Consider the following 56,221-nt stretch of genomic DNA (forward strand, 5'->3'; position numbering starts at 1 on the left):
GACACCCTGACGCAGGGCGTCGGCAACCTGGTGGACGCGGACCTGGCCAAGGAGAGCGCAAGGCTCCAGTCGCTGCAGATCAAGCAGCAGCTGGGCGTGCAGGCGCTGTCCATCGCCAACCAGGCGCCGCAGACGATCCTGGGTCTCTTCTAAGGGCCCGCTCACAGGGGATATGGGGCCGCGAGGCTCCATATCCCCGCCGCGGCCCCCGCGCTGAGGACGGAACGACCGGCACAAGCCGGCGAAGACGGGTCCGCAGCGCAAGGGGTCTGACCATCGGGGGATGGCCATGATATCCGACGCAACGACCGGTCAAGTCATCGGCGTTGAACCGACGAAGGCGACGCGGAAGGTCGAAAAAGCGACCGAGGCGCAGACCAGGGACTCCGAGATCCGGCGGGACACCGCCGAGATGCTGGAGCAGCGCCGCACACGGGAAGAAGAGCCCCGCGTGGACCGCCAGGGCGCGGCCCGCATCGTCGGCAAGGCCATGATGGCCGACTACCCGCCCAACGCCAGTCTCGAGATCGACGTGCTCGATGAAGGCGGCGGCTTCGTCTACAAGGCCGTCGACCCGGAAACGGGCGAAGTCCTGAAGCAGTTCCCGGCCGAAGAGGTCCTGAAGCGGCTGGAGCGACTGTCCCGTCTCAAGGGTCTCGCCGTCGACGAAACCATCTGACAACGACGCAACCGCACGAGCGGCTCGCAAAGGGGCGCCCGCGCGACAATATGGATGCCAGTACCACCTGAGCGGAGCGATTCGTGAGCATCCGCGGCAAGCGACTGGCGATCGGCGCGACGGCCGGGATTCTGATCCTGTTGGCCGCCATCGTGCTTGCGCGAACCTGGCTGGCCGAGCGCGCCGCCGAGTACTACCTTGCCAGCCGGGGCATCGAGGACGCGGCGCTGGACGTGACCCGCCTGGACTTCGGAGGCGCGGAAGTCCGCAACGCGCGCCTGGGCGACAGCGCCTCGGCGCGCCGCCTCGAGATCCGCTACGACCTGTCCGAAGGCGCGATCGGGCGTGTTACCGCGGAAGGCGTGGACCTCTCGGTCGCCTGGCGCGACGGCGCGCTGGACCTCGGCCCGCTGGCGGAGTTCCTGGCCGGTGCCGGCACGGAAGAAGCCGCGCCCGCTTCGGGCCCGCGGCCGGAAATCGCGCTCAGCGATCTTTCGGTCGATATCGACACGGCGGAAGGCGTCGCGCATCTGAACCTCCCCGGTACGGTCGATCTCCCGCCCGGCGCGCCACCGGTTCTGAATACCCCCTTCAGCCTGTCTCATCCGCGGCTGGAGGCGGAGGGACGCATCGAGACGGCGATGACGCCGGAAGGCGTGACGCGAATCAGCGGCGAACTGGCCCGGCTGCGTCTGAAGCGCGAGGGCGAAGCCCGGCCTCTCGATGCCGAGGGCGTGTCCTTCGCGGTCGCCCTCGGTGAGGAGCGATTCGAGGTCACGCTGCAGGGCGCGGTCCCGGATCTGGGCCTGGACCTCGCCGCCAGCGGCGACGGCGCGCTGCCTGCGGGCGATGGGGACACGGCGATCGATCTTCGCCTGCGCCTGACGAACGCCGCCCGGCTCGGCGAGGCCGTGCCGGAGACGGGACTGCAGTCGGGGACGGCCGACCTGCATCTGACCTTTCGGGGCCGCCTGCCCCTGGAGGGGCCCGGCGAGACTGCGGCCGCCAGTGGCATTCTGGAGACCCGGCTGGACGCGGACCTGGTCGGGGACGGCCGTCATTTCGAGAGCCTGCGCGCGGTTCTCGACGCCCGCACCGACTTCTCCGGCACGCGCGCCGAGACCGAATTCGGGATCGCCGACATCCTGGCCAGCGGCCTCAACGAAACGCTGCTGCCCGAAGCCGTGGCAAGCCCCTCCACGGTTGCGCTTCTGGGCCCCGACGTCACGCTGACCCTGAGCGAAGGTTTCCGGCTGCGCCTGGACCGCCCGGAGCGCCTCATCGCCGGCGAAACGCCCCTGTCGGTGGAAGCCGGGGGCCGGCTGCTGCTCCGTTCCGCTGCATCTGCCGACGCCGTCTTCGAGCGACTCGTCTGGTCGCCCGACGGCATCTCCGCCCAAGGGCTCAGCCTCGCGGCGCGGGATCTGACCATCGGCGGACAGCACCTGCGCGAACTGGACTACACCGGCGATCTGACGCTGACGGACAGGCTGGCCCTGGACGGCCGTCTGGAAGCGGCGGCGGATCGTGTCGCGTTCGGCGGCGTTACCATCGCCAACATCGAGGCGGAGGCGCGCGTCGACGCCGACGGGGTGGAGGACCGAACGGATCTCGGTCTCTCCGACGTCATCATCAGCGCCGGGCGCATCGAGACCGCCGACGGCGCGCCATGGACCGGCCCGTTTTCCGGCGGGATCGACCGGGCGGCCGTCACGCTCGGCCCCTGCGCCATCGACCGCTGCGCGCCGATGGCCCAGGCTGTGGCGAGCGGCCCGCTGCTCGGCCAGATCGCCCTGCCCGCCTTCACGGTAGAAGGACTGGTGGCGACAGGCGGCCCGGAGGAACGCCGGGTGCGGCTGGCATTGCCAGGCACGATCGCGCTGGCCGCCGGCGGCGTGCTCGAAATCGGAAGCGGGTTCGAACTCGCCCACCCGGCCCTCCGGGCGGACGGCCGGATCGCCAGCGAGGCGACAGGCGAGAGCGGACAGCGCCTGACCGCAAGCGTCAGCGAACTGATCCTGATACAGGGCGATGTCCGCACCCTCGTCAGGCCCGAAAAGCTGGAACTGACCATCGACTCGCGACCCGAGGGCTTCGATGCGCGGCTGGATGCGAACGCGCCGGAACTCGGGCTCGACGGAAGCGCCACACTGAGCGCCCCATGGTCGTTCGACCGGCAACATGCCGAACTCCATATCGATGCGGCGCTGGAGGATGCGGGGCGGATCGCAGGGCTTCACCCGACCCTGCCCGCCGTGTCGGGTCCGGCAGCGCTGAATCTGGACTATCGCGGCGGCGGCGGGGATGACGGCGAACTGTCGCTGAATCTGGACACCGCGCTGCGGGACATTGCGGGAATCGGCGTTCTCGACGCCGCAATTGCCGCCGAGGGCACGGTCGGAGCCGGCGGGACGCTTGCTCTGGAAGGCCGGCTCGACACGGGGCTGACCGGCCTCGACGCCGGCGGCGTCGCTGTCGACGGCCTGCGCCTGCAGTCGCCGTTCACGGTCAGCGGGGATGCCGAAGGAACCGCCATCCGGCTGCGCGGCGGCACGCTGCGCACGGAGGGCGTGAGCGCAGGGGGCGGCGTTCGGATACCCGGCCCGGTTACGGCCCGGGTCAACAGCGCGGAGCTGCGGCTGGGGCCATGCACGCTGTCGGCCTGCGATCCCGCGCCGGGCGTCGCCACCGCCAATCTGGACCTCGACGCCCTTGCGATCCGAACGGGGGAAACCCCCGGCCCGATCCGCCTGACGGGAATACGCGCTTCGCTGCGTACGGACCTCGCCAGCGGCGTCGACCGGCTGGACACCGACATCGCCGTGGCGACGGTCGAGGCCGACGGGATGGCGCGGCTCGACGGCCTCTCCCTGGCCGGCCTTGTCAACCTGGCCGGCGCTCGGCTGGACCAGCGCTTCACCGTCGACGGCGTCGCGATCGACCCGGCGCTGCTGGAGGGTGCGCCGCCGCTGGCCCTGAGCGGGCGGCTGACCGGCCCGATGTCGGCGCCCGAGGTGACCGGCGAGGCGCGCAGCCTGTCCGGCCCGGAACTGAAGGCCGAGATCGCTCTGGACGGCGGGACCGCGCGGATTTCCCTGGGGCCGACCCATGCCGGGACGGCGATGTCGTTCCTGCAGAAGTTCACCGCCCTGGAAGCGGACGCGGTCACCGCCGACGGGACCGTGGCGGGCGACTTCGTTCTACCGCTGTCCGATGGCGGCGGCGGCCGGGCCACGGTGCGCCTGAGCGACGTATCGCTGCTGACGGCGGAGGCGGAAGTGTCCGGCGTCAACGGCACGGTCGACCTCGCCTCCCTGTCGCCGCTCCGCACGCCACAGACCCAGACACTCCGGATCGGCCGGCTGGAGGCCGGCGTCCCGCTGACCGACATCACTGCCGCCTTCGACATCGACAGCGGGCCTGAGGGCGCCAAGCTGCACTTCAGCACGCTGAGCGGCGAGATGCTCGAAGGCCGCTTCGCCTTCGAGCCATTCTCGGTCACCGCGCCGCCCAGGGACGCGGACCTGCGTCTCGGGCTTGACGCCATCAGTCTGGCCGAGTTGACCCAGCTCCTCGGCCTGGGCGGCGTCAGCATGGACGGGGAACTCTCGGGCGTGGTGCCTGTCACGATCATCGGGGGCGAGCAGATCGCGATCAACGACGCCCGGCTCTCGGGCGGCACGAACGGGGTCTTGCGCATCAGCACCGACCGCGCGCGGCAGGTACTCGGCGACCGCGGCGGGGAACAGGTCGACCTGATGCTGAAGGCGCTGGAAAACTTTCGCTACACGAAGCTGGAGATCGGCATCGACAAGGCCCCCGAGGGCGCGGCGCGGATCGAGGTTCGACTGGAAGGACGCAATCCGGATCTGCTCGACGCCCACCCCTTCGTCTTCAACATCAACGTCGAGGGCAACGCGGACCGTCTGGCGGAAACCATCCTGACGGTGTACCGCGCCAGTTCAGGCGTCATTCAGACCGGCGTGCGCACCTTGCAGTAATCTCTGCCAGCGCCAAGATGTAGTCAGGATGAATCGGAACAAGAAAATGATCGAGAAGGACCAGGCCCGGGGGGCCTCGGCCATCGCCGCCACGATGCTGTTCGGCGCCGTCCTCGCCGCCTGCACGCCAACCGTCGCCGTGCAGGCGCCCAAGGAGCCCATCACCATCAATCTCAACATCAAGCTTGACGCCGATGTCAGGGTGCGGCTGGAAGAGCAGGCGCAGGAAGACATCAAGAAGAATCCGGAGATATTCTGATGGTCCGATCCATTCTGCTGGCGCTCGTGGTGCTGTTCGCACTTGGCGGCGGCGCCCTCGCCCAGTCGCTTGACGAGATGCGCAGTTCCGGCGCGGTCGGCGAACGCTATGACGGTCTGCTGGAAGCCCGGGAACAAAGCGCCGAACCCTTTGTGGCGCGGGTCAACGCCGAACGGCTGAAGATCTACGCCGACGCGGCCCAGAAGCAGGGCGTGAGCGTCGACGACGTCGGCAAGGTCTACGCCAAGGAAATCATGAAGAAGGCGCCGGCGGGAACCTGGTTCCTGGGACCGGACGGCAGCTGGCGGCGCTGACGCCGGTCGGCAGCGCCAAGGGAGGGGGATCATGTTCAACCAGCTTCGCCTCGACGGCCGAATCGCTCTCGTGACCGGCGGCAGCAAGGGGTTGGGGCGCGCCATGGCGCTGGGCCTGGCTTCGGCAGGCGCGACCGTTGTCGTCGCCGCCCGGACGGAGGAGCCGCTGCTGGAGATGGTCGAGGAGATAGGGTTGAAGGGCGGCAATGCCGATCACCGTGTTCTCGACGTCACCGACGAGGCGGCATGCAAGGCGACGGTCGAATCCGTCGTCGCCGACCGCCGCCGGCTGGACATCCTGATCAACAACGCCGGCTTCATCAGCCGCGCGCCGCTGTCCGAGAGCACAACCGACGACTACCGCGCGGTCATCGAGACCAATCTCGTCTCGCTCTACGTTCTCGCCCGCGAGGCGGCGCGGCCCATGACGGCGCAAGGCAAGGGCCGCATCATCAACATCGGCTCGGTGATGAGCCGGATCGCGCGGCCCAACATCAGCTCCTACGTCGCCACCAAACACGCCGTCGCCGGCCTGACCAAGTCGCTGGCAGTGGAACTGGCCGACAAGGGGATCTGCGTCAACGGCATCGCGCCCGGCTATTTCGGCACCGAGTTCAACAAGCCCCTGATGGAAGACGCGGCCTTCACGCAGATGGTGGAGGAGCGCACGCCGGTGGGCCGCTGGGGCCGGCCCGAGGAGATCGCCGGCGCTGCGATCTTCCTTTCCTCGGACGCCGCGTCATATGTCACCGGACACATGCTGTTCGTCGACGGCGGAATGACCGTCAAGCTCTGATCCGGGGAGAGCGATGGAAACCAGACGCCTCTGGCAGGTGGACGCGTTCGCCGACCGCGTCTACCGGGGAAACCCCTGCGCCGTGGTCTTCGACGCCGAAGGCATTCCGACCGAACGGATGCAGCAGATCGCCGCGGAGATGAACCTCTCGGAAACGGTCTTCCTGCTGCCGCCGACGCGGGACGACGCCGACTACCGCGCGCGCATCTTCACGCCGCGCAGCGAACTGCCCTTCGCCGGCCATCCGACGATTTCCGCGGCCTTCTGCGTGCACGAAAGCATGCGTCAGGCGGGTTTCGGGCCGCTGCCGGAAGTGCTGCGCCAGGAATGCCACGCCGGCGTCATTCCCGTCGCGGTCGCGGCACGGGACGGCCTGCCCGTCTTCACCATGACCCAGGTCGCCCCGACCTTCATCGATATCGATTTGGGCGCCGCAGAGGTCGCGGCCGCTCTGGGCTGCGCCGAAGGGGATCTCGCCGACCCGCCTGTCGAGGCCGCCAACACCGGCATAGCCTGGATGTTCGCCCGGCTGCCTTCGCCGGAGTCAGTGGCGGCGCTGGAGCCCGACATGACGGCCATCGCGGAACTGTCGAAACGGACCGGCATCACCGGCCTCGCTGTGTGGTCGGTCGGCGCGACGAACCCGGGCGTCGACGTGAAGCTGCGGGCCTTCGCCCCGGCGGAAGGCGTGCCCGAGGATGCGGCAACCGGCTCGGCCAATGGCTGCCTCGCTGCGCTGATCGCCCGCTCCGGCGCGCTGGGCGCGGGGCCGGTCAGCTATATCGCCGAGCAGGGCGTGGAGATGGGCCGCGACGCCCGCATCGTGGCCGCCACCGACGGGCCGGACAGCGGCCCGCGAATCGGCGGCCATGTCGTCCGCGTCATGGAAGCAGTGCTGACGGTATAGCGCAGGCGGGCTGGGGATGGCTGGGCCGGCCAGCCCGCCGTGTCCAGGATTCAGAAGGCGCGCGAGCCAGCCATACCATCCCTCGCGCGCCAACCTGCATTCACCACTTCACGGGCAGGCTCATCAGGCCGCGCAGGGTGAAGGTCGGCCGCCAGTCCGGCTCCCCGTCCAGATCGAGCCGCAGGTCCGGCAGCCGTTTCAGGATCGTGCGGAAGGCGACATCCGCTTCCACCCGTGCGAGCTGCGCGCCGATGCAATGGTGGATGCCACCGCCGAAGGACATGGGCCGCACGTCCTTGCGGTCGATGCGGAAGCTGTCCGGGTCGTCGAAGCGCTCGGGATCGCGGTTGGCCGCGCCCAGCAGGCAGAGCACGTGCTCGCCCTTCGGAATAGTCACGCCGCCGACCTCGACGTCCTCCATGGCGCAGCGCCCGGTCATCTGCACAGAGGAATCGTAACGCAGCATCTCGTCGACCGCGCCCGGCACCAGGTCCGGCTCGGCCTTCAGCCGCTCGAACTGCTCCCGGTCGGAGAGCAGCGCCAGCATGCCGTTGCCGAGCAGGTTGACGGTGGTCTCGTGGCCCGCGCCGAAGAGCAGGATCATGTTGCCGACCAGCTCCTTCTCGCTCAGCCGGTCCCCGTCTTCCTCGGCCTGGACCAGCACGGTGGTCAGATCGTCCTTCGGATTCTTCCGGCGCTCGGCGAACATCTCCCGGAAATAGGCTTCCCACTGGGTGAAGCTGTCATTGGCCGCCTGCAGTTCCTCCTCGGACATCGGCGTCGGGTCGATCAGCCGCCCCGTTGCCTTGCCGCCGAATTCGAAGCGGCCGCGGTCCTCCCGGACGATGCCCAGCATGTCGCAGATGACGTTGAGCGGAAGCGGGTAGGCGAACTGGCGGATGAAATCCATCGCTCCCTTGCCCTCGACCCGGTCGAGCAGCTCGTCGACCAGCATCTGGATCTGCGGCCGGAGCCCCTCGATCCGCTTCGCCGTGAACGCCTTGGAGACCAGTCCCCTGAGCCGCGTGTGGTCCGGCGGATCCTGCGTCAGCATCCAGTGACGCATGGAGGCGTAGGCCGGATGCCTGAACACCTCCTCGCCATAGCGCTGGATGGTGCGCTGCTCGAAGCCCTTGCCGAAACGGCGGTCCTTGAGGATCGAGGCCACATCCTCGTAGCGGGTGGCGACCCAGAAGCCCATCGGCGTCTTCATCGTCGGCTGCGTGGAGCGCAGCATGTGGAAGGACGGATAGGGATTGCGCAGGAACTCGGGCGAGAAGGGATTGAACATCCCCGGCGATGGCTGCGGGCTCTGATCGTTCATGGCGTGCCTCCCCCGGCAAATGACCGGCGTTCAGTTATTTTGGCAAGCCTATCCGAAACGAAGCGCGTCCGGCAAGGCGGCCATGCGCTCGATCACCGCCGCCGCGCCCGCCTCGCGCAGCAGGCCGGCGTCGCGCTCGTGGTCGCGGTGACCGCCGCCGGTGAAGCCGATGGCTCGCATGCCCGCGGCCCGCGCCGCCTGGATGCCGAAGGGGCTGTCCTCGACCACCGCGCAACGGGCCGGATCCGCGCCCATGGCTGCGGCGGCGTGCAGGAAAAGGTCCGGCGCCGGCTTGCCGCGCTCGACCATGGTGGCGGAGTAGAGTCGTCCCTCGAACAGGTCCAGCAGACCGGTCGTCCCGAGGGTGAGGCGCATCTTCGATATCTCGCCCGAGGAGGCGACGCAGGCTGGACGGGCGATGGCCGTGACGGCCGCCCGCACGCCGGCGATGGGCTTCACCTCGCGGGCCAGCACCTCGGCGGTGAGGCGGCGGATGTCCGGGACGAAGCTGTCGGGCAGGCGGACACCATGGTCGCGCAGGGCGATCTCGGCGCAGCTCCCGAGCGAAAGGCCGACGAAGGTCGACATCACCTGGTCGAGCGTCATGTCGAGGCCGTGACGCTTCAGATACTCGGCCAGCACGCGGTTCGCCGGCGGCTCCGAATCAACCAGCACGCCATCGCAGTCGAAAATGATCAGTTCCGGTTCAGTCATCGCGCCGCCAGTATCCTTCGCGTTCGAGCCAGCCGATCGCGTCGCCGAGCATTGGCTCCAGCGGCCACGCGGCCAGGCCCAGCGCTGCCGCCGGGTTCTCGGCCACGGGCTTCAGCCGCCGCGCCAGCCGGACTCCCTCCAGTGAGGCTCGCGGCGGTTTCCCGGTGACGCGCGCCGCCGCCGCCATCGCCGCCGCCGAGACCCAGGCGAGTCCGTAGGGAATCGTCCGCGTCGGCATCGGACGGCCGCTCAGCCGCTCCACGATGCGCAGCATCTCCGAAAGCATCAGATTGTAGCGGCCCAGCACATAGCGGACGCCGGGCTCGCCCCGCTCGGCGGCCAGCACGTGGCCTTCCGCGACCTCGCGCACGTCGATCAGGTTGACCTCGAAATCGAGGAAGGCCGGGTTCCGGCCCTGCAGGAACTCCAGCAGCATGCGCGTGGGCGGCGTGAGGTTGGCGTCACCGGGACCGAGCGGCATGGTCGGCGCAACGGCGATGATCGGCGCGCCCTCGGCCACGCGGCGGAGCGCGAACTGTTCGGCGCGGTACTTCGCGCGGGTATAGGCCCCCGGCATCGCCGCCGCCGAAGCCCCGTCCTTCACGTCGATGGCGTGCGTTGAGGTCAGCACGATGCGGCTGGCCCCGGCCTCGATGGCCGCATCGATGACCGTTTCCGCGCCGCTGCGGTTGGCGCGGTCGAAGTCATCCGCCCCCCTGGCCCAGAGCGACGGGTCGCCGGCGACGTGGAAGACCCGCTCCGCGCCTGCCACCGCCTCGTCCACCGCCGCGGCGTCGAGAATGGAGGCCCGGACAAGCTCCACTCCGGCCACCTCCTCCGCGAGCGGTGCGGTATCCAGCACCCGGACCCGCCGTCCCCGCGCCTGCAGCGCCGCGACCAGATGCCGGCCGATGAAGCCGCATCCGCCGGTGACGAGATCGAGGTCACCCATCGGCGGGACAGACCAGCAGGCCGCTGTCGAAGGCCGCGCCGGCGATGAAATGGCCGCCCGCCTCGATCACCGAAGTGGCGCCGGAGAACAGATCGCCTTCCGGGTCGTCGTAGATCGTGGCCACCGATTCGCCGGCAAGGTCGATCCGCAGCAGGCGGGATGGCGCGGTGGCGAAGCCCGGGACACGCAGGCTGTAGAGACCGAAGCGCCAGACCGACGGGTGAACCGCCAGCAGCAGCCGGCCGCCGGAATCCCATGAGAGGTTGTCCCCGCCGCCCTCGGTCGGCAGCGATGCCGAGTCTCTGGCCAAGGCCACCTCTGCGTCAAACTGGCGACGGACGAAGAAGCGCGTCAACACGGCCTCGCGCGACATGGAGACGATCACGCCGCGCTCGTCGCCACCGCCGGGCAGTGCCGCGATGCCATTCGGAAAGCCCAGATCGGCCTCCGCGGCCGACAAGCCGTCGACGATGTGAGCGGTCCGCGCGCCGCTTCCCAGATGGATCAGCACGACCCGCCCGCGGTTCTGGCCGGTCGACAGCTCCAGCCAGCGGAGCCAGCCGCCGCAATGCTCCCGGTCCAGGGTGACGGCGACCACGTCGGCGTCGACCCAGTCCAGATCGTTGGCCGCGCACAGATCCGCACCGCCCACCGACCTCCGGAATTCCAGCGTCCCGTCCGGTCGAACGAGATACTCCTCGATCATCGTTCCCGGCCGGCCGAAACGGTCGTAATGCCGCTGCCAGGCGCGATGATTGATCACGGCGAGGCGGTACCCGCCTGTCGGCTCCGGCCTGATCGCGAGGCCGTGGGGGATGACGTCGTCGGCTCCGTGCGGGCCGCCCGGCGTCAGCAGCCTCCCCGCCGGCCGGCCGCCGATCAGCACCTCATCGAGGCCCACCGCATAGAGCCCGGAACGCGGCCCTTCGCCGGCCGCCCCTGCCCAGCGGTCGTGGGCCGAAAGGATCAGCCTGCCGCTCGGCGGATGGATGGCCAGATCCTCGATGCCGGCCAGAGACCGGCCGGCTTCGTCGAGGACCTCGACGGTCCGGCAATGCTCCGGTCCCAGCGTCGCCGCCGGGAGAAGGAACAGCATCAGAAGCGCCGCGACCGCCCTCATGCCGGCGTCCGCACCTCGTATCCCAGCGCCTCGATCTCCTCGGCCCAGTGGCTGTTCACCAGTTCGATCACCTCCGGCGGCATCCTGAATTCGTTCTTGCGATAGGACCGGATACCATCGAGATAGCGGCGGAAGTCATCAATCGATGTTTCGAAACCTTGCAGGTCCAGCGCCGCATAGGCCCGGCGCAAGGTCTCCAGGGGATCGGCGTCGAGTTCCTCGTAGCGGAGTTCGACGTAACTGCCCGCATCGAGGCCGGCGCGGTCGGCGCGCAGGCGGCGCATCAGTTCCGGGAAGACCGTCAGCACCGCACGGTCGATGTCGACATGCGCATGGTCCTGCAACGCCAGCTCGGGCAGCAGCCTGGCGTAGAAATTCCGCATCGAGACGAAGATGTCGTAGGGATCGCGGACCATGTTGATGAACTTCGTGCCCGGAAACATGCGCGAAAGCTGCGCCACCCGCCCGGTGTAGACCGGGTTCTTGATCAGCAGCCGCCGCCCCTTCTGCGCCAGGACGAGCTTGGCGTAGAGGTGACGCACGCGCCGCTCCCACGCCGCGACCCTTTCGTCCTCGACGCCCTCGAAGAAAAGACCCGCCTTCAGGTGATCCTCGAAGCGGCGCGGAAAATAGAGCGCATGATAGAAGGACAGCGTGGTCATGGAGGCGAGCGCGATCTCGTCCTCCTGCGGCGAATCCGGCGTCACCGCCACGTTGTCGATGGCGCGCCCCTTCGGCAGGGCCTTCTCCAGCAGCGGCCGGAACAGCCCGCCGATCAGCAGCAGGTCCCAGGGCAGGCCGGTGGCGATGGGCGGGACATAGGCGAAATCCCCCTTGGCCATGATGTTGTAGAGGTGAGTCGTCCCGCTGCGCCAGTGGCCGACGATGAAGACCGGCGGCGGATCGAGGCGCTTCGGTGCGGCGAGACCGGCGTAGACCCGTTCCAGCGCCGAGAACGGCAGCCGCCCGACCACCGAGCCCGCGATGCCCGCCAGCCGCAACAAGCTTGCGCGGTCAACGCCGCCATTGGCCGTGAGCGCGCGGATCAGCGTCGACGGATCGGCCCCGGAGAGCGGATGGGCCAGGGTTCGTTTCGGCTGCGCCGTCATGACCCGCCTCAGTGCCTGACGGTATCTGAGAAGAGCTGGATCACGACCACCCCGGAGAGGATCAGCGCCATGCCGGCGATGGCCGGCGGGTCGAGCCGGTCGCCGTAGAGCACGAACCCGGCCAGGGCGATCAGGACGATGCCGAGCCCGGACCAGACGGCGTAGAGCACCCCGATCGGGAACCGCTCGACCGAAAGCGAGAGCAGAAAGAAGGCCACGCCATAGCCCGCGACCACGATCAGCGACGGCCACAGGCGCGTGAAGCCCTCGGTCGCCTTCAGCGCGCTGGTTCCCACGACCTCGCCCACGATCGCCCCCAGAAGATAGAGATAGTGCATGGCTTCGATCCTCGGACTTGGCGGGACGGCCCGCGCCGGGTTAGAGCAGGCGCGCGTTTAGCATGAAAGGCGATACAGATGGAAAAGGGCGCTTGCCACCCCTATCGCGGCACCTGGCCCGAAATTGCCGACGACGTCTTCCTGGCCCCGGGCAGCCAGGTCATCGGCGACGTGAAGATCGGCGCGCGGTCCAGCATCTGGTTCAATTGCGTCCTGCGCGGCGACGTGAACCATATCCGCATCGGCCAGCGCACCAATCTGCAGGACGGCACGGTGGTCCACGTCAATGGCGGCGGCAGCCCGACCATCATCGGCGACGACGTCCTGGTCGGCCACAAGGTGATGCTGCACGGCTGCGAACTGCAGGACCGGTCCTTCGTCGGCATGAATTCCATCATCCTCGACGGCTGCGTCATCGAATCGGGCGGCATGGTCGCCGCCGGCGCCTTCGTCACGCCGAACAAGATCGTCCGCAAGGGCGAACTCTGGGCCGGCTGGCCGGCCAAGTGCCTGCGGGAAATCACCGATGGCGACCGCAAGCTGATGGAGCGCGGCGCCCCGCACTATGCCGAACTGGCCGCCGAGTATCGCGCCCTTCAGAACTGACTGCCGGCGACAAGCGAAAGCGCCGCCGCGACGGTGACCGGCCAGCGCAGACGCGGATACCACTCCGGCCCCCAGCCCTGGCGCGCGAACAGGTGATCGATCACGGCCCACAGCACCAGACATCCGGCCAGGATCAGATAGCGGAGCTGCGGCGTGATCTGCGGCAGCAAGAGCACCAGCCAGGCCGCAACGGGCGGAACCATGGCCGCGATCAGGCGGAAGCTCCGCCACGAGGGATCGCCGCCCGGGGCCAGCGCGAAGCCCCATTGGGCGCCGCCGAGAAACGAGAGGATCACCGCCGCATAGACCGGCATCGAATAGCGCGCCCAGCCAAGATAGCCGCCTTCGGCCACCTGGTTGGCGACGGCGCCGCCAACGAAGGGCACAAGGCCCAGAAGGGCCAGAATCAGGGCGATTCGGGGCATTGCGGGCTCCATGTCCGACCGCCGGGCAATCTAGCGGATCACCGGCCGTCCTCAACCCGGCGCCGGGCCGTACTCGATTGACCGTCTTTCGGCGGGGGGGTACCCTGACCTCCGGCAAACATGAGGTGAAGCCATGCGTTCTCTGGTTCTCGCCCTGGCCCTTGCGGCCGGGATGGCGCCTGCCGCTGTAACCGCGTGCCCGTTCGGCAAGACCGCGGAGACGAAGACGCCGCAGACAGTGATGCAGGACACGAAGGATTCCGTCGAGTCCCAGGACAAGAAGGGCTGACCGGGTCCAGACACCTCAGATGAGCGCAATGAGAAAACTGCCGCACGCGTGGCGGCGGGCCAGATCGATACGTCCGAAAAGCCAGAAGCGGCCGCGGCGGATCATTCGCAATGTCATCTTCTTTCCGAAGATCGCGGCGACCAAGCTGAAGGAGCGCCGGGCGAACAAACGGGCCCGCCTGCTCGCCGGAGAGGCCGCCGCCGCCGCCGCCGAGGCGACCACGCCCACGACGGTCGTGCAGATGCCGCCGCAGCGGCAGTCGAACACGCGGCCGCGCTGGAGCCTGCCCGATTCCGGGCCGGTCTGCTCCGCCGGCAGCCTGGAGGTCTACATCACCCGCCACAGGGAGGCGATCCGCGCCGCCCAGGCGCTGCGCTACGCCGTCTTCTATGACGAGATGGGCGCCCGCCCCGACCCGGTGGCGCGTCGGCTCAGGCTCGACATGGACCGCTATGACGACATCTGCGACCACCTGATCGTCATGGACCGCAGCCTGGCCGACCAGGATCAGCTGGTCGGCGCCTACCGCCTGCTGCGCGGCTCGGTCGCCAAGCGCAATGGCGGCTTCTATTCGGCCGACGAATACGACCTGACGCCGTTGATGGAGCAGCCTGTCGAGAACCTGCTGGAACTGGGCCGCTCCTGCGTCGCCGCCAGCCATCGTTCCAAGGCCACGATCCAGCTGCTCTGGCGCGGCATCGCGGCCTATCTGGCCGAACACCGGCTGACCACCCTGTTCGGCTGCGCCAGCTTCCACGGCCGCGATCCGAAGGCCCATGCCGAAGCGCTCTCCTATCTGCACCACTTCCACGGCGCGCCGCCCGAGCGGTCGGTGCGCGCCCTCGACGAGCGCTATGTGGACATGGACATGGTCGACAAGGACGCGATCGACGCGCGCCGCGTCTGGAAGGCCATGCCGCCGCTGATCAAGGCCTATCTCCGGCTCGGCGGCGTGATCGGCGACGGCGCGGTGATCGACGACCAGTTCGGCACCATCGACGTCTTCGTCACCGTCGAGATGGACCGCGTCGGCTCGCGCTACTACGCCCATTTCGACAAGCGCACCGACGCGTAGAACTCACGGCCATTTCACCTCGGGCGGCAGCGACATCAGGATCGCCTCGGTGTTGCCGCCGGTCTTGAGACCGAAGGTCGTGCCCCGGTCGTAGATCAGGTTGAACTCCACGTAGCGGCCACGCCGGATGAGCTGATGCTCGCGCTGCTCGGGCGTCCATTCGCGGTGGGCATGGCGGCGCACCAGCTTCGGATAGATGTCCAGGAAGGCCTGGCCGACATCGCGGGTGAAGGCGAAGTCCCGCTCCCAGTCGCCACTGTCCAGATGATCGTAGAAGATGCCGCCCACGCCCCGTGATTCGTTGCGGTGCTTGAGGAAGAAGTACTCGTCGCACCACTTGCTGAAGCGGGGATAGTAGTCCGGATCGTGGGCGTCGCAGGCGGCGCGCAGCGCGCCGTGGAAATCGTCCGTGTCGGCGCTGTCGGGAAACATCGGCGTCAGGTCGGCGCCGCCGCCGAACCAGCCGAGCGAGGTGCGGATATGGCGCGTGTTCATGTGCACCGCCGGCACCAGCGGCGACTGCATGTGCGCGACCAGCGAAATGCCCGAGGCCCAGAAACGCCCGCCCGATTCCTTCGCGCCCTGGATCTGGCCGACGAAGTCTTCCGAGAACTGGCCCTCCACCGTGGAGACGTTGACGCCGACCTTCTCGAAGACCCGGCCGCGCATCACCGACATGACGCCGCCGCCGCCACCCTCCCGGTCCCAGGCAGTGCGCTCGAAGCGCCCCGGCGCGCGGTCGGAAAGCGGCCCCTCGTGCTCGTGCTCGATGGCCTCGAAGGCCGCACAGATGCGGTCCCTCAGGTCCTCGAACCAGCTTCTCGCCGCGCGCTTGCGCTCCTCGTCGCTCATGGCCGCTCCCTTCCGCGGTGACTGCGCCGAATTCAATGCGGCAGCGGAGCGCCGCCCGTCAACCGCGCAGCCGCCGCCCGGCCGCGCCGAGCGCGAAGGCGGCGGCGGTGACCACGTTCAGCGACCGCGCGCCCGGGGCCATGGCGATCCGCAGCCTGGCGTCGGCCGCCGCGTGCACCGCGGCGGGGGCGCCGGCGCTCTCCCGCCCCAGCAGCAGCGTGTCATCGGCGGCGAAGGCGAAATCGTCGACGTCAGTCTCGGCGGCCGTGGTCAGCAATACCAGCCGTCCCGCCGGCCGGCCGGCGAGAAATGCGTCCCACGAATCATGCAGCACGGGATCGATCAGGGCGGCGTAATCCATCGCCGCGCGGCGCATTTCCCGCGCGCCGAGCGGGAAGGCGGTCGGCCGGATCACGTCCAGTCCGAGGCCGAGACAGGCGGCCAGTCGGACGGCCGCACCGAGATTCTGCGGGATGTCGGGTTGGAACAGCGCCAAGCGCACCTCGGAATCTCCCTTTGTTTCCACGCCTTTGAAAGCGCCCGAAAGGTTCTGCAAGACCGATGCGTCTCACTGTCGCAATATGCGCCGCCAACTGGACTTGGCGACACAAACCTGATTGTTAGGCGCGTTACTGGCGCGGGGGTCGCGAATCGACGCGGGTGAGATGCGCCAGTCTAATTGAATTCGGAGGGGTTGGAGCCCATGAGCGCAGGATCCCATGGCGAGGGCGAAGGTGGCCGTCGCGATTTCCTGATCATCTCTGCCGCCGCGTTCGGCGGCGTCGGCGCCGCGGCGATGGCCTGGCCGTTCGTCGACCAGATGAATCCGTCGGCCGATGTTCTGGCGCTGTCGACCACAGAGGTTGACCTTTCGGCCATCGAGCCGGGCCAGACCGTGACCATCACCTGGCAGAAGAAGCCCGTCTTCATCCGCCGCCGCACCGAGGAAGAGGTCGCGGCGGCGCAGGCGGTGGATCTGGGCGACCTGCCCGATCCGCAGACGGACGCGGAGCGCGTCAAGGACGGCCATGCCGAATGGCTGGTCGTGCTGGCGGCCTGCACCCATCTGGGCTGCATCCCGAAGTCCGACCAGGGTGAATACAGCGGCTGGTTCTGCCCCTGCCACGGTTCGCACTACGACACGTCGGGCCGCATCCGCAAGGGACCGGCGCCGCTGAACCTTCTGGTGCCGCCGTACCAGTTCGTCTCCGACACACAGATCCTGATCGGCTGAGGTTCCAGAAGATGTCCTTCCAGACCAACAACTCGGTGATCAAGTGGGTGGACGACCGCCTGCCGGTCTTCACGATGATGCATCACGCCTTCATCGAGCATCCCTATCCGCGGAACCTGAACGTCGCCTATCAGTTCGGCTCCATCCTGGGCGTCGTGCTGGTGGTGCAGATCCTGTCCGGCATCGTGCTGGCCATGCACTACACGCCGCATGTCGACCTCGCCTTCAGCTCCGTCGAGCACATCATGCGCGATGTGAACTTCGGCTGGCTGCTGCGCTACATGCACGCCAACGGCGCCTCGATGTTCTTCATCGCCGTCTACCTGCACATGTTCCGCGGCCTCTACTACGGCTCCTACAAGGCGCCCCGCGAGATGATCTGGTTCATCGGCGTGGTCATCCTGCTGGTGATGATGGCGACGGCGTTCATGGGCTACGTCCTGCCCTGGGGCCAGATGTCCTTCTGGGGCGCCACGGTGATCACCAACCTGTTCAGCGCCCTGCCCGTGATCGGCGAGCCGATCGTGAGCTGGCTGTGGGGCGGCTTCGCGGTCGACAATGCAACGCTCCAGCGCTTCTTCAGCCTGCACTACCTGCTGCCCTTCGTGATCTTCGGCCTGGTCTTCCTGCACCTGGTCGCACTGCACCAGAAGAGTTCGACCAACCCGCTGGGCATCGAGATCAAGGGGCCGGCGGACTACATCTCCTTCCACCCCTACTTCACGGTGAAGGACGCCCTGGGCTTCGCGCTGTTCGGCCTGCTGTTCGCCTTCTTCATCTTCTTCGCGCCGAACTATCTGGGCCATCCGGACAACTACATCCCGGCCGACCGGCTCTCGACGCCGGCGCACATCGTGCCCGAATGGTACTTCCTGCCGTTCTACGCCATCCTGCGCGCCATTCCCGACAAGCTGATGGGCGTGATCGCCATGTTCGCGGCCATCGCGGTGCTGTTCGTGCTGCCCTGGCTGGACCGCTCCAAGGTGCGTTCGGCCGCCTTCCGGCCGCAGTACAAGCTGTTCTTCTGGATCTTCGTCCTGGACTGCATCGTGCTCGGTTATGCCGGCAGCCAGCCGCCCGAAGGCACCATGCTGGTCGTCGGCCAGCTGGCCACTGCGTACTATTTCCTCCACTTCCTCATCATCATGCCGCTGCTCGGCTGGTTCGAGCGGCCGAAGCCGCTGCCGACCTCGATCGCCGAGGCGGTGCTCGGATCCGGCAAGACCGCGTCGGCGGATGCCACAGCCGCGCCGAAGGAGAAAGCGTGACCATGGCTCATCCTGTTGTGAAAACGCTGGCGGCCGCGCTGCTCGCCGTCGGCCTCGGCACCGGTGCGGCCCAGGCCGCCGGGGAAGCCAAGCATCCCAAGGATGTCGAGTGGTCCCATTCCGGTCCCTTCGGCACCTATGACCGGCCCTCGGTGCAGCGGGGTCTGCAGGTCTACCAGCAGGTCTGCGCGTCCTGTCACGGCCTGCGCTTCGTGGCCTTCCGCAACCTGCAAGCCATCGGCTTCTCCGAACCCCAGGTGAAGGCGATCGCCGCCGAGTACACCATCACCGACGGGCCGAACGACGCCGGCGACATGTTCGAACGGCCGGGCAAGGACTTCGATTATTTCCCGGAGCCGTTCCCGAACGACAAGGCCGCCGCCGCAGCCAATGGCGGCGTCGCACCGCCGGACCTCTCACTGATGAGCAAGGCCCGGCCGAACGGCGACAACTACCTCTATTCACTGCTCACCGGCTATGGCGAGAGCGAGACCGCCGGGGAGGAGCACGGCTGCTCCGCCACCAACTACTACAACCCCTACTTCTCCGGCGGCTGCATCGCCATGCCCCCGCCGCTGGCCGAGGGTCTGGTGGAATACGCCGACGGCACCGAGGCGACGCCGGAACAGATGGCGCATGACGTCACCGCCTTCCTCGCCTGGGCCGCCGAACCCAAGATGGAGGAGCGCAAGCAGCTGGGCTGGAAGGTCATGCTGTTCCTGATCGTGCTGTCCGTGCTGCTCTATCTCGCCAAGCGCCAGATCTGGGGCCGCCTGCACTGACGCAGCGCACCGGCTTCCATCCGGAAAGAAGGCCGTGGCGTTCGCCGCGGCCTTTTTTTTGAGTTAGCGTCAACCCATGGCCAGCGAGAGAAAAGCCGACGGCAGGCGCGCTTCCGGGTTCCGGCTGAGGCCCCCCGTTGGCGGACCCGCGGCGGCGCCGCCCGCGGGCGACGAGGGGCCGGCGGCGCGCGTCGGCGTCCTCGAACTCGCCGGGCGCTCCTGGACGATCCTGCTGCGTCACGCCGACATCTTCATCATGCTGATGTGGCGGCCCTTCGCGGTTTCCGTCGCGGCGGCCTATGGCGCCATCGAACTGAGTCCCTATTCGGGTCCGGGCATCGCCGGCCTGCTGTTCACCATCGTCAGCATGATCGCGGTCGTGCCCGTCATCACCGCCTGGCACCGCATGGTGCTGATGGGCGCCGACAACCCGTCCGCGCGCGTGGTCTACCGGCTGGGACGCGCCGAGTGGGCCTATCTCAAGGCGGCCGCGGTTCTCTATGGCCTGGGCTATGTCACCGGCTTGGCGGTCACCGCGATCTACGGCCCCCTGCTGGGCGGCCCGATCCTGTGGCTGGTCCAGGCCGGCTACGACCCGTGGGGTCTGCTGGCGGCCTGGGGGGCCCCTGCCGTGAACTGGCTCTGCATCGCCGTCATTCTCGGCTTTCTGGTGGCGCGCTTCTTCCTGGTGCTGCCCGCGCTCGCCATCGGCGGCGCCATGAGCTTCGCCGAGTCGGCGGCAGCCACGCGCGGCAACGGCGCGCGCCTGGTCTGCGCCTTCATCCTGGCCAGCCTGCCAGCGGCAGCGCTGACGGCCATCTTCGATCTCCCCGCGGCGGTGCTGGCCACGGAGCGGGCGGCCGACCAGAAGTTTCTCGACCTGATCCTCGTCATCCTGCCCCGCATCCTGCTCTACACCGTCGCGGTGGGCATCCTGTCGCTGGCCTATGAGCGGCTGGTCGGTGTACCCCGGCGGATGATGCGCTAGTATCCGCGCGGATCATTTGCTGGAGGGTGACTTGAGCCAGGACGAGGCGATCGTGGGGGTGATCGGGGGCAGCGGCCTCTACGGGATGGACGGGCTCACCGACACCGAGTGGCGGCGGATCGAAAGCCCCTTCGGACAGCCGTCGGACGAGTTGCTCTTCGGGCGGCTGGGCGAGACGCAGATGGTCTTCCTGCCGCGCCACGGACGCGGCCACCGCCTGGGCCCGAGCGGCATCAACTACCGCGCCAACATCGACGCGCTGAAGCGCGCCGGCTGCACCGACATCATCTCGGTATCGGCCTGCGGCTCCTTCCGCGAGGAACTGCCGCCGGGCTGCTTCGTCATCGTCGACCAGTTCATCGACCGCACCTTCGCCCGCGAGAAGAGCTTCTTCGGCAACGGCATGGTCGCCCACGTCTCCATGGCCGATCCCGTCTGCTCCCGCCTGGGCGACGCGCTGGAAGCCGCGGCGAAGGAAAGCGGCATCTTCCATGTCCGCGGCGGCACCTACCTGACCATGGAGGGACCGCAGTTCTCCACCAGGGCGGAAAGTTTCCTCTACCGCGACTGGGGCTGCTCGGTCATCGGCATGACCAACATGCCTGAAGCCAAGCTCGCCCGGGAAGCGGAGATCTGCTACGCGACCGTCGCCATGGTCACCGACTTCGACTGCTGGCACGAGGACCACGCCCATGTCGACGTCGAGGCGGTGCTGAAGGTGCTGCACGACAACGCCGAGAAGGCGCAGAAGCTCGTGGCCGCGACGGCGCCGAGGCTTGCCGGCCGCCGGGCAGCCTGCGCCGCCGGCTGCGACCGGGCGCTGGAAGTGGCCCTGATCACCGCGCCGGAATCGCGTGATCCCGATGTGATCGCCAACCTGGACGCGGTCGCCGGACGGGTGCTGCGTTGATGGCGCTGGACGATATCCGGGACCTGATCCGGACGATCCCCGACTACCCGAAGCCGGGCATCATGTTCCGCGACGTGACCACGCTGTGGTCGAACGCGCGCGGCTTCCGCACCGCCATCGACCGCCTGGTGCAGCCCTATGCCGGCGTGCGCATCGACAAGGTCGCCGGCATCGAGGCCCGCGGCTTCGTGCTGGGCGGTGCGGTGGCGCATCAGCTCTCGGTCGGCTTCGTGCCGGTGCGCAAGAAGGGCAAGCTGCCCTGGGACACCATCGCCGAACACTACGAGCTGGAATACGGCACCGACACGATCGAGATCCACACCGACGCCATCCGCGAAGGCGAGAACATCCTGATCGTCGACGACCTACTGGCTACCGGCGGCACCGCCGCCGGCGCGGTGAATCTGGTCCGAAAGGCCGGCGGCACGGTCGTCGGCTGCTGCTTCATCGTCGATCTGCCCGATCTGGGCGGCAAGGCGAAGCTGCGGGAGATGGGGCTGAGCGTGATGACGCTCTGTGAGTTCGAAGGCGACTGAAGCGCGAGGGAGAACCGCCATGTCACACGGCATCACCGGCATCGATCATCTGGTCATCGCGGTCGAGGATCTGGAGGGCGCGCGTGAAACCTGGGGCCGGCTCGGATTCACCCTTACGCCGCGCGGACGGCACCGCGACATGGCCACCGGCAACTACTGCATCATGTTCCCGTCGGACTACGTGGAACTGATGGGCATCATCGACCCCGACCTGCCCGACCGCGGCCTGCGCGAGCGCATGGCCCGCAATGGCGAGGGGCTGGACCGGGTCGCCTTCGCCGTTCGAGACGCCGACGAGACCGCCGCCGCGCTGAAGGCCTCGGGCTATGACATCAGGGGGCCGGTCGACCTGCGACGCCCGCTGGAGCTGCCCGAGGGCGAGGTCGAGCCGCGCTTCCGGCTGATCCTGCTGCCCGACGGCGCCGCGCCGGTGATCAACGGCTTCATCTGCCACCACGACACGCCGGAGATCGTGCGCACGCCCGAATGGCTGGACCATCCCAACGGCGTCCTCTCGATCGCCTCGCTGGTCGCCGTGGCGGAGAACCCGGCGTCGCTGGCCGAAGCCTGGCAGAAGCTGCTGGGACCGGGCTGCACGGTGCTGACCGACGATACGCTGACGGTGCATACCGGGGACACGGCGATCATCTTCGTCACGCCCGATCACCTGTCGCTGATGTACCCGGCCGTCGCCGACGATGAATTCCCGCCGCCGCCGTACATGGCCGCGGCGACCTTCCGCGTCGCCGACACGGCGGCCACGGCGAAGGTTCTGGACGACCGCGGCATGCCCTATCGGCTGGACCCCGACGGCTCGATCCAGACCGCGCCTGCCGACACCAACGGCCTGCTGGTAGGCTTCGAGAGCTGAAGCGGTCCCGGAACCGGTCCGGGGCCGATCCAGGTGGCGTTACGGGCCGGCGACCATGCCGCCGTCGACCGGCAGGGCGACGCCCGTGACATAGGACGAACGGTCGGACAGCAGCCACAGCGCCGCTTCCGCGATCTCCTTCGGCTCGCCCAGCCGCTTCATCGACGTCGAATCGCTCATCGCCTCCAGCGCGCGCGGATGATGGCCGGTCAGCGTGTCCAGCATGCGGGTCTTGATCGGGCCCGGGCAGACGGCGTTCACGCGGATGCCCTTGCGCGCATATTCCATGGCCGCGGCCTTGGTCAGGCCCACCACGCCGTGCTTGGAGGCGATATAGGCCGGCATGTACATCGAACCGGCGATGCCGGCGATGGAGGCCGTGTTGACGATGGCGCCCGGCTTGCCGGCCTTCAGCATCGCCCGGATCTCGGCGCGCATGCACAGGTAGACGCCGGTCTGGTTGACGCCGACGACGCGGTTGAAGTTGTCCAGCGTGCTTTCGTCCGTGCGCCCCCAGTCGCCTTCGATGCCGGCGTTGTTGAAGGCGCCGTCGATCTTGCCGAAGGCGTCGATGGTCTGCCGGATCAGGCCGTCGGCCTCTTCCTCGCTGGCCACGTTGGCCGTCGTCGTGCGGACCTTGCCGCCCGACAGCTCGGCCGTTTCCTTAAGGCCGTCGGCATTGAGGTCGGCGGCCAGCACCTGCGCGCCCTCGCTGGCGAACAGCACCGCCGCCGCCTGTCCGATGCCGCCGGCTGCGCCGGTGACCAGCACCGCGCGTCCCTCTAGCAATCCCGCCATGATCTCCTCCCCTGTTCATGGTTCCGCGAATTGATAAGCTAGCGTACAAAATCCGGCAAACGCAAAGCGAACTGGGGAGGACTGCACCGTGCGCGGACTGAAGGACAACACCATCATCGTCACCGGGGGCGCCAGCGGCATCGGCCGCGCCATCAGCGCCCGTCTGGCCGAGGAGGGCGCGCATGTCGCCATCTTCGACCTCAACGGCGATGGCGCCGAGGCGGTGGCGAAGGAAATCGGCAACGGCGCGAAGGGCTTTGCTCTCGACATCGCCGACCACGATGCGGTCGTTACCGCCGTCGACCGGGTCGAGCGGGAGATGGCGCCGGTCGACGGGCTGGTGAACAACGCCGGCTGGGACAAGATGGTGCCCTTCCTGAAATCCGACCCGGCGCTGTGGAAGAAGATCGTCGACATCAACCTGTTCGGCCCCGTCAACGTCACCCACGCGGCGCTGTCGAAGATGGCGGAACGCGGCCGGGGCCGCATCGTCTCGCTGGCCTCCGACGCCGGCCGGGTCGGCTCGACGGGCGAGGGCGTCTACTCCTATTGCAAGGGCGGGGTCATCGCCTTCATGAAGACGCTGGCCCGCGAGCACGCGCGCCAGGGCATCACCTGCAACACCGTCTGCCCCGGCCCGACCGAGACGCCGCTGTTCACCGGCTTCGACCCGGAGGGCAAGATCAAGACGGCGCTGGAGCGTTCGATCCCGCTGCGCCGCCTGGGTCAGCCGGAGGACTATCCGGGCATGGTCTGCTTCCTGCTGTCGGACGACGCCGCCTTCATCACCGGCCAGGTGATCAGCGTCTCCGGCGGCCTGACGATGAACGGATAAGGCAGCCCTCCCGATCCGGCGTCTCCGGGGACCCGGACAGAACAGAGGCGCCGCCGGAAGGCGCCAGGCGGATTCGAACAAGCGGAGAGAGAAAGAGACAATGGAACTGCAGGACATCATCTACGAGGTCGAGAACCACACCGCGACCATCACCATCAACCGTCCCGAGGTCTACAACGCCTTCCGCTACCGCACCGTGGTGGAACTGATCGAGGCGCTCTACGACGCCGGCTACGACAAGGACATCGGCTCAATCGTGCTGACCGGCGCGGGCGAGAAGGCCTTCTGCACCGGCGGCGACCAGAAGAACCATGACGGCCAGTACCAGGGCGGCGTGCGCGGCACGGTCGGCATGCCGGTCGAGCAGCTTCACGCCGCCATCCGCGACATGCCCAAGCCAGTGATCGCCAAGGTGCGCGGCTACGCCATCGGCGGCGGCAACGTGCTGGCGACGCTCTGCGACCTGACGCTGGCCGCCGACACGGCGATCTTCGGCCAGGTCGGCCCGAAGATGGGCTCGGTCGATCCGGGCTACGGCACCGCCCTGCTGGCGCGCTGCGTCGGCGAGAAGAAGGCGCGCGAGATCTGGTATCTCTGCCGCCGCTATTCGGCGCAGGAGGCCTGCGACATGGGCCTGGTCAACAAGGTCGTGCCGGCCGCCGATCTGGATGCGGAAGTCCGCCAGTGGTGCGACGAGATCAACGAGAAGAGCCCGACCGCGATCGCGCTGGCCAAGACCTCGTTCAACGCCGATTCGGAGAACATCAAGGGCATCGGCGGCCTCGCCTTCCAGGCGCTGCGTCTCTACTACGACACCGAGGAATCCAAGGAGGGCGTCACGGCGCTGAACGAGAAGCGCAAGCCCGACTTCCGCAAGCACGTGAAGTAGACCAACCGGCGTCATCCCCGTTCGAGCGCAGCGAGACGCGGGGATCGGGTGAAATGCGGGCATCAGGGTGCTTCAGCGGCCCGATGCCCGCGCGCCTGCGGCGGCGGGCATGACGCCGGATGGTTCAGGTCCGCGCCGGCCGCTCCCGCCTGAGCAGCAGCGCGGCCACCAGGCCGATGCCGGTCGAGCCAAGCATGATCAGCAGCAGCGTCAGCGGCGCGTCCGCCCGGGTCAGCAGCACGCCGGTTATGAGGGTGAGCGCGGCGCCGACGGCGACGGTGAGCGCGCCGGTCATGCCGGCGGCCGTGCCGGCCAGGTCGGGGCGGATGGACATGATGCCGGAATGGGCGCTGGGCATGGTCAGCCCGTTGCCGATACCGACGAAGATCATCGCGCCGAAATAGGTCCAGAGGCTCAGATGCCCGCCCAGCAGGACGGCGGCGCCCAGCCCCAGCCCGACGAAGGCGACGATCCGGCCGGCCAGCATCATCTGCACGATCCCGATCCGCCGCGTCAGCCGTGTGGAGAGGAAACTGCCCAGCATGAAGCCGGCGGTGATCGAGCCGATGAGAACGCCCAGCATGGCCGAGGAAATGCCGAAGCTCTCGGTGGCGACCAGCGGCGCCCCGGCGATGAAGATGTAGAAGCCCGCCGTCGACGTGGTCATGCAGGCCAGGAAGCCCCAGAAGCGCGGGATCCTGAGCAGCGTGGCGTAGCCGTGCCGGACACTCTCCCCGCTGCCCCTGGCGTGGGTTTCCCCCATGTCGGCAAAGGCCAGCGCCGCCATCGCCAGTCCGGCGGCGGCGTAGAACCAGAAGTTCGCCCGCCAGCCGAAGGCCGTGTCGAGCACGCCGCCCAGCACCGGCCCCAGCATCGGCGACAGCGCCATCGCCATGGTGACGTAGCTGATGCGGGTCGCGGCGTCCTGCGCCGTGGTGGTGTCGCGCACGCTTGCCATGGAGAGCGCGAGGCAGGCGATCACTGCGCCCTGCAGCATGCGGAAGGCGAGGAAGGTCTCGATGTCGTCCGACAGGGCGCAGCCCACGGAGGCGGCGGCGAAGATGCCCAGCGCGCCGAGCACCACGGGCCGCCGGCCGATCCGGTCCGAGAGCGGCCCGGCGACAAGCTGCACGATCGTGGTGACCGCCAGATAGCCGCCGACCGCCAGGCTCATGGTGGCGTAGTCGGTCGCGAACGCCTCGGCCATGTGCGCCAGCGCCGGCAGGAACAGGTTCAGCGACGAGACCGCCGTGGCGGTCAGCAGGATCAGCGTGATCAGGTGCGGCGGCGTACTCGCGGGGCGCATGGGAACGGTCTCAAACAGCAGGCCGCGGAAACACCGCGTCATCCCCGCCTTGTGCGGGGATCCGGTATCCGTGGGCAATCATGGATCGCGGCGCCGCCAAGCGAATAGGCCAGGTCGCGCCAGTCGGGATTCGAAGCTTCTATTGTCTTCAGTTTCCACGCCCGCGGCCACCTCTTGATACGCTTTTCCCGCCGTATCGCCATGTTCGGATCGTCGTGGCGCTCATACCAGGCGAGGTGCCGGAGGCCATAGCGTTCGCTGAAGCTGCCCGCCGTGCCGGCGCGGTGCTGTTCCATGCGCCGCACGAGGTCGTTCGTCATCCCGACATAGAACGTCCCGTTCCGGTGGTCGGTGAGGATGTAGACGAAACGGTCCCGAGCCATCAGTGGATGCTGCGTCGGCCTCAGAATCCGCACAAGTCCGGAAAGGCCCGCCCACTCATTGTCATCCCCGCCCCCCGAACGGGGTCAGGGGCAAGCTTGTGCGGGGATCCGGGGGGCCGAGAGCGCGTTCTGATGCGTTCGCGCCTTGCCTCGGCCAGAGCAACCGGATGCCCGCACGGGGGCGGGCATGACCAGCGGTGTATGCTGTCGTTCAGCGACTCGCTTCACCCCTCCGAGAACGCCAGCGCCAGGCGGCAGCGGATCTCGCGGAAGCGGACGCGTTCGGGCGGGTTGGCGCGCTCGACATAGACCGCCAGTTCCGGCAGGCCGTCCAGCAGGTCCTCGAAACGGTCGTCGGGCAGATGGAAGCCGAACACCGCGCCCTTGCCCCCGGCGCGGCGCTGGTCGGCGATGCGGCCCTCGACGCGGGAGATGCAGTCGCGGATGCGGGACATGGCGTCGCCCGGCTCCAGCGCCGTGACGCAATCGATGCTGTGTATCATCTGCCTCATCCGCAAGGTGAATTTGCAACCGGGACCGTTCAGCCCGACCCCCGCGCCGCCGGCGCCGGCCGGCCTCAGCCCTTCAGGCTGATCAGCGACAGGAACTCGCGCCGGAGGGCTGCATTTTCCAGAAAGCTGCCGCGCATCACGCTGTTGGTCATCTGCGAGGCGGTGTCCTTCACCCCGCGCCAGTGCATGCAGAAATGTTCCGCCTCGACGACCACGGCGAGCCCGTCGGGTTCGACCCGCTCCATCAGCAGGTCGGCGATCTGCATCACCGCCTCCTCCTGGATCTGCGGCCGGGTCAGGACCCACTCGGCCAGACGGGCGTATTTCGACAGCCCGATGAGACTGGACTCGCTGTTCGGCATGATGCCGATCCAGAGCCGTCCCATGATCGGGCACAGATGGTGGCTGCAGGCGCTGCGCACCGTCACCGGACCGACGATCATCAGTTCGTTGAGATTGGTCGCGTTGGGGAATTCGGTGACCGGCGGCGGGGGCTGGTAGCGGCCGCGGAAGATCTCGTTGACGTACATCTTCGCCACCCGCCGGGCCGTATCGCGGGTGTTGTGATCGTTCTCGGTATCGATCACCAGGCTCTCCAGGACCCCCTGCATGCGGTCGGCGACCTCCGCCTCCAGGGCCTCGATCTCGCCGGGTTCGATGAAGCCGGCGATACTGTCATTGGCGTGGAACCGTACGCCGGCGTCCTTCAGGCGCTGGCGGATCCGCGCCGAAGCGGGCCGCTCCGAGGCGCCCTCCCGATCATCCTTGCCTGTCATCCGGAACCTTGTCTTCCTTCGAGATGGGAACTCCACCTTGCCGCGCCGGACCGACCGGAAACAAGGGGCTTGCGCCGGGCGTCACACCATGGCCCGCGGACGGGAATAGAGCGGATTCCAGCCGAACCGATCTTCGGCGACATCGTCGCCTGTCTCGATCCAGTGCTTCACGCCCCGCACCACGCAGTCGCGGATGCGGGACATGGCGTCGCCCGGCTCCAGCGCGGTGACGCAATCGATGTTGTGGATCACCGGGCCGCGCCTTGCCAGGAGTCTGTCAGAGTTTCGGAACAGAAGGTAAAAAACCACTGTGGAGAACCGTCTTTCGCCACCCCCGACCAGATTAGCGATGCCAGCGCGACGACGGCGTTCGCCGCTACTCGTAGAGGCATTGTCTTCACCCGGAACATGCTCCTAAATCTTCATTCGGCATTCATTCGGAAGTCGCTTCCGCCCGTTAACATACTCCGCTCATGCTGACGACGCCTCCTCACTATCCAACTAGGTGCTGTTTCAAGATTCGTGCAAATTCCCGCTAGCGACTGTCACAGTAGAATTGCCTTTTTGACGGGCGTCCGTATAAGCTGTTGTTGCGGCGGCGTGATGACCCGAACAAATGGAGAGAATGTGTTGTTAGAAATATTCGTCGGCATATTTATTACGGAGCCTATGAAATAGCATGAATACACTGATTTTCTTCAGGATTGGATTAAGCAATGATTGATGGGATTTATGTTGATGGATTTCGCTCACTTCGCGACTTTAGCATGTCAATACATTCTGGCCTAAATGTTATGATTGGAATTAATGGCTCTGGAAAAACAAACATACTAAAATTCTTTGAATTCGTTAGTCACTTTGTTGATGATAATTTAAATTCGGCAATATCAAATCTTGGTGGCAGTCGTTATCTATTTTCTCAAGAAGATAACGGAAAATCGGTAAAGCGGTTGAATTTCCTAATTTATGGAAAAATAACAAAATGGTACGGTAGCGGCGCGCGTAAGCGTACTTTTGAATATGAATATGGAGCCACAATCGCTGCTATTGCTGATCAGACAATTCTAATTGTTGCTAAAGAACAAATCAAACTCCGCCGGGCTGGTATTAAGGCAAAGTTGTGGGATTTAGATATTGTATGCGAACAAAGTGAGGAAAATGATTTTCAACCCAAAGTTCGAGTGGAAAAAATTGACAAACGGATATTTAATCCATCTCGCCGAAAAACTGGACATTTGAACTGGAGAACAGATGAATTGGAAAATGAATTACCTGAATTACTTATTGATGGAGAATCTTTTCTTAAAATGCTACAGAGGACTATTATAGAAACCCGGCAAATATTAAATGATTTGACCGGTAATACTGCTATTATGGTAGACCCTGCGAAAATTCGTGGCTCAGAAGACAGTACAAGCCCTCCTGGAATCCAAAAAGACGGTAGTGGGCTTGCCTCTACTCTTTTTTATCTAATAACTATTGAAAAAAGCATGAGACGACGGGGAAGCTTATACGTTTTTCGACTTGCAAGACAACGAAATCGGTCGGGATTTCGTTTTAGACCATCTCGGCGTATTTTTGATTCGATAAAAAGGCATGTCAATTTGGTGAACCCCCAAATAGTAGATATAGAAGTTAATAATAATATTCTTAGAAATGAAATAGAAGTCTATTTCGTTTTGGATTGTGAAGGAAGCAAGCTTCGAATCCCGCTTGAGGCCATATCTGACGGGACATTAAAATGGACATCTCTAATGACAGCAATTGCTCTGCCTGGAACTATATTTGCGGTTGAAGAGCCGGAAAACTTTTTGCACCCAAATATGCAAAATCAGATAGTAGATATAATGCGGTCCGAACTTGAGCGGCAAGGTAGAGGTGGATTCTCTATTTTGACCACACATAGCGAGACATTACTCAATGCTGTTCGACCAGAGGAAGTTGTTCTCATTAAGAATATAAACGGAAAGACTACAGCTTCTCGAATCGAAGATGTTGAGATGCTGATGAAAGAAATTTCAAAAACAGGGTTTGGTCTTGGTTATTACTACTATGCGGGCGCTTTAGATGACTGAATTTGGATTTATCGTTGAAGGGCAGTTAGAAAAAGGGTTTGTTCAAAAGGTATGCAAAAATAGACCTGTCCGAGTACTAGGTATTAACGGGGATAATGTTAATTTAGACCAAATAGTGAGACGAGCTGAGACATTGATTAATCTCATGGTAAACAAATGTGACGCAATCCTGATAATTTTTGATCGGGAAGCACGCGAAAAAGGACATGGTGAAATCGCCCGTTACGTAGAATTAGAGCTGAAAAATCTGACCGGTGAAGAAAATATATTTGTCGGTGTGCCTGATCGAGATATAGAATCTTGGATATTCGCGGATATCGATGTACCGAAAAATAGACTTGATTCAAGTCTAGAAAATCAGGAGCTAGGTGGAGATGGACATAAATCCAAAGGAAAGATGAAAAAGCTTTTTCAAAATAACTCGCAATCATACAAGGAGACAATAGATGGTGTTGACATGCTTTCTAGATGCAGACACACAACTATGTTTGAAAATAGTCCAAGCTATCGAGAATTTTCGGAGAAAGTGCCAAGAAATTGTTGGTGGTTCACTAGATAAAACATTTACCGCTTCCGGCTCTTGACGCTCGGCCTCGCCCCCGGCCGGCCGGATTTCGTGCGGCCGCGGCTGTAGCGGCCCGACTTGCCGTCCTTCGCCCCGCCCTTGCCCTTCGTCGCGCCGGGAGCGTAGGAGGCCATGGCCTCGGCCAGCCCCTTCGGCCGCGCCATGGGATCGGCGGCGATCTCCAGCTCCGCCGCCTCCAGGTGCTTGATCTGGTCGCGCAGTTTCGCCGCCTCCTCGAACTCCAGGTCGGCGGCCGCTTCGCGCATGCGCTTCTCCAGGTCGGCGATCACCTGCTTCAGGTCCTTGCCCGTCAGAATCGGCGTGTCGTCGTCGATCTCCACGGTCAGGGAATCGCGGGCGTAGACGCTCTGCATCACGTCGGAGATGTTCTTGCGGATCGACTGCGGCGTGATGCCGTGCTTCTCGTTGTAGGCGATCTGCTTGTTGCGGCGGCGTTCGGTCTCGTCCAGCGCCCGGGTCAGGCTGTTGGTCATCTTGTCGGCGTAGAGGATGACGCGGCCGTCGACATTGCGCGCCGCGCGGCCGATGGTCTGCACGAGGCTGGTCTCGGAGCGCAGGAAGCCCTCCTTGTCCGCATCCAGGATGGCGACGAGGCCGCATTCGGGAATGTCCAGCCCCTCGCGCAGCAGGTTGATGCCGACCAGCACGTCGAAGACGCCGAGGCGGAGGTCGCGGATGATCTCGATGCGCTCCAGCGTGTCGATGTCGGAGTGGAGATAGCGCACCTTCACGCCGTTCTCGTGCAGATACTCGGTCAGATCCTCGGCCATCTTCTTGGTCAGGGTGGTGACGAGGACGCGCTGGCCCTTGGCCGCGCATTCGCGGGCCTCCGCCATCAGGTCGTCGACCTGGTCGGCGACGGGGCGGACGAAGGTCGGCGGGTCGACCAGGCCGGTGGGGCGGATGACCTGCTCCACGATCACGCCCTCGGTACGCTCCAGCTCCCACGCGCCGGGCGTGGCCGAGACATAGAGCGTCTGCGGGCGCATGGCGTTCCACTCGTCGAACTTCAGCGGCCGGTTGTCGACGCAGGACGGCAGGCGGAAGCCGAATTCGGAGAGCGTCCACTTGCGGCGGAAGTCGCCGCGGAACATGCCGCCGATCTGCGGCACGGTGACGTGGCTCTCGTCGACGATCAGCAGCGCGTTCTCCGGCAGGTACTCGAACAGCGTCGGCGGCGGCGCGCCGGGCGGGCGGCCGGTGAGATAGCGCGAATAGTTCTCGATGCCGGGGCAGGAGCCGGTGGCCTGCATCATCTCCAGATCGAACATGGTGCGCTGCTCCAAGCGCTGCGCCTCCAACAGCTTGCCTTCGCCGTGGAGCTGCTCCAGCCGCACCTTCAGCTCCGCCTGGATGTGCTTGGCCGCCTGCTGCAGCGTCGGCCGGGGCGTGACGTAGTGGCTGTTGGCGTAGAGCTTGATGTCGTCGAGGGCCTGCGACTTCGAGCCCGTCAGCGGATCGAACTCGACGATCTCCTCCAGCTCGTCGCCGAACAGACTGAAGCGCCAGGCCCGGTCCTCCAGATGGCTGGGATGGACCTCGACAGTATCACCGCGCACCCGGAAGGCGCCGCGCTGGAAGGCGGCGTCGTTGCGCCGGTACTGCAGTTCGACGAGCCGCTGCAGCAGGGCGCGCTGGTCGATGCGCTGGCCCCGCTTCAGGGTCATGGTCATGTCCGAATAGGTCTCGACCGAGCCGATGCCGTAAATGCAGGAGACCGAGGCCACGACGATGACGTCGTCGCGCTCCAGCAGCGCCCGCGTCGCGGCGTGGCGCATACGGTCGATCTGCTCGTTGATGGAGGCGTCCTTCTCGATATAGGTGTCCGTGCGCGGGACATAGGCCTCCGGCTGGTAGTAGTCGTAATAGGAGACGAAGTACTCCACCGCGTTCTCGGGGAAGAAGGACTTCATCTCGCCGTAGAGCTGCGCCGCCAGCGTCTTGTTGGGCGCCAGCACCAGCGCCGGCCGCTGCACTTCCTGGATGACATGGGCGACGGAGAAGGTCTTGCCCGAGCCGGTGACGCCCAGAAGCACCTGGTCGCGGTCGCCGTTGCGGGCGCCGGCGACGAGCTCGGCGATGGCCTGAGGCTGGTCGCCCGCGGGCTCGTAGTCGGAGGCGATCTGCAGGCGCCGCCCGCCCTCGCTCTTCTCCGGCCGCTCCGGCCGCTCCGGCAGCCAGACGGGGGCCTCCGCCTCCTGCAGCGCGCGCTGGAAGGAACTGTCGATCTGTCCGAGGGAGGTCGCCATGGGGGCCAATATGCGTCAGCGGGCAGCGTTCGAAAAGGCCCGCCGGTCGACTTTTGTTCTCCGCGGCGCCCGGATCGACTGGAAGTGGGAACGATCCCCGCCCCGTCCCTCCCCCTTCACACAAGGGGGAGGGTGGACCCGCACCGGCGGGGCCGGGAGGGGGCTTTTCAACCTGCCGCTCGACCTTTGCCCTTGTCGCCTGTGGCAACGCGAGGGCACACTCCGCCGCCATGCAGGCGGGGTGGGCGGAGACGGACTGGGACGTGCTGGTGGCGGGCGGCGGCAATGCCGCGCTGTGCGCCGCTATTACCGCTGCCGAACGCGGCGCGAAGGTCCTGATCGTGGAGAGCGCGCCGCGCGACTGGCGCGGCGGCAACAGCCGCCACACCCGCAATTTCCGCTGCATGCATGAAGGCCCGCTGGGGCCGCTCACCGATGCCTATTCCGAAGACGAGTATTTCGACGACCTGCTCAGGGTCACCAAGGGGCGCACGGACGAGGACCTGGCGCGCATGACCATCCGCGCCTCGGAAGCCTGCCTGAACTGGATGCAGGATCACGGCGTCCGCTTTCAGCCCTCGCTCTCCGGCACGCTCTCGCTCAGCCGCACCAACGCCTTCTTCCTGGGCGGCGGCAAGGCGCTGCTCAACGCCTACTACCGCACGGCGGAGGCGCTGGGCGTGACCGCGGTCTACGACGCCGAGGCGGTCCATCTGGAGCTGGAGGACGGCTTCTTCGCCGGGGCGGAGATCCGCGCCGGCGGCGAAACACATCGGGTGCGTGCGAAGACGCTGATCGCCGCCTCGGGCGGCTTCCAGGGGGACATCGACTGGCTCACCCGGGCCTGGGGGCCGGCGGCGGAGAACTTTCTGATCCGCGGCACGCCCTACAACCGCGGCGTGGTGCTGGCCGATCTGCTCGACCAGGGCGCGGAACCCGTCGGCGACCCGACCCAGTGCCACGCCGTCGCCATCGACGGCCGGGCGCCGAAGTTCGACGGCGGGATCGTGACCCGACTGGACTGCGTGCCCTTCTCCATCGTCGTGAACCGCGACGCCGAGCGCTTCCACGACGAGGGCGAGGACGTCTGGCCGAAACGCTACGCCATCTGGGGGCGGCTGGTGGCGGCGCAGCCCGACCAGGTCGCCTACGCCATCATCGACCGCACCAGCCGGGAGCTGTTCATGCCCTCGGTCTATCGGCCGATCGAGGCCGGCTCCATCACCGAAATGGCGGGCAAGCTGGAACTCGACGCGGCACGGCTGGAAGCGACGATCAAAGACTTCAACGCCGCCTGCTGCGGCGACCGGCCATTCACCCCGACCGAGCTGGACGGACTGGCGACCGAGGGGCTGGCGCCGCCCAAGACCAACTGGGCCCGGCCCATCGCCGAGCCGCCCTTCTACGCCTGGCCGCTGCGGCCCGGCGTCACCTTCACCTTTCTGGGGCTGAAGGTGGACGACCGCGCGCGCATGCAGATGGCCGACGGCGGCGCCGCGGCCAATGTCTGGGCCGCCGGCGAGGTGATGGCCGGCAACATCCTGGGCGAAGGCTACCTGGCGGGCATCGGCATGACCATCGGCACGGTCTTCGGGCGCATTGCGGGCGAGGAGGCGGCGAAGCATGTCCGCAACTGAGGCGATACCGGACGGGGACGCGGCGCGGGCCGAGGCGCGGCGCGCGCTGGAGATCTGCAACGCCTGCCGCTACTGCGAGGGCTATTGCGCCGTCTTCCCGGCCATGACCCGGCGGCGCGCCTTCGCCGACGGCGATCTCGATCACCTGGCGAACCTCTGCCACAACTGCCGCGGCTGCTACTACGCCTGCCAGTACGCGCCGCCGCACGAGTTCGCCCTGAACCTGCCGCGCGCGCTGGCCGACGTGCGCCAGCAGAGCTGGGCCGATTACGCCTGGCCGGGCTTCCTGGCGCGCGCCTTCCGCGACCGCGGCGCGGGGCTCGCGGTGCTCCTCGTCCTCGGCGTGGCGGCGATGTTCTGGCTCGCCGGCGCGGTGGCGGGCGATGGCGGCGGCTTCTATGCCGTCATCCCCCACGGCGCCATGATCGCGGTCTTCGCGCCGGTCTTCCTGTTCGCGCTGCTGGCGATTGCGGTGGGCGGGGCCCGCTACTGGCGGGCGACGCGCGATCTCGGCGCGGCCCCGGCGCACGGGCTGCACCACGCCATGACGCTCACCAACCTGAAGGGCGGCGCGGCGGAGGGCTGCAATTTCGAGGATGAAGACCGCTTCAGCCAGGCGCGCCGCCACTTCCACCAGGCGACGCTCTGGGGCTTCCTGCTCTGCTTCGCCGCGACCGCCGCGGGGACCGTGCTGCATTACGGTTTCGGCGCGCCGGCGCCCTACGATCTGGTCAGCCTGCCCAAGCTGTTCGGCGTGCCGGGGGGCATCCTGCTGGTGCTCGGGACCGGCGGCCTGCTCTGGCTGAAGCGCCGCGCCGAACCGGAGCTTGGCGTCAGCCGGGGCGCAGGCGGGGAGAGCGCCTTCACCGTGCTGCTCTTCCTGACCGGGCTCACGGGCCTCGCGCTCTACGGGCTTCGGGAGACGCCGGCGATGCCGGCCCTGCTGGTCCTGCACCTGGGGGCGGTGCTGGCGCTGTTCCTCGCCCTGCCCTACACCAAGATGGTCCACGGTCTCTACAGGACGCTCGCCCTGATCCGCGACGAGGGCGAGAAACGGCGGGCAAAGCCATGACCGGACGTCTGGTGCTGGTCGCCGGCCCGTCGGGCGTCGGCAAGGACAGCCTGCTCGACGGCGCGAAAGAGGCGTTGGCCGGCGACCCCGGATATCTGTTCCTGCGCCGCTACATCACCCGCCCCGCCGCGGCCGGCGGCGAAGATCACAACGAGATCTCCGAGACAGCCTTCGAGGAACGCCGCGCCGCCGGCGACTTCCCGCTCTGGTGGGACGCGCACGGGCTGCGCTATGGCCTGCCGGATTTTTCGGGCGAGTTGATGGCCGGGCGGACGGTGATCGCCAACGTCTCCCGCGGCGTGATCGGCGAAGCGCGGCGGAAGTTCGGCGCGGTCACCGCGATCCACGTCACCGCGCCGGCCGACAAGCTGCGCCAGCGCCTGCTGGCGCGCGGCCGCGAAACGGAAGCGGAGATCGAGCGCCGCCTCGGCCGCGCCGCCGCGCCGGGACCCGCCGGTCCGGGGGTGATCGAGTTCTCCAACGAGGGACCGCTGGACGCGGAGATCGAACGCTTCACGGCGATCATCCGCGGCGAAGGAGGCCAAACATGAAGATCCGCGACGCCGAGATCATACCCCTGAAGATCCCCTTCACCGATGGCAGCGCCGGCACGGGGCTGATGCCGCAGCAGTGGACGCATCTGGACGTGGCGCTGCTGAAGCTGACCACCGAGGACGGCGTCACCGGCTGGGGAGACGGCTTCGCCTATCACTGCGCCGGGGCGACGATCGCTGCGCTGCGCGACATGGTCCTGCCGCTGGTCGTCGGCGCGGAGATCGACGACATCCCCGCCTTCAACCGGATCCTGCAGCGGCGCCTGCACCTGCACGGCCGCTACGGCATCACCATCTTCGCCATTTCCGCGGTCGACATCGCCCTCTGGGACATCGCCGCGAAGGAGAAGGGCGTGTCCCTCGCCACGCTGCTCGGCGGGCGGGTACGAGGGACGATTCCGGCCTATGCCAGCCTCGTCCGCTACGGCGATGCGGGCCAGGTGCGCGAATACACCAGGGAAACCGTGGGCCGCGGCTACGAGACGGTGAAGCTGCACGAGATCGCGCTGCCCTGCATCGAGGCCGGCGTCGACGCAGCCGGGCCGGACGTGAAGGTGACGACCGACGTCAACTGCAACTGGACGCTCGAGGAGGCGCGGGCGCTGATGCCGGAAATGCGGCGCCTCGGCCTCTACTGGGTCGAGGAGCCGGTCTTCCCGCCCGACGACGCCGAGACGCTGGGCGCGCTGCAGTTGGCCTTCGGCGTCTCCATTGCCAGCGGCGAGAACGCCTGCACCCTGGTCGAGTTCCGCCGCACCCTGCCGAAGATCGACTACGTGCAGCCAAGCGTGATCAAGGTCGGCGGGGTCACGGAAATGGCGGCGATCTGCGACGCGGCGGCCGCGCTGGGCAAGACGGTGATGCCGCATTCGCCCTATTTCGGGCCCGGCTACTGGGCCACCGCCCAGGTGATGGCCGCGAAGCCGAGCGCCGGCCTGTTCGAGCATTTCTGGATCAAACCGGAAGCCTATCCCGACCCGTCGATCCCGCTGCCCGAGCAGGGCATGATCTCCGTCCCCGACCGGCCCGGCATCAGCTTCGAACCCGATCCGGAGGTGCTGGAGAGCTACCGCGTCGACCGCTAGGCGGCCAGCCCGCCGTCGCGTGCGCCACGGTCCTGCCTCAATCGCAGTCGAGCTCGCTCTTGACCCGGACGCGGCCCGACTGATCGGGGAACTTCTCGAACAGGGCGGTGATCATGTCGTCCAGCACCACGTCCAGCCGCCCGCAGGAGCCGCGGGCAGTGACCCGGCCCTCGTAGACCCGGGCCTCACCCTCCTCCCGCGCCGTGTCGTGGATGTAGACCATCAGCGCGCTGCCATAGGTGGTCACGCTGATCGGCACCCATTCGTAGCCGATGATGCCGTGCACCGGGGCAAGACGAACCTTGCCCCCGGAGGAGATGCGGGTATAGCCGACAATGCCGAAGACCGGCTGCGACAGTTCGCGGATCGTGGTCTCGCCCTCGCCCATCCGGTAATCGACCGCGGCGACATAGCGCGGCTCGGCATCGTTGGGGACGACGACGAAGCCCCGCTCGCGGAACTCCGCGGCCATACGATCCTTCGCGCGCCGGAAGATCAGGGAGCGGGCAATGTCCTCGCTGGCGCCGATGACGGCGATGGTCGCGCCGGCAGCGCGGCCCTCCGGCAGGTCGCTGACCGAGGTCACCTGGGTGTCGAGGACCCGGGCGCAGCCCATGAGCAGGACAAGTCCCGCCACAGCCGCCAGAAGGTTGAATGGACGCATGGAGATACCTGCCTTCCCTGGGCGCCGGGCACACGCCGTTCCCGATAGATGCGCGCTCCCCGCCGGGCTTCAAGCGGGTCCGCTCCGGCTTGCCGCTCCCGCGCCTTTGGGCCTACAGTCCGCCGCAACGGAAGACATGGCTTTTGCGGGGAGAGAAACCATGAAGCAGATCGGTCATTTCATCGGCGGCGAGCACGTCGCCGGCGGGTCGGGCAATACCTATCCCGTCTACAATCCGACCCTGGGCGAGCAGACCAAGGAGGTCGCGCTGGCCTCGACCGCGGAGATGGAGAAGGCCGTGGCCACCGCCCAGGCCGCCTTCCCCGCATGGGCGGCGACGTCGCCGATGCAGCGCGCGCGGGTGATGTTCCGCTACAAGGAGCTGATCGAGAAGAACATGGACGAGCTGGCCGAGCTCGTCTCCCAGGAGCACGGCAAGACCGTGCCCGACGCGAAGGGCTCGGTGCAGCGCGGCCTGGAAGTGGTCGAGTTCGCCTGCGGTATTCCGCACCTGCTGAAGGGCGAATATTCCGACGCCGTCGGCACCGGCATCGACCTCTACTCCATGCGCCAGCCGCTGGGCGTCGTCGCCGGCATCACGCCGTTCAACTTCCCGGCCATGGTGCCGATGTGGATGTATTCCATTGCCATCGCCTGCGGGAACACCTTCATCCTGAAGCCGTCGGAGAAAGACCCGAGCTGCCCCATGCGGCTGGCCGAACTGATGATGGAAGCGGGCGCGCCGGCCGGCGTGATGAACGTGGTCAACGGCGACAAGGTGGCGGTCGACGCCATCCTCGACGATCCGCGCATCCAGGCGGTGAGCTTCGTCGGCTCGACGCCGATCGCGCAGTACATCTATTCCCGCTCCGCCGCCGCCGGCAAGCGCTGCCAGGCGATGGGCGGGGCGAAGAACCACATGATCGTCATGCCCGACGCCGACATGGAGCAGGCCTCCGACGCGCTGATCGGATCGGCCTACGGTTCCGCCGGCGAGCGCTGCATGGCGATCTCGGTGGCTGTGCCGGTGGGCGAGGACACCGCCGACCGGCTGATCGATACGCTGAGGCCGAAGGTCGAAAGCCTGAAGGTCGGCCCCTCCAGCGATCCGGACGCGCATTTCGGCCCGCTGGTCACCGCCGAGCACCTGGCCAAGGTGAAGTCCTATGTCGACCTGGGCGTCGAGGAAGGCGCGGAGCTGGTCGTCGACGGCCGCGATTTCCGGATGCAGGGCTACGAGAACGGCTACTTCATGGGCGGTTGCCTGTTCGACCGCGTGAAGCCCGACATGCGCATCTACAAGGAGGAGATCTTCGGTCCCGTCCTGTCGGTGGTGCGCGCCCGGGACTTCGAGGAAGCCGTGAAGCTGCCCTCCGACCACGAGTTCGGCAACGGCGTCTCCATCTTCACCCACAATGGCGACGCGGCGCGCGAGTTCGCCCGCAAGGTCCAGGTGGGCATGGTCGGCGTCAACGTGCCGATCCCGGTGCCGCTCAGCTTCCACACCTTCGGCGGCTGGAAGAACTCGGCCTTCGGCGACACCAACCAGCACGGGCCCGAGGGCGTCCGATTCTATACCAAGATCAAGACGGTGACCTCGCGCTGGCCGGGCGGCGTCAAGATCGGTCCGGACTTCACCATCCCGACCATCAAGTCCTGAACCTTCGGGGCTACCAGGGCAGTTCCTGGCCCTGGTAGTCCCAGAAGCGCCCGGACTGGTCCTGGCGAAGATTGTCGATGACGCCGGCGAGGCCGCGGGCGCTGTCCCGTGGCGTCACCGCCGCGCTGGGCCCGCCCATGTCGGTGGCGACCCAGCCCGGATGCAGCGGCACAACCTTGACGCCCTGGCTGTGCAGGCCGTTGTGCAGCGCCTTGGCGACCTGATTCACCGCCGCCTTCGAGGTGCGGTAGACGATCTTCTCCGACGAGGCGTTCTGATCGATCGAGCCCATGCGGCTGGAGATGATGGCGACCGTCTTCCCCGCGCTCGCGGTGATGTTGCCGACCAGCGCCTCGGTGATGCGGAACGGCGCGAAGACGTTGATCCGCATGGTCTCGGCCCAGTCGTCCTGATTGAGGTTGCTCAGCGTCTGCGGCCCCTTGCCACCGATCACGCCGGCATTGTTGATCAGCACGTCGATCGGCCGGTCGCCGAGGTCCGCCGCCAGCCGGTCGATCCGGGTCTGGTCGGTGACCTCCAGCTCGAAGGCCTCGGCGCCGCGTTCGACCAGATCCGCCAGGTCGCCGGTGTCGCGCGCCGTGGCCAGCACCGTCTCGCCCTTGTCCAGGTAGTGTTCCGCCAGCGCCCGGCCGATGCCCCGGCCCGCGCCGGTGATGAGGATGGTGCGGCTCATGTCCTTGCCTCCCGTGTCTCGGTCTTCAGCAGGCGCCGGTAGAGCGGCGTCAGCAGCGCCGGCAGGGTGTACATGGGAAGCTGACCGACGGCGAAAAACATCGCCGTGTCGGGGTCGGCCTTGTCGGAGAGCGTGACCAGCACCAGCCCCATGTTGCAGTTGCCGCTCATCAGCCCGATCGACAGCGCCGTGCGCCGGCCGAGACGCCAGAACGCCGCCGCGCCGGCCACCTGCAGGCCGATATTGAACAGATAGGCCAGCAGGCAGGCCAGGATGACGTGGCGCGGCTGGGCCAGCGCCATCTCGGTGACGCCGTCGAAGACGCCGACGACGAACAGCAGCATCGACAGCACCGCTGCGCCGTCGAGATGGACGCGCGCCCGCGCCAGCCTTTCCGGGCCCAGCAGCCAGCGGCCGACCCATGCGGCGACGAAGGCGAGCGCGACCAGGCCCGCCAGGCGCAGCATGAAAAGCCCGAGCGAAATGTCGAGATGCAGGTCCAGCAGGTTCAGCGCCATGGGCGGCAGCACCAGCGGCGTCAGCCACATGGCGGCGACCGTGGCGACGACGATGATCGCCCCGTCGAGGCCGAGAAACATTGCGATCGCCGCCGCCGAGACGATGGGCGGGGCCGCGGCCATCAGCACGATGCCGGCCAGCACCCCCGGCGCCACGGCCGTGCCGTCGAGGATCAGGAAGACCGCCAGCGGCGAGACGGTGAGCATCCAGACGCACAGCACCGCCACCAGCGGCAGGCGGCGCAAGTAGCCCAGCATCTCTCCCCAGTCGATGCGCATCAGCGCGATGACCAGCGGGCCGATGATGAACAGCGCCAGCCAGGGACGCACCAGCGCGGCGAGGCCGGGAAAGGCGAAGCCGAGAAAGACGCCGAAGGCGAGGACCAGGGTGGCGTAGCGGCCGAGAAAGGCCAGCAGCGTCAGCATGCCCCCTCCCCGTCGGCCACCGTCAGCCGGCCAGTTCGGCGGTCTTGGCGTTCAGGGTCTCGATCAGGCCGGCCGCACCGGAACGGCCGAAGACCGACGACATCTCCGCACGCTGGCGCGCCAGTTCGCTGAACTTGTCCTGGGCCAGCACGTCGATGACCGCCGGTCCGGCGCCGCTGTCGCGCATGACATAGGTGAGATTGACCGGATCCTCGGCGGCGCGTTCGATCACGGTCGGCACCAGCACCAGGTTCTGGGGGCCCTCGCGGGTCTCCCCGATGCTGAAGCTGATCCGGCCGGACCCGTCGAAGCGGCTGGCATAGGTGGCGACGGACATGCGCCGGAAGGCGTCGATGATCGCCGCGCGGTCGGCCTCGGCGATGCCGTCCCAGTAGCGCTGCAGCCCGATCCGCGTCATCAGGCGGAAGTCGAAAACCTCCCCCAGCACCGGCTCCAGCAGGTCGAAGCGGCCCTGGAAACCGAGCTCGCCGCCATCGCGCATGGCGGCCTGCAGGGTGTCGTTCAGGCGCTCGATGGCCTCCCGCTCGCCGGCGGCGTGGGCGGCCTGGAACGGCGCGGTCAGGGTGACCGCGAGAAGCAGCGGGGCCAGAAGCCGGATGGATTTGTCGATTGCGTTCATGGTTCCCCGTCTCGACGGTCGCGACCGTCTCGGTTAGAGCATCATACGCGCCGCCGGCCAAGTGATGGCGGCGGCAGGCGGGACGGACAGGAGCGCATGGCACGCCGAAACGACCATATCGCGGTTATCGCCGCCGGCATCGCCGGTTTCTCGGCCCGGCGGCCGCTGCTGGTCATTCTGACGGCCGTCCTGCTGTCGGCCCTGTCCCTGGCGGTGTCGGGCCGACATCTGGGGATCAATACAGACAATTTCGACATGATTTCGGCGGAGACGCCGTTTCGCCAGGCGGCCATCGAATACCGCGACGCCTTCCCCTGGTATGGCGACCAGCTGGTCGTCGTGATCGACGCGCCGACGCCGGAGCAGGCAGAGATCGCTGCCGCCGGCGTCATGACGCACATGCGCGCACAGGAGAGGCTGTTCAGCCATGTCCGCGCCCCGGCCATCGACCCGTTCCTGAGGCGCAACGGCCTGCTCTACATGGAACCGGAGCAACTGCAGGACTTTCTCGACCGCCTCGCCGCGGCCCAGGGCCTGCTGGCGGTGCTGGCCGAGCGGCCGGATCTCGTCGGCCTGCTGGATATGCTGGAACTGGCGCTGGAACAGGCCGATCCGGAAAGCGTCCAGGCGGTCCAGCTTGCCGATCTGGTCGCCACCATGGCCGCCATGGCCGAGGACGACCCGGACGCGCCGGCAATGCTCTCCTGGCGGCGGCAACTCGCCGTCGAGGGCCAGGGCGGGCTGGACGGCCGCCAGATCGTCGTCGCCAAGCCGGTGCAGGATTTCGCCACGCTGTCTCCCGCCCGGGCGGCGATCGAAGACCTGCGCGCGCATTTCGCCGGCTATCCGGATGCGATCGGATTCCGTCTGACCGGCGACGCGGCGCTGGACACCGAGGAACTGGACAGCGTCAAACTCGGGGGCGCCTGGGCCGGCGCGCTCTCGGCCAGCGGAATTCTGCTGCTGCTGTTCCTCGGTCTGCGCGGCGTCCGGGACGTCCTCGCCGCCATCGCCGTGCTCGCCGCCGGCCTCTCGCTCAGCCTGGGTTTCGCCACACTCACCGTCGGCCAGCTCAATCTGCTGTCGGTTGCCTTCGCGGTCCTGTTCATCGGACTGGCGGTGGATTTCTCGATCCATTTTACCTTGCGGGCCCGGGAATCGGGACGCGGGCCGGCGGCGGTGCGCGACGCCGGGCGCAGCGTCGGCGCCTCGCTGGTGCTGAGCGCCCTGGCCGCCGCCATCGGCTTTCTCAGCTTCCTGCCGACGCCCTATCGGGGTCTGGCGGAACTCGGCGTCATCGCCGGCGGCAGCATGGTCATCGCCGTGGCGCTCAACCTGACGCTGCTGCCCGCCCTGCTGACGCTGGGCGTCCGCTCCCGCGAAGCCGAACCGCGCCCGCCGGCGAAGCCCGGCCGCCGCACGGGGCGGCTGGCGCGGCCGGTCGTGGCGCTGGGCGCAGTACTGGGCATGGGCGGCGCAATCCTGACGCCGTTCTCTGACTTCGACTTCAATCCCCTGCTGCTGAAGGACCCGGAATCGGAATCCGTCGCGACCTTTTTCGAACTGGCGCGGGGCGACGATGGCGGCGGCTACGCGCTGGAGGGGCTGACGGCCGGACCCGAAGCGGCCGCGCGCGCCGCCGAGGCGCTCGCCGAGCGGTCCGGCATCGGCCGCGTGCTGCACCTGGGCCGCTTCATTCCCGACAACCAGGCGAAGAAGCTGGCGGCCCTGCAGAACGCCGCCCTGTTCCTGTTCCCCGTGCTCACGGCGACACCCGCACCGCCGCCAACGGACGCGGAGCGGCGGCAGGCGGTCGACGGTTTCGACGCGGCCGTCTCGGCGGCCCCTGACAGCGGGGCGCTGAACGATGCCGCGCGCCGTCTGGCGAACACACTGCAGGCCATGGACACCGCCGGTCTGGCTGCGTTCGAGACCCGGGTCACGGGCCTGCTGCCGCACTGGCTGGCCGACATCCGCACCGCTTTCGACGCCGGACCGGTCACGGCGGACGACGCCCCGCCCGATTTCCGCCAGTACTGGGTCACCGACGACGGCCGCTATCGGGTGCAGATCTTCCCCGCCGACCCGATCGACTCGAACAGCGAACTGCGGTCCTTCGCGGAGAGCGCCCAGACCGTGCTGCCACAGGCGACCGGCACGCCCGCGATCGTCACCGCCGCCGGCGAAGCGGTGCTGGACAGCTTCCGCACGGCGACGGTGGTGGCCGCCGTTCTCGTCGCCCTGCTGATCGGGATGGTACTGCGCCACCCCTTCGACATCCTCCTTACCCTGGCGCCGCTGCTCCTGGCCGCGGTCATGACCCTGGGTGCGGCGGTGCTGCTGGGTGAGGCGCTGAATTTCGCCAACGTCATCGTCCTGCCGCTGCTCTTCGGGCTGGGCGTCGCCAGCTCCATCCATCTGGTGCTGCGCCGGCGGCGGCTGGAGGATCCCGACAGGCTGATGCGGTCGTCGACACCCCGGGCGGTGCTGTTCAGCTCGCTGACCACGCTGGCCAGTTTCGGCGGGCTGGCGCTGGCGCCGCATCTCGGTATGGCCTCCATGGGACGGCTGCTGACCATCGCCATCATCGCCATCCTGTTCGCCACGCTGATTTTCCTGCCGGCGCTCATCCGCGTGACCGGGCGCTCTGAAATGTCACAGTAACAGTTGGTTGTTCGACAGCGCCGCCGCGTCATGTTGCGGGTGCACAACCTGTCGTGTATCGATGCGACAGCACATTCGAACCATTCGAACCTCAGTGGGAGACGGATTTGGGTGTTCCCTTGCGCCAGCAGCTCCGCGTCGGAGCCTATATCCTGAAGCAACGGCTGACAGGCACCGAGCGCTACCCGCTCGTGCTGATGCTCGAGCCGCTTTTCCGCTGCAACCTCGCCTGCCCCGGCTGCGGCAAGATCGACTATCCGGACCACATCCTGAACCGCCGCCTGTCGGTCGACGAATGCGTCGGCGCGGCGGAGGAATGCGGCGCGCCCATGGTCTCCATCGCCGGCGGCGAGCCGCTGATCCACAAGGAGATGGGCGAGGTCGTCGCCGAGCTCGTGAAGCGAAAGAAGTTCGTCTATCTCTGTACCAACGCGCTGCTGCTGGAGAAGAAACTCCACCTGTTCGAGCCCTCGCCCTACCTGACCTTCTCCGTCCACCTGGACGGGCTGGGCGAGCATCACGACCGCGCGGTCGACAAGGACGGCGTGTTCGAGAAGACCGTGGAAGCCATCCGGCTGGTGAAGTCGAAGGGCTTCCGCGTCAACATCAACACCACCCTGTTCGACAACGCCAAGGCCGACGACGCCGTGGCGCTGTTCGACTTCGCCCGCGAACTGAGCGTCGAGGGCATTACCGTTTCGCCGGGCTACGCCTATGAGCGCGCGCCCGACCAGGAGCACTTCTTTACTCGCCAGCGGACCAAGACCTTCTTCCGCGAGATCTTCGCCAAGGCGAAGGCGAAGGGCGTGAAGTACCCCTTCAGCCAGTCGCCCCTGTTCCTCGACTTCCTGGCCGGCAATCAGGAATACCGCTGCACGCCCTGGGGCAACCCGACGCGCAACGTCTTCGGCTGGCAGCGGCCGTGCTACCTGTTGAACGAAGGCTATGTCGCCACCTTCAGGGAACTGATGGAGGAGACCGAGTGGGAGACCTACGGCACCGGTAACTACGAGAAGTGCGCCGACTGCATGGTCCATTGCGGCTATGAGGCCACCGCCGTGCAGGACATGGTGCGCAACCCGCTGAAGGGCCTGATGGTGGCGCTGAAGGGCATCCGTACCGACGGGCCCATGGCGCCCGAGATCAGCCTGGAGAACCAGCGCCCGGCCGAGTTCGTCTTCGACCGCGTGGTCGAGAAGGCGACGTCAGGCGCCCCCGACACCAAGGCACGGACCGGCGCGTCCGACGCGGCCTAGGGTTCGGAAGGCCCGCCCGCTGGCCCGCGCCAGCCGGATCAGCGCCTTGATCTCGTGCGGCCGGTAGAGCAGCGACAGCAGCACCCGGTGCGGGCGTTCGTCGCCCGCCGGCCCGACGCCGGCCATGGCCGCACGCGGCAGCAGCGAGCGCCGGTCGTCGGCGACGGCGCGGACGCACAGGAACGGCAGGCCGGCCTCCGCGGCCGCCCGCGCCAGATGATGGCTTTCCATGTCCACGGCCACGGCGGCCGGAAAGGCTGCGCCCAGGAAGACCTTCTGGCCGATGGTGGTCGCCGCCATGTCGACGCCGAGCACTGCATCCGGCCGGCCTTCAGGCCAGGCGGCCCGCAGCGCGGCGAGCCATTCTGGATCAGCGGCCCAGTCGCCATCGCACTGGTCCAGCACCCGCTCCGGCGTCAGCAGGTCGCCGGGCCGCGCATCGTCGGCCAGGCCGCCGGCGACGCCGAAACTCAGCAGGCGCGTGGCCCCCGCTTCCACCAGTTCCCGCGCGCCGCGTGCGGCGTTGGCGGCGCTGGCGCCGGAACAGCGCACCATGGCCGGCGTGCCTGCCGCGGCGGCCGCGGCCTCGATGATCCTGCCCTCGCGATGTATGCCGCAGAGTACGCCCAGCAAAAGAAAGACCCCGCCTTCCGGTCGCGCCGAGCGGGCACTATAGACCGGAAAGCGGAGCCGGTAAGGACCGGTCCGTGGGTGCCGGATCAGCCCTTCTTCTCTTCCGTCTCGCCGTCGCCGTAGCCGTGGTGGCGGCCGTGGCGATGGCGGGTCAGGCGCTCGACGGTGGCTCGCTGATCCTCGTCCAGGGCGGCGTAGAGCGGATCGAAGGCGCCCCGAATGCGGCGCGTCGCGCCCAGCGCCTTCTCCATCAGCATCTCCACTTCGGCCAGTCGGGCCGGCGCATCGCCTTCCTGCAGGGCGTCGAGCCGCTCGCAGGTCGTCAGCAGTTCGTCTCCGCCGGTGCGCACCGCCTCGGCGAAGGCGTTCCATTCGGTCATCTGGTCGTCGCGGATGTCGAGGCGGAAACGGGCGAAGGCGACCACGTCCTCCAGCCGCTCCTCGCCCTGGCTGCAGACCAGTTCGGCGCCGCGGTGCTTGCCCCAGCCGGCATGGCTGAAGGCGCCGTCCGAGGTTGCGGCGGCAATGCCGGCGGCGCCGGCCGCGACGCCAATCGCGGAAACGGCGCTGATCAGCAGGATCTTCATGCGGGTCTTCATCGGTGCTCTCCTCTGTCGGGCGTCGCCCGGTTCCGGTCGACCCATCCGATCTACGGTCCCGCGCCCCGGTCCGCGACCCGCCGGGGGCAACGGTGTGTAACCGCCGGTAACCGGGGCCGCCGCCGTTACCTTCGGTTACGAAAAAGCCGCGCCGCCGCCGCTCGGGCGTTATAAATCGGGGCCATGCAGCGCAAGCCACACATCCTCATCGTCGACGACGACCGGGAGATCCGGGATCTGCTGGCGAAGTTCCTGAGCCGCCACGACTTCCGCGTCGATACCGCCGCCGACGGGCGGGAGATGGACCGTCATCTCGCCGGCGGCCGTTTCGACCTGCTGGTGCTGGACCTGATGATGCCGGGGGAGGACGGCCTCGCCATCTGCCGCCGCCTGCGCCAGGAGTCCGGCATTCCCATCCTGATGCTGACCGCACTGGGCGAGGAAGCGGACCGCATTGTCGGCCTGGAGATCGGCGCCGACGACTACCTGCCGAAGCCGTTCAACCCGCGCGAACTGCTGGCGCGCATCCGGGCGGTGCTGCGCCGCGGCGGGGAGACGCCGGAGCGGACCGAGAGCGCGGCCCGGGCGAGGCGGCTGCGTTTCGAGGGCTGGCAGATCGACCTCCGGACCCGCGAGCTGCGTGACGAGGAGGGGACGCTGGTCACCCTGACCTCGGGCGAGTTCGACCTGCTGGAGGCCTTCGTCGAACGGCCACAGCAGATTCTCAGCCGCGACCAGCTCGCCGATCTGACCTCCGGGCGGGTGCTGGGGCCGCTGGACCGTTCGGTCGACGTCGCGCTCAGCCGCCTCCGCCGCAAGCTGGGCGAGGACCCGAAGACACCGCGCCTGATCAAGACCGTGCGCCATGGCGGCTACTACTTCGCCGCGGACGTCAGCCCATGCTGAGGCATTTCCGCGAGGGCGGCATCGCCGCGCGTCTGGCCATGATCCTGATGCTGCTGATGCTGCTGGCCCTGGGGCTGTCGGTGGGCTGGTACGTCAAGGACCGCGCCGACGCGGCGACGCACCTGTTCGCCAATTCGGCGGCGCGGCGCATCGACAACGTCGTCCGGCTGCTCGACCGGCTGCCGGCGGCGGAACGGCCGGCGCTCATCCGCGCCGCGTCCGGCCCCACCATGCGCATCGAACTGAAGGACGGACCGCCGCCGCCGGACGACGAGCTGATGGAAGACCGGCACGCCGTTCGGCACGCGCGCGATCTGCTCGGCGGGCTCGGCGACCGGCCGCTGGCGATGTCCAGGGTCGGCGAATGGGACCGGCCGCTGTTCGGCCGCCGGCCGCGCTCCGACGACCCCGATCTGTTTCCCAGCCGCAGGAAGCTGATCGTCGCCACGACGCTGGCCGACGGCCAGTGGCTGCACGCCACGCTGGCGACCGATCTCACCTCGCTCCGCTGGGCCCTGCGCAGCGCCTTCTGGGTGCTCTGCATGATGCTGGTGATCGGGCTGTTCTCGGTCTGGGCGGCGCACCGCGCGACGCGGCCCTTGCGCGGTCTGGCCGCCGCCGCCGACCGCCTCGGCCTGGACGTCGATGCGACGCCGCTGCCCGAGCGCGGCTCGCGCGAACTCAAGAAGACCGCGCGCGCCTTCAACACCATGCAGCAGCGCATCAAGCGCCTGGTCGACGACCGCACGCTGATGCTGGCGGCGTTGAGCCACGACCTGAAGACCATGCTGACGCGGCTTCGGCTGCGCGCCGAGTTCATCGACGACGCCGAACAGCAGCGCAAGGCCGAACGCGATATCGACGACATGCAGATGATGGTCGACGCGGCGCTGGGCTTCGTGCGCGGCGACCAGGCCAACGAACCGGTCGTGCGGCTGGATCTGGTCTCTCTGGTGCGCGACATGGCCGAGGACTGGCGCGATGACGGCGTCCGCTTCGAGGGACCTGCGCGCCTGGCCGTGAACGGCCGCCCCGTGGCCCTGAAGCGCGCCGCCGGCAACCTGATCGACAACGCCGTCCGCTATGGCGGCAGTGCCGAAATCCGGATCTGGCGCACCGACCATGACGCCGTTCTGACCGTGGCCGACGACGGACCGGGCCTGCCGGAGGCGGAGCTGGAGAAGGTCTTCCAGCCCTTCTACCGCGTGGAGGCCTCGCGCAGCCGCGACACCGGCGGCACGGGCCTGGGCCTGGCCCTGGCGCGCGACGTCTTCCGGCGGCTGGGCGGCGACCTGACTATCGCCAACCGCGCCGGCGGCGGACTGGTGGCCACCGCCCGCCTGCCGCTGCCGGCCGGACCGGCGTAGTCCGATGGGCCGTCAGAACCCGGCCGGTACCGGCAGGGTCAGGGTACGCGCGTTGCGCACCGCCTACCGCTTCGCCTGGGCCGCCCGGGCGGGGTTGCGGCTGTTGCCCTTCCCGCCGCTGGACGGCGCCATGGCGGCGGTCTGGTGCGAGGGCCATATCCTGCTGGTGCGGAATTCCTACAACCGCTACCACACCCTGCCCGGCGGCCGTCGCCAGGCCGGCGAGAGCTATGTCCGGGCCGCGGCGCGGGAACTGGCCGAGGAGACCGGCGTGGCGGTCGACGAGGCGCATCTGCGGCCCGCCGGCCGCGAGGTACTGCGCTACGGGCTCCGCCGCGACGTCGTCGAGGTGCACGAGATCGAGCTGGACGCCCGGCCCGCGCTCGTCATCGATCCGGTCGAGATCGCCGAAGCGCTGTGGGCGACGCCGGAGGAAGCGGCGCGGATGGCGCTGTTCGGACCGGCGCGACGCTATCTCGAAAGCCGCCGCTGAACCGGGTGGGCGCCGGTTTCAGCCATTCACAGCGACCACTGGCGGCGCATGTAGTCCGCCGCCTCGCGCGTGGCCACGAGGCCCTGCGGGATCGCCTTGGCCAGCATCATGAAGCCGTGAATCTGGCCGGGATATTCATGATAGGTGACGTCGACGCCGGCGTCCGCCAGCCGGTCGGCATAGGCCCTCGCCTCGTCGCGGAGGGGATCGAACCCGGCCGTCTGCACCAGCGCCGGCGGCTGCCCTTCCAGGTCGGCCATGCGGATCGGCGAGGCACGCGTGTCGGCCTTCGCCCGCTCCTCGGTCAGATACTGCTTCATGTACCAGAGGATGCGGTCGCGCGGGATGATCGCCCCTTCCCGGAAATCGGCATGAGAGGCCGTGTCCATGGCGAAGTCCGTCGCCGGGTAGATCAGAAGCTGGAAGTCCGGCGGCGTCTCGCCCGCTTTCGCGGCCTGCTGGCTGACCACGATCGACAGATTGCCGCCGGCCGAATCGCCGCCCACGGCGACCCGCGCCGGGTCGCCGCCCAGGTCACCGGCGTTGCCGCGCAGCCAGCGATAGGCGGCCAGGCAGTCCTCGACGCCGGCGGGGAACGGGTGCTCCGGCGCCAGTCGGTAGTCGAAGGAAACGACCATTGCGCCGGACCAGAGCGCGAGGCGCGCGCAGAGGCCGTGGTGACTGTCCAGGTCGCCCTGGACCCAGCCGCCGCCGTGGAAGAAGGCCAGCACCGGCAGTTTCTCTTTGCCGGCAGTCGGCCGGTAGACCCGCGCGGCGATCTCGCCGTCGCCGCCCGGCGCCCGGATATCGCGAATCTCGTGGAGTTCCGGCGCGGGTACGTCCAGCAGGCCGACCAGTGTCAGCAACTGCTTGCGCAGATCCGGGAGCGGCACCGCCTCGGGCGGCACGCGCACCGAATTCGAGAAATCGGCGACCACCTGCGCCTTCGGGTCCATGACCCGTCCGCCGACCTTCTGCCGCCGGCCTTCCAGCATGGGCAGGATCTCGGATTCGTCGAGCAGGCAGTGCTGCAGTTCGAAGGGCGTGCTGTCGGCCATGGTGTCGCGTCCTTTCCCCTGTGATCCGGCGTCCAAGAATCTATAGCATGGCCCCCGCGACGGGGGCAGCGGCAGGCGGAATCTTGACCCGACAGATCAGATATTTCGACGACTACCGGGTGGGCGACCGCTTCGTGACCGACAGCGTGACCGTGACGGAGGGGCAGATCCTGCAGTTCGCCCGCGCCTTCGACACGCAGACCTTCCATGTCAATGTCGACGAAGCCGGGGACGGCCCCTTCGGCGGGGTGATCGGCAGCGGCTTCCAGACGCTGAACCTCAGCTTCGCGCTGTTCTTCCGGCTGCAGCTCGTCCAGCCCGTGGCGCTGGGCGGCGCCGGGATCGACGGCCTGCGCTGGCTGAAGCCGCTGAAGCCGGGCGACACCATCCGGGTCGCCTGCGAGGTGATCGAGCTCATCCCCTCGCGTTCCCGGCCCGACAGGGGTACGGTCCGCATGCGCCACGACACGCTGAACCAGGCCGACGAGACCATCATGACCCTGGAATGCCTCCACATCCTGAAGACGCGCGGCGCGGAGTCCGGGGCTTGAGCGGCGCGGGACGGGCGGCGCTCGCTATGGCGACGATGGCGTTGCTCGCGGCCTGCGGGCCGATGCTGGGCGAGCCGCTGCCGCCGGCCAGCTATGATCAGCCCCGGCTGGAGGCCAGCGGCGCGCTGACCGGCGTGACAGGCGTCGACAGCCGTCACTGGGCCCTGCTGGACGAGGATCTCCGGCGCGGCGTCTACTGGCACAGCTTCCTCCAGGATCTCGTGACCAAGTGCCCGGCGATCTATCCCGAACACAAGGCGTGGATGGGCGAACTCGGCCTGCTGGTCCGCCGCGGCACCGGCATGGCGGTGGACCGGGCCGTGGCGGTCGAGGCGCTGCGGCTGCAGACCGTGGGCGAGGGCGCGGACCGCGCCGCCGTGGGGCTGGAGGCGCTGGGCAAGGCGGACGTCGACGTGCCCGGCATCATGGCGCGCTGGCTGCAGCCCGCGGTCGCCGGCGAGATCGATCCGGACCGGGCGATGGTCGCGGCCTGCAACCTGCTGTTCGAGCGCGACGACCTGCGCGGCCTGATGCGCAAGGCCGCCGACCCGCTGTCGCGCTATTTCGCCCGCATGGCCGAGGACCACCCGGCGATCCTCGCGGACTTCCACGACCTCGAAGCCATCACGCGGCGGCTCGACAAGATCTGACAGCGCCGAACATTGCCGGAACGGACGTCGGCTGGCATCCTGCGGCCATGGGCGCGGAAAGGGAAAAGCGGGTCTGGGAGCGGATCGCCGAACTCGGTTTCGCCGACGCGGTGGAATCGAAGGGATTCAAGCGGGTCGGCAAGACGCACTGGCGCCTCGACGGCGACGGCATCGTCCATCACGTCAAGCTCTACCGCGGCTTCGCCATCGAGCCCGGCTCGTTTCGGGATTTCAGCGGCATCTGCTTCCCCGCAATCGACGAATTGTGCCGCAAGATCGATGAACGGCCGCCCGGTTCGAAGGTTCCCTATGGTACGGCGCACTGCCACCTGGAAGGTACGATCTACGATGCCTACTGTTCCAGCGAAGTGCGGCGCTTCCAGAAGATGTATCCCGAACCCGGCCCCCCGAAGGGACTTCTCGAAAAGACGAAAGCCCTTCTGTTCGTGCCGCGCCGCCCGCATTTCGAACGCGAGTTCTTCCGGCCACTCCCTTGCTACGAGGAACGGACGACAGTCGACGCCGGCAGTGGCGCCTGGCTGACGCGGAACAGGGACATCCAGGACGTGGCGGATGTGGTCACGCGGACCTGGCTGGACTACGACTGGCCGGATACGGCGCGATGGCCCTCGTTTCACTCGTTCTACGAGGAACGCTGGAAAGAGCAACTCGAAGATCGTTCGATGCCGGATACGCACGATTTCCTGTTCGCGCGCCTGGCGGAGGATTGGGGCGTTATCGAACGTATGGCCGGGAAAGTCTTCGCCGATACCGGCAAGAACTTCGAGACCGAACTGCACGAATTGACGCGGCACCGCCTCCGCGTTGTCAGCAATATCGACTGGAAGACCTACATCCGGACAGACAAGGGACAGCGCCACATGCGGCGCGACGCCATGGTGCGTGTGGTGAGTCCGCTGAAGCGCGCCCGCCGGCTGTTGCAGCATTCGGTAACGCTCGGCTACGGCATCAAGGATCCGGGCATCGACTTTGGTCCGCTCATCGAAAGTGAGAAAGACCCAGGCTACTTCGAGATCTGATTCTGATGCTTCGCCGGGATCGTCGTCAGGTGGCGTCCTCGAATTTGGCATCGACGCTACTGCGGATCGCTTCTGCTGCTACCATCGCCGCGCCAACCGCTGCACCAATCGATATCATGCCCATGACCGTGTTATCGGTCTTGTACATTTCGCCGACACCCTCGATTACGCCCTCAATGACCTCGCTCGAATATCCTTTGTGAATGAGTTTTTCGGTAATCGCTTGTTCCAGATCTCTTCTGGAGATTTTGTTGATAGGAGCGCGGAGAATCTGAACCGAATCAATACTCGGACCAGCCTTTTTACCCCCTCTACCCGATGCGACTGCCGCAACCAGCGATTCATCTTTTTCAATTTCTGAATCAAACCGCTTTTGGGCGGTCGATCTGTTCGAGTTTGCGGATTTCAGCTCGCTTGCCTTGGCCTTCGCGAGCTTGACCCGGCGTGCCATGAGGCCACCAAGAAATATCTCAGCATCGAATTCCAGGACCGCGTCGTAGACGCGTCGATGCCCGTCTGGCAAGGCATAGACGCGCGAGATCGTCTTCCAGCTCTCTGGATCGACCATTCCGGCCCCTTCAAGGACCGTGCGCATGTAGATCTCCCCTTGTTCTCCTACGACAGGGTTGACGATGTTCTGCAGCCGGCGAATCGCGTCGGGCGACAGGCGCGCCAGCGCCGGATTGGTTTTCGCCATGTTCCTTATAGACAGGGGCTCGCCCTTCTTCGCGCCATCCCGAACCATCTGAAGATAGGCGCGGAGGCTCGCTTGTTCGCGGACGCTGCGCAGCAACCTGGTGTCCGCCAGGATGCCGCCGGTTCGTACACGAGCGCCCTTGGCAGCGAACTTGAGACTGTCTCCAACAACTGGCACCAGCCCCGCCATGGCGAGGGAAGCTTCTACGAGATGCTCGTAGCGCTCATCGTTCGTGTCGGCGTTGGCTGCGTGCCAGAGAGCAACGGCGCCTTCAGCCAGTGACATCGCGTCCCCGACGATCGGCACGAAATCGAGAAGTATCCGAGCGTGCTCGTCGGGTATCCCCATCCCTTCGCCGATGCGGGCGAGAACCCGTTGATTGGCTTCGGTGGCTGAAAGGTCCGGATCGGCGTCGAGATAGCGCTGCTTGAGAATGTCCGCCTGGGCCAGGACGCGGCGCCGGTAGTCGAGCCCGTCCGAAGCCTTCATGCTGTCGAGGTCCGGTCCGAAGGGATCCTGCACGCTGCGGCGCGTGTGGAGCGTCAGACGCCGCAGACGGTCCTCGATCTGCTCGGTGGTGAAGGATCCGACGATCCGCTCTTCCTGAGCGGTAATCTCGCTCAGGCGTTCCGGGTCTTCCGCGGCGCGCGCAAAGGGCGTGCTTCGGAGCATGCGATGGACACGGTCGAGGTCCGGATCACCCGTGACCCCGGGAACCGTGTCGAGGCCATCGGCCTCGTCGGATGCCTCGCCGCCCTGTGCTGGGCTCGCCGCGTCGCCGTGCGCTGCCGCCTCGGGCCGGGCGGCGTCTTCGTCTTCGCCGGCCGGTCCGGCCGCTTCCGGCTCGTCCCCGAGGCGGTCGTCGCCTGCCCCGCCTGCGTCGAGCGTGTTGTCGCTGTCGAAGCCGTAGAGCGCATCGGTGCGCCGGGTCTCGGCCATGTGGGCGAGGCCGTGGGCGCGGAGCGCTTCCAGCATCGCCGCCTGGGTCTGCGGGCGGGCCTCCGGGTCGGCGGAGATCAGCAGCGGTTCGGCTGCGGCGGGGCCGGATGCGGGGTTCTCGATGTCGAAGCCGAAGGCGCGGTCGAGGGCCGGCTGCAGCAGCTCGTCCAGCTTCGCCTGGGTCGGCCCGAAGGGGTCCATCCGCCGGTCGGTCTTCAGCCCGAAGCGGCGCTGGAAAGCACCGAGACCGAACTCGAAGTCATGATCGTCGGCCTTGCCCGTCAGGCCGTCGGGCCGGCGCACCTTCTCCGGCGGGTAGTAGCCCAGCAACCCCAGCGCCGCCTTGGCCGCCTTCACATCCGCCTCACGGTTGGCGCCGCCCTCACCGACCGACAGATCAAGCGGCAGGTTGGCGCCCCGGCCCAGCAGGTCCCGCGCCGGCCGCTTCGCGCCGGCCGTCGCCTTCGCATGCCGCGCCGCGTCCAGCGCCTGCGCCGTCGGGCCCGCCGGGCCCATCATGCCGTCCGGCGCCAGACCGGCCTTGCGCTGGAACGCCTTCAGCCCCTCGAACAGCCTGCGCTCAGCGACCGGCTGGAAGCCCAGATCCGGCCAGGGCCGGTAGTGCCCCACATCCGCCAGCGCCCGCTGCGCGCCCACGATATCCTCCCCGCGCATCGGCGTCTTCGCCGAAACCCAGTGGGCGGGGCGGAAGGCTTCGGGCGTGCGGAAGGACCGCTTCGGCGGGGTCGGGATGGCCGGCATCTGTCATGCTCCCTGGCTGGGCATCGCGCATGACAGAGGTATTTATACCGGCATAGCCTTAAGCGTGCCGGGATTCTTGAAGGGATCAGAGGAGAGGTTGGCCCTCACGCCCCCGCGCCGGGAGCGGCGAGATAGGGCTGGATGGGCGCGTCGATCAGCAACTGCCAGATCACCGCGACCATCAGGTCGGCGAAGGCGAAGCCGGCGGCGACGACGGGCGGGACCTCCAGCACGTCGCGGGCGATGACGAAGCGGTAGGACAGGATTGCCATCAGCATGACCATGTAGATCAGGGCCTTGCCGTCGTCGCCCAGGGCACCGCTGGCGAAGATCACGGCCACGGGCAATTGCAGCGCCATGATCCAGACCTCGGACCAGTTGCAGGCGACGATGTAGCGCCGGCAGCGCTCCTGCACGCCGGCCAGCCGCGTCAGTTCGAAGGCCACGACCGGCCAGACCAGCCAGGCCCCGGCATAGCCGACCAGTTCGATCACCGCGATGGCGCCCAGGTCGGTCCCCTCGGGCGCCCGGGAATAGTGCACGACCCAGAGCAGCAGCGCCGAGAAGGGCGCCAGCAGCACGGCGGCGAAGAAGGATTTCCAGAAGCCGCTCACCGTGTCGTCGAACAGTCCGACGCCGCCGCGGTCCAGCTTCGCCAGCATCAGCGCGCCGGCGAGGCCCGCCGCGATCTCCGGTTTCGAGGGAAAGGCCATGTCAGTCCGGCTTCCGGGCGGCGGCAATGGCTTCGGCCAGCACCTCGCGGTCGCCGACATGGTTGGCGAGCAGCAGGTTGAGCCGGGCGGAGAAGGCCAGCGCCTCCGCCGGCGACAGGCCCTGCACCGCCTCGATCAGCGCCTGATAGAAGCCGTCCGGGTCGGGGATGTTGGGCTCGCGTGCG

General features: G+C 67.4%; 55 protein-coding genes and 1 pseudogene (2 of these 56 cut by a window edge). 31 read left to right on the forward strand and 25 right to left on the reverse strand.

Translation table 11 applies throughout. The features are described from left to right. From TEF_20275 to TEF_20305, 7 genes are all read left to right on the forward strand, one after another. A protein-coding gene (locus tag TEF_20275; protein ANK82876.1) for a flagellin crosses the window boundary here: on the forward strand, positions 1–153 show its 3' end. Its footprint begins 663 nt before the window's first position; 153 of the gene's 816 nt are visible here — the last part of the coding sequence; its start codon lies beyond the left edge, outside the window; it ends in the stop codon at positions 151–153. Positions 154–283: 130 nt separating this feature from the next. After that, positions 284–679 (forward strand): hypothetical protein, encoded by a 396-nt coding sequence (locus TEF_20280; GenBank protein ID ANK82877.1) that lies wholly within the window; start codon positions 284–286, stop codon positions 677–679. An 83-nt stretch (positions 680–762) separates the two neighbouring features. Beyond that, complete coding sequence (locus TEF_20285) at positions 763–4,680, forward strand: hypothetical protein (GenBank protein ANK82878.1); 3,918 nt, start codon at positions 763–765, stop codon at positions 4,678–4,680. Between the two features lie 28 nt (positions 4,681–4,708). Continuing rightward, positions 4,709–4,939, forward strand: coding sequence for a hypothetical protein (locus TEF_20290; protein ANK82879.1), 231 nt, complete (start codon positions 4,709–4,711; stop codon positions 4,937–4,939). Continuing rightward, on the forward strand, positions 4,939–5,253 hold the full coding sequence (locus tag TEF_20295; protein ANK82880.1) for a hypothetical protein: 315 nt from the start codon (positions 4,939–4,941) through the stop codon (positions 5,251–5,253). Before TEF_20290 ends, TEF_20295 begins: the two co-directional genes overlap by 1 nt. A 31-nt stretch (positions 5,254–5,284) precedes the next feature. Further along, positions 5,285–6,049: a hypothetical protein gene (locus tag TEF_20300; GenBank protein ANK82881.1), complete on the forward strand. Its 765-nt coding sequence runs from the start codon at positions 5,285–5,287 to the stop codon at positions 6,047–6,049. Positions 6,050–6,062: 13 nt separating this feature from the next. Continuing rightward, entirely contained in the window at positions 6,063–6,956 is an 894-nt protein-coding gene (locus TEF_20305) for a hypothetical protein (protein ID ANK82882.1), read from the forward strand. Positions 6,957–7,056: 100 nt separating this feature from the next. On the opposite strand, the gene TEF_20310 is transcribed toward TEF_20305, so the two are convergent. Genes TEF_20310 through TEF_20335 form a run of 6 tightly spaced genes read right to left on the reverse strand, consistent with a single transcriptional unit; the run spans position 7,057 to position 12,513 of the window. Continuing rightward, complete coding sequence (locus TEF_20310) at positions 7,057–8,280, reverse strand: cytochrome (GenBank protein ID ANK82883.1); 1,224 nt, start codon at positions 8,278–8,280, stop codon at positions 7,057–7,059. A gap of 48 nt (positions 8,281–8,328) precedes the next feature. Next, a complete protein-coding gene (locus tag TEF_20315; GenBank protein ID ANK82884.1) occupies positions 8,329–8,994 on the reverse strand; it encodes a hypothetical protein in 666 nt (221 codons plus the stop codon). Next, positions 8,987–9,946, reverse strand: coding sequence for a hypothetical protein (locus TEF_20320; protein ID ANK82885.1), 960 nt, complete (start codon positions 9,944–9,946; stop codon positions 8,987–8,989). Before TEF_20320 ends, TEF_20315 begins: the two co-directional genes overlap by 8 nt. Continuing rightward, positions 9,939–11,066, reverse strand: coding sequence for a hypothetical protein (locus TEF_20325; GenBank protein ANK82886.1), 1,128 nt, complete (start codon positions 11,064–11,066; stop codon positions 9,939–9,941). Before TEF_20325 ends, TEF_20320 begins: the two co-directional genes overlap by 8 nt. Continuing rightward, positions 11,063–12,175, reverse strand: a complete 1,113-nt coding sequence (locus tag TEF_20330) for a hypothetical protein (protein ANK82887.1) — start codon at positions 12,173–12,175, stop codon at positions 11,063–11,065. The genes TEF_20325 and TEF_20330 overlap by 4 nt, the downstream gene beginning before the upstream one ends. Positions 12,176–12,183: 8 nt before the next feature. Further along, a complete protein-coding gene (locus tag TEF_20335) occupies positions 12,184–12,513 on the reverse strand; it encodes a hypothetical protein (protein ANK82888.1) in 330 nt (109 codons plus the stop codon). 78 nt (positions 12,514–12,591) lie between these two features. Here TEF_20335 and TEF_20340 point away from each other — a divergent pair, with 78 nt between their 5' ends. Next, positions 12,592–13,119, forward strand: a complete 528-nt coding sequence (locus TEF_20340; GenBank protein ANK82889.1) for a gamma carbonic anhydrase family protein — start codon at positions 12,592–12,594, stop codon at positions 13,117–13,119. On the opposite strand, the gene TEF_20345 is transcribed toward TEF_20340, so the two are convergent. After that, complete coding sequence (locus tag TEF_20345; GenBank protein ANK82890.1) at positions 13,110–13,556, reverse strand: hypothetical protein; 447 nt, start codon at positions 13,554–13,556, stop codon at positions 13,110–13,112. The two genes, TEF_20340 and TEF_20345, sit on opposite strands and share 10 nt — an antisense overlap. A 518-nt stretch (positions 13,557–14,074) precedes the next feature. On the opposite strand from TEF_20345, the gene TEF_20350 reads away from it, so the two are divergent. Further along, complete coding sequence (locus tag TEF_20350; protein ANK83631.1) at positions 14,075–14,908, forward strand: hypothetical protein; 834 nt, start codon at positions 14,075–14,077, stop codon at positions 14,906–14,908. Positions 14,909–14,911: 3 nt separating this feature from the next. Here TEF_20350 and TEF_20355 read toward each other — a convergent pair whose 3' ends face one another. Beyond that, entirely contained in the window at positions 14,912–15,760 is an 849-nt protein-coding gene (locus TEF_20355) for a coproporphyrinogen III oxidase (GenBank protein ANK82891.1), read from the reverse strand. Between the two features lie 58 nt (positions 15,761–15,818). Continuing rightward, the gene (locus tag TEF_20360; protein ANK83632.1) at positions 15,819–16,262 is read right to left on the reverse strand and encodes an rRNA methyltransferase; all 444 of its coding nucleotides are present in this window, start codon (positions 16,260–16,262) and stop codon (positions 15,819–15,821) included. 201 nt (positions 16,263–16,463) lie between these two features. Here TEF_20360 and TEF_20365 point away from each other — a divergent pair, with 201 nt between their 5' ends. The 7 genes from TEF_20365 to TEF_20395 all read left to right on the forward strand — a co-directional run bounded on the left by TEF_20365 (position 16,464) and on the right by TEF_20395 (position 22,349). Next, a complete protein-coding gene (locus TEF_20365) occupies positions 16,464–16,994 on the forward strand; it encodes a ubiquinol-cytochrome c reductase iron-sulfur subunit (GenBank protein ANK82892.1) in 531 nt (176 codons plus the stop codon). Positions 16,995–17,005: 11 nt separating this feature from the next. Then, positions 17,006–18,262, forward strand: coding sequence for a cytochrome B (locus tag TEF_20370; protein ANK82893.1), 1,257 nt, complete (start codon positions 17,006–17,008; stop codon positions 18,260–18,262). Positions 18,263–18,264: 2 nt separating this feature from the next. Continuing rightward, positions 18,265–19,044 carry a cytochrome C gene (locus TEF_20375; GenBank protein ANK82894.1) on the forward strand — a complete coding sequence of 260 codons (780 nt, stop codon included), beginning with the start codon at positions 18,265–18,267 and terminating at the stop codon, positions 19,042–19,044. 76 nt (positions 19,045–19,120) lie between these two features. Further along, positions 19,121–20,032: a hypothetical protein gene (locus tag TEF_20380; GenBank protein ID ANK82895.1), complete on the forward strand. Its 912-nt coding sequence runs from the start codon at positions 19,121–19,123 to the stop codon at positions 20,030–20,032. Between the two features lie 31 nt (positions 20,033–20,063). Beyond that, positions 20,064–20,942, forward strand: a complete 879-nt coding sequence (locus TEF_20385; protein ID ANK82896.1) for a methylthioadenosine phosphorylase — start codon at positions 20,064–20,066, stop codon at positions 20,940–20,942. Next, complete coding sequence (locus tag TEF_20390) at positions 20,942–21,478, forward strand: adenine phosphoribosyltransferase (protein ID ANK82897.1); 537 nt, start codon at positions 20,942–20,944, stop codon at positions 21,476–21,478. The genes TEF_20385 and TEF_20390 overlap by 1 nt, the downstream gene beginning before the upstream one ends. 19 nt (positions 21,479–21,497) lie before the next feature. Further along, positions 21,498–22,349 carry a hypothetical protein gene (locus TEF_20395; GenBank protein ANK82898.1) on the forward strand — a complete coding sequence of 284 codons (852 nt, stop codon included), beginning with the start codon at positions 21,498–21,500 and terminating at the stop codon, positions 22,347–22,349. 39 nt (positions 22,350–22,388) lie between these two features. Here the strand turns inward: TEF_20395 and TEF_20400 are convergent, their stop codons facing one another. Beyond that, complete coding sequence (locus tag TEF_20400; protein ID ANK82899.1) at positions 22,389–23,147, reverse strand: hypothetical protein; 759 nt, start codon at positions 23,145–23,147, stop codon at positions 22,389–22,391. 88 nt (positions 23,148–23,235) lie between these two features. Here TEF_20400 and TEF_20405 point away from each other — a divergent pair, with 88 nt between their 5' ends. Further along, positions 23,236–23,982 carry a 2-hydroxycyclohexanecarboxyl-CoA dehydrogenase gene (locus tag TEF_20405; GenBank protein ID ANK82900.1) on the forward strand — a complete coding sequence of 249 codons (747 nt, stop codon included), beginning with the start codon at positions 23,236–23,238 and terminating at the stop codon, positions 23,980–23,982. 100 nt (positions 23,983–24,082) lie between these two features. After that, entirely contained in the window at positions 24,083–24,871 is a 789-nt protein-coding gene (locus TEF_20410; protein ANK82901.1) for a 1,4-dihydroxy-2-naphthoyl-CoA synthase, read from the forward strand. Positions 24,872–24,995: 124 nt separating this feature from the next. Here the strand turns inward: TEF_20410 and TEF_20415 are convergent, their stop codons facing one another. The 5 genes and pseudogenes from TEF_20415 to TEF_20435 form a co-directional block, all read right to left on the reverse strand. After that, entirely contained in the window at positions 24,996–26,177 is a 1,182-nt protein-coding gene (locus TEF_20415) for an MFS transporter (protein ANK83633.1), read from the reverse strand. Between the two features lie 38 nt (positions 26,178–26,215). After that, positions 26,216–26,560, reverse strand: coding sequence for a hypothetical protein (locus TEF_20420; GenBank protein ANK82902.1), 345 nt, complete (start codon positions 26,558–26,560; stop codon positions 26,216–26,218). Between the two features lie 224 nt (positions 26,561–26,784). Next, positions 26,785–27,072: a hypothetical protein gene (locus tag TEF_20425; GenBank protein ID ANK82903.1), complete on the reverse strand. Its 288-nt coding sequence runs from the start codon at positions 27,070–27,072 to the stop codon at positions 26,785–26,787. 65 nt (positions 27,073–27,137) lie between these two features. Further along, positions 27,138–27,848, reverse strand: a complete 711-nt coding sequence (locus TEF_20430) for a GTP cyclohydrolase (protein ANK82904.1) — start codon at positions 27,846–27,848, stop codon at positions 27,138–27,140. Between the two features lie 2,639 nt (positions 27,849–30,487). After that, positions 30,488–32,749, reverse strand: a pseudogene (locus TEF_20435) (excinuclease ABC subunit B). Positions 32,750–32,988: 239 nt separating this feature from the next. Between TEF_20435 and TEF_20440 the strand changes: the two are divergent. From TEF_20440 to TEF_20455, 4 genes are read left to right on the forward strand one after another with little or no spacing between them, the layout of a single operon-like run. Continuing rightward, positions 32,989–34,395, forward strand: coding sequence for a tricarballylate dehydrogenase (locus tag TEF_20440; protein ANK82905.1), 1,407 nt, complete (start codon positions 32,989–32,991; stop codon positions 34,393–34,395). Next, entirely contained in the window at positions 34,382–35,467 is a 1,086-nt protein-coding gene (locus TEF_20445; GenBank protein ANK82906.1) for a 4Fe-4S ferredoxin, read from the forward strand. The genes TEF_20440 and TEF_20445 overlap by 14 nt, the downstream gene beginning before the upstream one ends. Beyond that, positions 35,464–36,018 (forward strand): phosphonate metabolism protein/1,5-bisphosphokinase (PRPP-forming) PhnN, encoded by a 555-nt coding sequence (locus TEF_20450; protein ID ANK82907.1) that lies wholly within the window; start codon positions 35,464–35,466, stop codon positions 36,016–36,018. Before TEF_20445 ends, TEF_20450 begins: the two co-directional genes overlap by 4 nt. Beyond that, a complete protein-coding gene (locus TEF_20455; GenBank protein ANK82908.1) occupies positions 36,015–37,106 on the forward strand; it encodes a hypothetical protein in 1,092 nt (363 codons plus the stop codon). The genes TEF_20450 and TEF_20455 overlap by 4 nt, the downstream gene beginning before the upstream one ends. A gap of 37 nt (positions 37,107–37,143) precedes the next feature. Here the strand turns inward: TEF_20455 and TEF_20460 are convergent, their stop codons facing one another. Beyond that, the gene (locus TEF_20460; GenBank protein ANK82909.1) at positions 37,144–37,770 is read right to left on the reverse strand and encodes a hypothetical protein; all 627 of its coding nucleotides are present in this window, start codon (positions 37,768–37,770) and stop codon (positions 37,144–37,146) included. Between the two features lie 160 nt (positions 37,771–37,930). On the opposite strand from TEF_20460, the gene TEF_20465 reads away from it, so the two are divergent. Further along, a complete protein-coding gene (locus tag TEF_20465; protein ID ANK82910.1) occupies positions 37,931–39,430 on the forward strand; it encodes a methylmalonate-semialdehyde dehydrogenase (acylating) in 1,500 nt (499 codons plus the stop codon). A 10-nt stretch (positions 39,431–39,440) separates the two neighbouring features. Here TEF_20465 and TEF_20470 read toward each other — a convergent pair whose 3' ends face one another. The 3 genes from TEF_20470 to TEF_20480 are packed head-to-tail and all read right to left on the reverse strand — an operon-like array spanning position 39,441 to position 41,708. After that, positions 39,441–40,124 carry a hypothetical protein gene (locus TEF_20470; protein ID ANK82911.1) on the reverse strand — a complete coding sequence of 228 codons (684 nt, stop codon included), beginning with the start codon at positions 40,122–40,124 and terminating at the stop codon, positions 39,441–39,443. Then, positions 40,121–41,068: a hypothetical protein gene (locus TEF_20475; GenBank protein ANK82912.1), complete on the reverse strand. Its 948-nt coding sequence runs from the start codon at positions 41,066–41,068 to the stop codon at positions 40,121–40,123. Before TEF_20475 ends, TEF_20470 begins: the two co-directional genes overlap by 4 nt. Before the next feature lie 22 nt (positions 41,069–41,090). Continuing rightward, positions 41,091–41,708, reverse strand: a complete 618-nt coding sequence (locus TEF_20480; protein ANK82913.1) for a hypothetical protein — start codon at positions 41,706–41,708, stop codon at positions 41,091–41,093. Positions 41,709–41,804: 96 nt separating this feature from the next. Here TEF_20480 and TEF_20485 point away from each other — a divergent pair, with 96 nt between their 5' ends. Further along, positions 41,805–44,372 carry a hypothetical protein gene (locus TEF_20485; protein ANK82914.1) on the forward strand — a complete coding sequence of 856 codons (2,568 nt, stop codon included), beginning with the start codon at positions 41,805–41,807 and terminating at the stop codon, positions 44,370–44,372. 107 nt (positions 44,373–44,479) lie between these two features. Beyond that, positions 44,480–45,628: a hopanoid biosynthesis associated radical SAM protein HpnH gene (locus TEF_20490; GenBank protein ID ANK82915.1), complete on the forward strand. Its 1,149-nt coding sequence runs from the start codon at positions 44,480–44,482 to the stop codon at positions 45,626–45,628. Here TEF_20490 and TEF_20495 read toward each other — a convergent pair. After that, positions 45,578–46,261, reverse strand: coding sequence for a hypothetical protein (locus tag TEF_20495; protein ID ANK82916.1), 684 nt, complete (start codon positions 46,259–46,261; stop codon positions 45,578–45,580). The genes TEF_20490 and TEF_20495 overlap by 51 nt on opposite strands. 86 nt (positions 46,262–46,347) lie before the next feature. Continuing rightward, on the reverse strand, positions 46,348–46,860 hold the full coding sequence (locus TEF_20500; protein ANK82917.1) for a hypothetical protein: 513 nt from the start codon (positions 46,858–46,860) through the stop codon (positions 46,348–46,350). Between the two features lie 183 nt (positions 46,861–47,043). Here TEF_20500 and TEF_20505 point away from each other — a divergent pair, with 183 nt between their 5' ends. The 3 genes from TEF_20505 to TEF_20515 are packed head-to-tail and all read left to right on the forward strand — an operon-like array spanning position 47,044 to position 49,626. Next, positions 47,044–47,766, forward strand: a complete 723-nt coding sequence (locus TEF_20505) for a DNA-binding response regulator (protein ID ANK82918.1) — start codon at positions 47,044–47,046, stop codon at positions 47,764–47,766. After that, entirely contained in the window at positions 47,760–49,133 is a 1,374-nt protein-coding gene (locus tag TEF_20510) for a hypothetical protein (GenBank protein ID ANK82919.1), read from the forward strand. Before TEF_20505 ends, TEF_20510 begins: the two co-directional genes overlap by 7 nt. Before the next feature lie 52 nt (positions 49,134–49,185). Beyond that, on the forward strand, positions 49,186–49,626 hold the full coding sequence (locus tag TEF_20515; protein ANK82920.1) for a hypothetical protein: 441 nt from the start codon (positions 49,186–49,188) through the stop codon (positions 49,624–49,626). 26 nt (positions 49,627–49,652) lie between these two features. Here TEF_20515 and TEF_20520 read toward each other — a convergent pair whose 3' ends face one another. Then, the gene (locus tag TEF_20520; protein ANK83634.1) at positions 49,653–50,582 is read right to left on the reverse strand and encodes a hypothetical protein; all 930 of its coding nucleotides are present in this window, start codon (positions 50,580–50,582) and stop codon (positions 49,653–49,655) included. A 149-nt stretch (positions 50,583–50,731) separates the two neighbouring features. Between TEF_20520 and TEF_20525 the strand changes: the two genes are divergently transcribed. From TEF_20525 to TEF_20535, 3 genes are read left to right on the forward strand one after another with little or no spacing between them, the layout of a single operon-like run. Further along, positions 50,732–51,235, forward strand: coding sequence for a hypothetical protein (locus TEF_20525; GenBank protein ANK82921.1), 504 nt, complete (start codon positions 50,732–50,734; stop codon positions 51,233–51,235). Between the two features lie 26 nt (positions 51,236–51,261). Further along, positions 51,262–51,885, forward strand: coding sequence for a hypothetical protein (locus TEF_20530; protein ID ANK82922.1), 624 nt, complete (start codon positions 51,262–51,264; stop codon positions 51,883–51,885). A gap of 47 nt (positions 51,886–51,932) precedes the next feature. Beyond that, a complete protein-coding gene (locus TEF_20535) occupies positions 51,933–52,925 on the forward strand; it encodes a hypothetical protein (protein ID ANK82923.1) in 993 nt (330 codons plus the stop codon). Positions 52,926–52,950: 25 nt separating this feature from the next. On the opposite strand, the gene TEF_20540 is transcribed toward TEF_20535, so the two are convergent. The 3 genes from TEF_20540 to TEF_20550 all read right to left on the reverse strand — a co-directional run. Further along, positions 52,951–55,323 (reverse strand): hypothetical protein, encoded by a 2,373-nt coding sequence (locus TEF_20540; GenBank protein ID ANK82924.1) that lies wholly within the window; start codon positions 55,321–55,323, stop codon positions 52,951–52,953. Between the two features lie 104 nt (positions 55,324–55,427). Then, positions 55,428–56,036 carry a hypothetical protein gene (locus TEF_20545; GenBank protein ANK82925.1) on the reverse strand — a complete coding sequence of 203 codons (609 nt, stop codon included), beginning with the start codon at positions 56,034–56,036 and terminating at the stop codon, positions 55,428–55,430. Position 56,037: 1 nt separating this feature from the next. Continuing rightward, positions 56,038–56,221, reverse strand: the 3' portion of a protein-coding gene (locus tag TEF_20550; GenBank protein ID ANK82926.1) for a DUF2783 domain-containing protein. It continues 11 nt past the right edge of the window; 184 of the gene's 195 nt are visible here — the last part of the coding sequence; its start codon lies off the right edge, out of view; it ends in the stop codon at positions 56,038–56,040.

The organism is Rhizobiales bacterium NRL2 (assembly GCA_001664005.1).
In the GTDB taxonomy this organism is placed as follows: domain Bacteria; phylum Pseudomonadota; class Alphaproteobacteria; order Minwuiales; family Minwuiaceae; genus Minwuia.

Excerpts from the sequence above, each read along its gene's own strand:
- TEF_20425 (ANK82903.1), bottom strand. The coding sequence starts at position 27,072 with ATGAGGCAGATGATACACAGCATCGATTGCGTCACGGCGCTGGAGCCG.
- TEF_20480 (ANK82913.1), bottom strand. The coding sequence starts at position 41,708 with ATGAACGCAATCGACAAATCCATCCGGCTTCTGGCCCCGCTGCTTCTC.
- TEF_20460 (ANK82909.1), bottom strand. The coding sequence starts at position 37,770 with ATGCGTCCATTCAACCTTCTGGCGGCTGTGGCGGGACTTGTCCTGCTC.
- TEF_20310 (ANK82883.1), bottom strand. The coding sequence starts at position 8,280 with ATGAACGATCAGAGCCCGCAGCCATCGCCGGGGATGTTCAATCCCTTC.
- TEF_20280 (ANK82877.1), top strand. The coding sequence starts at position 284 with ATGGCCATGATATCCGACGCAACGACCGGTCAAGTCATCGGCGTTGAA.
- TEF_20520 (ANK83634.1), bottom strand. The coding sequence starts at position 50,582 with ATGGACCCGAAGGCGCAGGTGGTCGCCGATTTCTCGAATTCGGTGCGC.
- TEF_20315 (ANK82884.1), bottom strand. The coding sequence starts at position 8,994 with ATGACTGAACCGGAACTGATCATTTTCGACTGCGATGGCGTGCTGGTT.
- TEF_20540 (ANK82924.1), bottom strand. The coding sequence starts at position 55,323 with ATGCCGGCCATCCCGACCCCGCCGAAGCGGTCCTTCCGCACGCCCGAA.
- TEF_20355 (ANK82891.1), bottom strand. The coding sequence starts at position 15,760 with ATGAGCGACGAGGAGCGCAAGCGCGCGGCGAGAAGCTGGTTCGAGGAC.
- TEF_20455 (ANK82908.1), top strand. The coding sequence starts at position 36,015 with ATGAAGATCCGCGACGCCGAGATCATACCCCTGAAGATCCCCTTCACC.
- TEF_20320 (ANK82885.1), bottom strand. The coding sequence starts at position 9,946 with ATGGGTGACCTCGATCTCGTCACCGGCGGATGCGGCTTCATCGGCCGG.
- TEF_20535 (ANK82923.1), top strand. The coding sequence starts at position 51,933 with ATGGGCGCGGAAAGGGAAAAGCGGGTCTGGGAGCGGATCGCCGAACTC.
- TEF_20290 (ANK82879.1), top strand. The coding sequence starts at position 4,709 with ATGAATCGGAACAAGAAAATGATCGAGAAGGACCAGGCCCGGGGGGCC.
- TEF_20525 (ANK82921.1), top strand. The coding sequence starts at position 50,732 with ATGGCCCCCGCGACGGGGGCAGCGGCAGGCGGAATCTTGACCCGACAG.
- TEF_20415 (ANK83633.1), bottom strand. The coding sequence starts at position 26,177 with ATGCGCCCCGCGAGTACGCCGCCGCACCTGATCACGCTGATCCTGCTG.
- TEF_20465 (ANK82910.1), top strand. The coding sequence starts at position 37,931 with ATGAAGCAGATCGGTCATTTCATCGGCGGCGAGCACGTCGCCGGCGGG.
- TEF_20330 (ANK82887.1), bottom strand. The coding sequence starts at position 12,175 with ATGACGGCGCAGCCGAAACGAACCCTGGCCCATCCGCTCTCCGGGGCC.
- TEF_20335 (ANK82888.1), bottom strand. The coding sequence starts at position 12,513 with ATGCACTATCTCTATCTTCTGGGGGCGATCGTGGGCGAGGTCGTGGGA.
- TEF_20295 (ANK82880.1), top strand. The coding sequence starts at position 4,939 with ATGGTCCGATCCATTCTGCTGGCGCTCGTGGTGCTGTTCGCACTTGGC.
- TEF_20395 (ANK82898.1), top strand. The coding sequence starts at position 21,498 with ATGTCACACGGCATCACCGGCATCGATCATCTGGTCATCGCGGTCGAG.
- TEF_20325 (ANK82886.1), bottom strand. The coding sequence starts at position 11,066 with ATGAGGGCGGTCGCGGCGCTTCTGATGCTGTTCCTTCTCCCGGCGGCG.
- TEF_20390 (ANK82897.1), top strand. The coding sequence starts at position 20,942 with ATGGCGCTGGACGATATCCGGGACCTGATCCGGACGATCCCCGACTAC.
- TEF_20485 (ANK82914.1), top strand. The coding sequence starts at position 41,805 with ATGGCACGCCGAAACGACCATATCGCGGTTATCGCCGCCGGCATCGCC.
- TEF_20410 (ANK82901.1), top strand. The coding sequence starts at position 24,083 with ATGGAACTGCAGGACATCATCTACGAGGTCGAGAACCACACCGCGACC.
- TEF_20475 (ANK82912.1), bottom strand. The coding sequence starts at position 41,068 with ATGCTGACGCTGCTGGCCTTTCTCGGCCGCTACGCCACCCTGGTCCTC.
- TEF_20450 (ANK82907.1), top strand. The coding sequence starts at position 35,464 with ATGACCGGACGTCTGGTGCTGGTCGCCGGCCCGTCGGGCGTCGGCAAG.
- TEF_20300 (ANK82881.1), top strand. The coding sequence starts at position 5,285 with ATGTTCAACCAGCTTCGCCTCGACGGCCGAATCGCTCTCGTGACCGGC.
- TEF_20545 (ANK82925.1), bottom strand. The coding sequence starts at position 56,036 with ATGGCCTTTCCCTCGAAACCGGAGATCGCGGCGGGCCTCGCCGGCGCG.
- TEF_20340 (ANK82889.1), top strand. The coding sequence starts at position 12,592 with ATGGAAAAGGGCGCTTGCCACCCCTATCGCGGCACCTGGCCCGAAATT.
- TEF_20430 (ANK82904.1), bottom strand. The coding sequence starts at position 27,848 with ATGACAGGCAAGGATGATCGGGAGGGCGCCTCGGAGCGGCCCGCTTCG.
- TEF_20440 (ANK82905.1), top strand. The coding sequence starts at position 32,989 with ATGCAGGCGGGGTGGGCGGAGACGGACTGGGACGTGCTGGTGGCGGGC.
- TEF_20400 (ANK82899.1), bottom strand. The coding sequence starts at position 23,147 with ATGGCGGGATTGCTAGAGGGACGCGCGGTGCTGGTCACCGGCGCAGCC.
- TEF_20375 (ANK82894.1), top strand. The coding sequence starts at position 18,265 with ATGGCTCATCCTGTTGTGAAAACGCTGGCGGCCGCGCTGCTCGCCGTC.
- TEF_20380 (ANK82895.1), top strand. The coding sequence starts at position 19,121 with ATGGCCAGCGAGAGAAAAGCCGACGGCAGGCGCGCTTCCGGGTTCCGG.
- TEF_20505 (ANK82918.1), top strand. The coding sequence starts at position 47,044 with ATGCAGCGCAAGCCACACATCCTCATCGTCGACGACGACCGGGAGATC.
- TEF_20445 (ANK82906.1), top strand. The coding sequence starts at position 34,382 with ATGTCCGCAACTGAGGCGATACCGGACGGGGACGCGGCGCGGGCCGAG.
- TEF_20350 (ANK83631.1), top strand. The coding sequence starts at position 14,075 with ATGCCGCCGCAGCGGCAGTCGAACACGCGGCCGCGCTGGAGCCTGCCC.
- TEF_20370 (ANK82893.1), top strand. The coding sequence starts at position 17,006 with ATGTCCTTCCAGACCAACAACTCGGTGATCAAGTGGGTGGACGACCGC.
- TEF_20305 (ANK82882.1), top strand. The coding sequence starts at position 6,063 with ATGGAAACCAGACGCCTCTGGCAGGTGGACGCGTTCGCCGACCGCGTC.
- TEF_20500 (ANK82917.1), bottom strand. The coding sequence starts at position 46,860 with ATGAAGACCCGCATGAAGATCCTGCTGATCAGCGCCGTTTCCGCGATT.
- TEF_20345 (ANK82890.1), bottom strand. The coding sequence starts at position 13,556 with ATGGAGCCCGCAATGCCCCGAATCGCCCTGATTCTGGCCCTTCTGGGC.
- TEF_20365 (ANK82892.1), top strand. The coding sequence starts at position 16,464 with ATGAGCGCAGGATCCCATGGCGAGGGCGAAGGTGGCCGTCGCGATTTC.
- TEF_20530 (ANK82922.1), top strand. The coding sequence starts at position 51,262 with ATGGCGACGATGGCGTTGCTCGCGGCCTGCGGGCCGATGCTGGGCGAG.
- TEF_20420 (ANK82902.1), bottom strand. The coding sequence starts at position 26,560 with ATGGCTCGGGACCGTTTCGTCTACATCCTCACCGACCACCGGAACGGG.
- TEF_20510 (ANK82919.1), top strand. The coding sequence starts at position 47,760 with ATGCTGAGGCATTTCCGCGAGGGCGGCATCGCCGCGCGTCTGGCCATG.
- TEF_20470 (ANK82911.1), bottom strand. The coding sequence starts at position 40,124 with ATGAGCCGCACCATCCTCATCACCGGCGCGGGCCGGGGCATCGGCCGG.